Origin of the sequence: Enterococcus sp. DIV0167, assembly GCF_050541555.1 — a bacterium.
Taxonomy (GTDB): Bacteria; Bacillota; Bacilli; order Lactobacillales; family Enterococcaceae; genus Enterococcus; species Enterococcus faecalis.
On the sequence record NZ_CP172933.1, the window covers coordinates 57,672 to 115,342 of the forward strand.

The window sequence follows — 57,671 nt, forward strand, 5'->3', positions numbered from 1 at the left end:
CAAGCACAAGAGTTATTAGGTGGTAAACAAGGAACAACATTAGTTATTACAGGGGATACGCCGTTATTAACTGCGGAAACCTTGAAAAATTTATTCGATTACCATCAAGGTAAGAATGCAAGTGCGACTATTTTAACAGCGCATGCGGAAGACCCAACAGGCTATGGTCGAATTATTCGTGACCATGTGGGCATTGTTGAACGAATCGTGGAACAAAAAGATGCCAGTGAAGAAGAAGCACGTGTTCAAGAAATTAATACAGGAACCTTCTGTTTTGATAATGAATCATTGTTTGAAGCGTTAGCGAAAACAGATACAAACAATACACAAGGGGAATACTATTTAACAGATATCATTGAAATTTTGAAAAAAGAAGGCAAAGCTGTCGCTGCTTACCAAATGGCAGACTTTGACGAAGCAATGGGTGTAAATGATCGCGTCGCTTTATCCACTGCTAATAAAATTATGCATCGTCGTTTAAATGAAATGCATATGCGAAATGGTGTTACATTTATTGATCCAGATACAACGTATATTGATGAAGGCGTGGTAATTGGTTCAGACACAGTCATTGAAGCGGGAGTCACTATCAAAGGAAAAACAGTGATTGGCGAAGATTGCTTGATTGGCGCACATTCAGAAATCGTTGATAGTCACATCGGCAATCAAGTGGTTGTTAAACAGTCTGTGATTGAAGAAAGTGTGGTTCGCGAGGGGGCCGATGTGGGTCCGTATGCACATTTACGTCCTAAAGCAGATGTGGGGGCAAACGTACACATTGGTAACTTCGTGGAAGTAAAAAATGCAACAATCGATGAAGGAACAAAAGTGGGCCATTTAACATACGTTGGTGATGCAACATTAGGCAAAGATATTAATGTCGGTTGCGGCGTTGTTTTTGTTAATTATGATGGCAAAAATAAACACCAAACAGTCGTGGGTGATCACGCGTTTATTGGCTCTGCAACGAACATTGTTGCGCCAGTCACGATTGGTGATCATGCGGTGACTGCTGCTGGTTCAACCATCACAGAAGATGTCCCTTCAGAAGATTTGGCGATTGCCCGGGCACGTCAAGTGAATAAAGAAGGCTATGCTAAAAAGTTACCTTATATGAAGGATTAACCTCAAATAAAAAAGAACGCTCTTTTGCTTAAGCAAAAGAGCGTTCTTTTTCCTCCTTAAAGACTAGACCAATTGCTGCTAGTATTTGTTTAGAGACATTCAAGGGCTAGACCAATGCTGTTTATTCGGTATTTTTAGTTATTTTTTTCAAAAAAATAGTTTTTGTTCCGCTTTTCCAATATAAAAAGACTTTCTTTTTTATAAAGTTCGTGTTTTGGTCAAAATGACTATTTTTTTCACAAACAAATTCGCTATATTGTCCAAAAATAAAAACAATTTACAGGAAAAACATCTTATTTTAACGGAATTTACTGTTTTTTATTTAACGGATATATTATGATAGGAAAAGAAGAGCAGCGTGATGGGGGAAGGCTCTTTTTGTTGTTTGTTACTTTGACAATTGTTTGTTGCAAATGGGTTGAAACACAAGGAGGAAATTTGTGAAAAAGTTGAGCTTTAAAAAAGTGAAGTGGGGCATGCATTTTTTAATGGCTGTTGCGTTGATAGCGCCAAGCGTTACTAGTACGGCATATGCAGTAGAAACAACGAGTCAACAAAGTTCAGAAGCAGTAACAAGTACCACCGATTCAAGTAGAAAACAAGAACCAATCATCACACAGGAAACAACAGACATCAAACAAGAAGCACCAAATCAGGCTACGAGTGACAGTGTCAAGCAGTCACAAGAAACCACGGCACCAGCAGAAACGACGAATTTAGAAACGTCAACCGCTGAAAAAGAAGAAACGAGCACACCACAAAAAATAACAATTTTAGGTACGTCAGATGTTCATGGTCAATTATGGAATTGGTCTTATGAAGATGATAAAGAATTACCAGTTGGTTTGTCCCAAGTAAGTACAGTCGTCAACCAAGTCCGGGCGCAAAACCCAGCAGGCACCGTTTTAATTGATAATGGCGACAATATTCAAGGCACTATTTTAACAGATGACTTGTATAATAAAGCGCCTTTAGTGAATGAAAAGACCCATCCAATGATCACCGCCATGAATGTCATGAAGTATGATGCAATGGTTTTGGGAAATCATGAGTTTAATTTTGGTTTACCGTTAATCCAAAAAATTCAAAAAGAAGCCGCTTTTCCAATTTTGTCTGCGAATACCTACAATAAGGAAGATGGTCGTCGTTTTGTTAAAGGGACTACCACGAAGGAACTTGATTTTAATCAAGATGGGCAGCCAGATTTAAAAGTTGGGATTATCGGCTTAACAATCCCGCACATTCCTTTGTGGGATGGCCCTCGTGTTACTTCGCTTAATTTTTTACCTTTGAAAGAAGAAGCAGAAAAAGCAGTTACTGAGTTGAAAGCTAACGATCAGGCTGACATTATTGTTGCCTCGATTCATGCGGGACAACAAAATAGTGATCCGGCTGCCAGCGCCGACCAAGTAATTGAAAATGTCGCGGGGATTGATGCGTATATTCTAGGTCATGACCACCTTTCTTTTACCAAGCAAGGAGCAGCGCCGAATGGAAAAACTGTACCGGTAGGGGGACCGAAAGATACGGGGACAGAAGTTGTCAAAATTGATCTTTCAGTTGCTAAAAATGCCGATAAGTGGGAAGTGCAAGAAGGTACAGCAACGATTGTACCAACAACGAATGTTCCAGCAGATGAAGCAGTTAAGGCAGCGACAAAAGAATACCATGAGCAAACGCGAGCGTTTATTCAGGAGGAGATCGGCACAGCAACAGCTGATTTTTTACCAAAACAAGAAATTAAAGGAATTCCCGAAGCACAATTACAACCAACAGCGATGATTTCTTTAATTAATAACGTTCAAAAAGAAGTAACAGGTGCACAATTAAGTGCGGCAGCGCTGTTTAAATACGACAGTAAATTACCTGCGGGGAAGATTTCCTATGCCACGATTTTTGATATCTACAAATACCCGAATACCTTAGTGAGTGTTCCCATTAACGGTGAAAACTTACTGAAGTATTTAGAAAAACAAGGGGCGTACTATAACCAAACACAGCCAGATGATTTGACCATTAGTTTTAATCCAAACATTCGTGTATATAACTATGACATGATTTCTGGAGTGGACTACAAGATTGACATTTCAAAACCAGTGGGTGAACGAATTGTAGATGCGAAAATTGACGGCCAACCGTTGGATCCTGCCAAAGAATATACGATTGCTATGAATAATTATCGTTACGGCGGTTTAGCTAGCCAAGGGATTCAAGTAGGAGAACCTATTAAAAATTCTGATCCAGAAACCTTACGAGGAATGATTGTTGATTATATTAAGAAAAAAGGAACGCTTGATCCAGAACAAGAAATCGAACGAAATTGGTCAATTATTGGGACAAATTTTGATGAAAAATGGCGTACCAAAGCAATCGAATTAGTGAATGACGGCACTCTTCAAATTCCGACTTCTCCTGATGGACGTACACCAAACGCCGCCGCTATTACGAAACAAGATGTCCGTAATGCGGGCTTTGATTTAGATAATGCATATACCATTATGCACACAAATGACGTTCATGGCCGACTAGAAGCAGGGAAAGGCGAATTAGGTATGGCGCGTCTAAAAACCTTTAAAGACCAAGAAAACCCAACCTTGATGGTGGATGCAGGAGATGTTTTCCAAGGATTACCAATCTCCAATTTCTCCAAAGGCGCGGATATGGCCAAAGCAATGAATGAAGTTGGTTATGATGCCATGGCGGTGGGAAATCACGAGTTTGATTTTGGTTTAGAGATTGCACTAGGTTATAAAGACCAACTGAATTTTCCGATTTTATCTAGTAATACGTATTACAAAGATGGCAGTGGACGGGTTTTTGATCCGTATACAATCGTAGAAAAAGCCGGGAAAAAGTTTGCCATTGTAGGTGTGACGACCCCAGAAACAGCAACGAAAACACACCCGAAAAACGTGGAGAAGGTGACATTTAAAGACCCGATTCCAGAAGTAGAAGCAGTGATTAATGAAATTAAAGAGAAGTACGCGGATATTCAAGCTTTCGTAGTTACTGGGCATTTAGGCGTAGATGAAACGACGCCGCATATCTGGCGGGGTGATACGCTAGCAGAAACCCTTAGTCAAACATATCCTGAGTTGGATATTAATGTGATTGATGGACATTCGCATACAGCCGTCGAAAGTGGCAAACGTTATGGCAAAGTGATCTATGCTCAAACAGGTAATTATTTAAATAATGTTGGAATTGTCACAGCACCAGAGAATGAACTAACTAAGAAAACAGCAAAATTGATTCCAGCAGAAGAGTTGCTAGGATTGCCAGAAAACCCGGCAGTTAAAGCCATCGTTGATGAAGCACGTACGAATTTTAACGCTGAAAATGAAAAAGTAATTGTCAATTATATTCCATTCACATTGGATGGACAACGAGAAAATGTGCGCACACGAGAGACCAACTTAGGGAATTTGATTGGTGATGCGATTATGTCATATGGGCAAGACGCGTTTAGTCAACCTGCTGATTTTGCAGTAACCAATGGTGGCGGCATTCGCGCTGATATTAAACAAGGGCCAATTAAAGTTGGGGATGTCATTGCTGTGTTACCTTTTGGCAATAGCATTGCGCAAATTCAAGTAACCGGCGCTCAAGTTAAAGAAATGTTTGAAATGTCTGTTCGTTCGATTCCACAAAAAGATGAGAATGGCACAATTTTACTAGATGATGCTGGCCAACCAAAACTTGGCGCAAATGGTGGTTTCCTACATGTTTCAAGCTCCATTCGTATCCACTATGATTCCACAAAACCAGGTACTCGCTTGGCTAGTGACGAAGGCAATGAAACAGGACAAACGATTGTTGGTAGTCGCGTATTAGGAATAGAAATTAAAAATCGGCAAACGCAAAAGTTTGAACCATTGGATGAGAAGAAACAATACCGGATGGCTACCAATGATTTCTTAGCTGCTGGTGGTGATGGTTACGATATGCTAGGTGGTGAACGAGAAGAAGGGATTTCACTAGATGCTGTCTTAATTGAATACTTGAAAAGTGCAACCAGCTTGCGGTTGTATCGGGCAGCAACGACGATTGATTTAGCACAATATAAAGAACCATTCCCAGGCGAACGAATTGTTTCTATTTCGGAAGAAGCTTACAAAGAGTTAATCGGTGGAGGAGAGACGCCAACACCAGATCCAAAACCAGATCCAAAACCAGATCCAAAACCAGATCCAAAACCAGATCCAAAACCAGATCCAAAACCAGATCCAAAACCAGATCCAAAACCAGATCCAAAACCAGATCCAAAACCAGATCCAAAACCAGATCCAAAACCAGATCCAAAACCAACACCAGAAACACCAGTAGCAACTAATAAACAAAACCAAGCGGGAGCAAGACAGAGCAATCCATCCGTAACAGAGAAGAAAAAGTATGGCGGCTTTTTACCTAAAACGGGTACAGAAACAGAAACGCTTGCATTATATGGTTTACTGTTCGTTGGACTTTCTTCTTCTGGCTGGTATATTTATAAACGACGTAACAAAGCTAGTTAGTCATTTTTTAAGAACCGTCCTTCGGGATTGGTTCTTTTTTTTATTTTAATGCTTGCCATTTGTTTTTAATTTTAGTATTATAAGAATATTCTAAAAATTAAAAAATGAAGAGTTTTTTCTGTGAAGGGAGAAAGGCATGAAAAGTAAACGTATAAAAGGACTTATCGGGTTAAGTTTAACAACGCTGTTAGTTTTAGCTGCTTGTGGTGGTGATGGGGGAGCTGGCGCCGAAAAAGCAAAGGGCGGATCAGAGAAAACTGCCGCTAAACAAGAATTTAAAGTAGTAGTTCAACAAGAAATGCCTTCTGCAGATTTATCTTTAGGAACAGATACAATTAGTTTTACGGCACTGAATAATGCGTATGAAGGAATTTATCGTTTAGATGATAAAAGCAAGCCGCAACCAGCAGGGGCTAAAGAAAAAGTGCAAGTCAGTGATGATGGTCTGACGTACACAGTGAAACTAAGAGAAGAAGCAAAATGGTCCAATGGTGATCCTGTCACAGCTGCCGATTATGTTTTTAGTTGGCAACGTACAGCAGATCCTCAGACTGGCGCTGAGTATGCTTATTTTCTAGAAATGATTGAAAACGGTGCAGACATTGTAGCTGGTAAGAAACCAGTTTCTGAATTAGGCATTAAAGCAAACGGAGATTACGAGCTAGAAATTAAACTGGCAAAACCAACACCATATTTTGATTATTTACTGGCCTTTCCACTATTTTTCCCGCAACATCAAGCAACCGTAGAGAAATATGGCAAAGATTACGCTGCTTCCAGTGAAAAAGCAGTCTATAATGGTCCTTTTGTCTTAGCTAACTTTGAAGGGGCTGGCTCAGATACCAATTGGACTTTGGAAAAAAATGAAAACTATTGGGATAAAGACAATGTCAAATTAGATAAAATCAATTTTGATGTTGTCAAGGAGGCGCCAACTGCCTTGAACTTATTCCAAGATGGTCAAGCAGACGATGTTATTTTAAGTGGCGAATTGGCCCAGCAAATGGCGAAGGATCCAGAATTGGTTATCGAAAAAGAAGCACGAACCAGCTATTTGGAATTTAATCAGCGAGATAAAAATTCACCGTATAATAATGTGAATTTACGCAAAGCAATTTCAGCAGCGATTGATCGCAACGCATTAGTAGATAAAATTTTAGGCGACGGCTCAGTAGTCGCTACCGGCTTAATTCCAGAAGGGATGTCTTATTCGCCGACAGATGACAAAGATTTTGCTGATGAAAATAAAAAAATTGTTGAATATAGCCCAGAAAAAGCAAAAGAATATTGGGCAAAAGCGAAGAAAGAATTGGGCATAACAACACTCAAAATGGATATTGTTGCCGATGATGTCGATTCTACGAAAAAGTTAGCGGAATATATTCAAGGTACGTTAAAGGATACTTTAGAGGGCATTGATGTAACAGTGAGCCCAGTGCCGTTTTCAGTTCGAATTGATCGAGGTAGTCGCGGCGATTTTGAGACAATCTTAGGTGGTTGGGCTGCGGATTACGCAGATCCAAGTAGTTTCTTAGACCTTTTTGTTACTGGTAATAACTATAATCGCGGGCGTTTTTCAAGTAAAGCCTACGATGAGTTGATTGAGGCTTCAGCTACAAGAGATGCTTCAGATCCTGAAAAACGTTGGGAAGACATGGTTAAGGCTGAGAAGTTATTGATTGGTGAAGAGACCGCTTTGGCACCACTTTATCAAAAGGCGACTGCCCATCTACGCAGTAAAGAAGTGAAAGGCGTCGTTGCCCATGGTGCTGGCGCACAATATGATTATAAGTGGACATATGTGACAGAAGAGTAGTTAAAAAGAGACACAGAATAGTCAAATCGACTGTTCTGTGTCTCTTTTAATCAAAATATTTCTGCTGTTCTTCTTTTAATTTTTCTGGGGTCACATCTTCACCAGTAGGATCATAAATAGTGACGCCCATTAATGTTTTATTGAATTGTTCACGAATGGTCCGCAAATATTCTTGTCGCAAATCGACACGAAGAGCTTGTTCTTCAGATGTTAAGCCTTGTTCACGCTCTTTTTGTGCAAGCGTATTAATTCTTTTTAAAACCTCTAACATTTCTCATTTCCTTTCTATAATAATTCTTTTGCTAGGCGTTCAAATGATTGAAAGCGCGTTTGTTTGTCATAACCTGGGGTGATTAGCATCGCTTCTGTCAACCCTAGTTCTTCTTGTTGGTGGAAAAACTCCGCAACTTCTTGGCTACTGCCAATGACAAAGCGTTGTTTATTTTGTTCTAAAACCAGTTTGTCCATTTCACTGTAAGGGAAAGCTAGGGCTTCTTCTGGCGATAAAAATTTATTTGGAAGCCCATGTTCGGTGGCAAAGATATAATGCTCGAAACTAGCCGCATGGTATTCTGCTTCTTCTTTCGTGTCGGCGGCAAAAGTGAAATACGCAGCGCTCACTTGAGGCTCTTGTTGTTCAGTTACTGGTCGGAAATGCTTGTAATATGCTGACAATACTTCTTTGGGCAAATGTCCATGAATAAACTGCGCAAAGGAAAAATTAATGCCATATTCACCAGCTGAACGTGCGCTTTCTTTACTAGCACCTAGTAACCAGGGTTGTGGTAATAGAACTTCCCGCGGAACAGCTGAAATTTTAGAATATAAATGATCTTCAGGAAATTCCTCTCTTAAAAAGAGTAAAATTTCAGGTAATTTATCAAATTGGTCTAGCTGCGGTGGCTGACCATTATTTAACGCCAACGTAGTTAAAGGGCTGCCGCCAGGCGAGCGGCCCATGCCTAAATCGATTCGATCAGGATATAAAGCTGCTAACGTTTTAAACGTTTCTGCGACTTTAAATGGCGCATAATGCATGGTCATGATGCCACCCGCGCCAACACGAATTTTTTCGGTGGCACTAGCAATATGTGCAACTAAAATTTCTGGCGTTGCACTGGCAAAGGCGTCTGAGCCGTGATGTTCGGCATACCAAATTCTTGTGTAGCCAAGTTTTTCCGCTAATTGAGCGAGCTCTTTGGCTTCTTGTAATGTGTCGCTTGCTGATTGATTTTTAGGAACCGTTAATTGATCTAAGATACTTAATTTCATGTATGTAGTCTCCTTTTTGGTTATTTTTTTTGAAGCTACCGCTATTATTACGCAAGCATGTTAAAAAAAACAGTACGCACTTTTTAATTCCCTAGTGAGCGAAAAGTAACAAATAGATGTAGCCAAGGTCGATGATAAAAAATTCTCCGCTATGGCTGTGTGCATTTTGATTTTTTTGACAATGTATAGAAATATACTTAATATTTTTTCTGTTTTTATACAACGTATTGTATTTTTTAGTATAAAAAGCATTTTCTTTAGAAAGTTGGGCTATTGACTAGCTACAAAACAAATGATAGCATAGAGATAACCTTAAAGAAGAGCTGCTGTGCGGCTAACCAAGAACGTCTATTAGTTTTTCTAATAGACGTTCTTGTGCTAATTAATAGGAGAACAGTATATGAAGCCTTTTAAAACATTAGATGAACAATTAGCTATTTTGGAAGCTCGAGGATTGGTTTTCTCGGATAAAGAAAATGCAAAAAAGAAATTATCTTTTTATGGCTATTATGAGATTATCAATGGCTATAAAGACTTCCTTTTGGAAAAAAAGCAAAAAATAACTGACCATCAAGAAGAATGTTTTATAGAAAACAGTACATTTGATCATATTTTTTCTTTATTTATGATGGACAAAACAATAACTTCATCTGTAATTGATGCGACATGTGATGTTGAGATGTATGTAAGAGCAGCTATTTCTTACGTTGTCAGTAAAAATATAGGTGAACAACAAATAGACTATTTGAATAGACGTCATTATCAAAGTGGAAAGAAAAACAAAAACGGACAAGGATATAAAGTTGATCAGCTAATTACAAAGTTTAAAAAGATTATCTACGATGATATAGAACCCATGAAACACTATCGTGGTTATCATGGAAACGTTCCACCTTGGATTATGTTAAAAGGAACAACATTTGGAAACCTGGCTAATTTTTATAAATTACAAAAAAGTGAAAATAAAAAAGAAGTTATAGCGATGATTCTAGGAATACCTAAAGAAATCGTGGATGAAGGGATTACCAATATGTTTACTGACATTATCTTTTTATGTCATAGTTATAGGAATAGAGCTGCACATGGTGGACGAATGTATAACTATCGGTCGGCTAAAGCAGTTATTAGATATAGTGAAAATTTTCATCCCCGAGCAAATATTACTCAGGCAGAGTATAGAAAAGGCAAAGGGATATCCTGTTTAGGTACCCTATTTCATGCATTGACATGGATGGATAATAAAGTAGCTTTAGCAAGGTTACAAGCAGGGGTATCTGTTGCGTTAGATCAGCACTTAAAAGTTTACCCAGAAGATTATGATTTAGTTTTGTCTGAAAGTAATATCAATCCTAAATTTTTACAGCTTTCTAGATAGAATTATTAGACTGAGTTGTACATAAAATTATTGTCTACTAGGGAGAGCGTGTTAATCTGTCTTCTGTTAGTTATTAATTATTGTTTGCTTCATCAATAGAAAGCTGTTTTATAAAGAGTGTTTTCAGGCTATTAGTATAGATTGCTCATAGGAATATTTGCAAACGATGGAGATATCGCTTAAAATAAATGAATCAAGTAAAATGGAACATATGTACGCAATCAGCAATTGGAAAGGTGACAACATGTACGAATATATTATTGGAAAAGTAACGTTTGTTAGCCCATACTATATTGTCGTTGAAACAAATGGCATTGGCTATCAGATTTCAGTCGATAACCCGTATCGCTATTCAGGAAAAATGGATACGGATATTAAACTATATCTTCACCAAGTCGTGCGGGAAGATGCACAACTTTTATTTGGTTTTGGCAGTTTAGAAGAAAAACAATTGTTCTTAAAATTAATCAGTGTCTCTGGAATTGGCCCTAAAAGTGGCTTAGCTATCATGGCTTCTGTGGCTGATCATGGTGGTTTAATCAATGCAATTGAAGGGGAAGATGTTACATATTTAACGAAGTTCCCAGGTGTTGGCAAGAAAACAGCCCAACAAATGATTTTAGATTTAAAAGGAAAATTAGGCGAATTAGAGTCTTCCGAAGCAGCGGTTGCGGCCATGACCGCAACCGAAGCGGTGACAACAAGCAATCAAGCATTGGCAGAAGCGTTAGAAGCATTAAGTGCCCTAGGCTACAGTGACCGAGAGATTAAGCGTATCACTAAGCAATTGGAAGCGTTAGGTGAGACAACGACAGATGTTTATTTAAGCAATGCGTTAAAATTCATGATGAAACGCTAAGGAGGAATAACGATGACAGAAGAAGAACGGTTGCTTTCAGCTGCAAGTCAAGAAGCAGAAGCTTCAATTGAAAAATCGTTACGTCCACAATTTTTAGCACAATATATTGGTCAAGACAAAGTAAAACAAGAACTAACGATTTATATTGAAGCGGCGAAAAATCGGAATGAAGCGTTGGATCATACTCTTCTTTATGGTCCGCCAGGTTTAGGGAAAACGACAATGGCGATGGTCATCGCCAATGAAATGAATGTGAACATTCGTACCACAAGTGGACCAGCCATCGAACGGGCGGGAGATTTAGTCGCTATTTTGAACGAATTAGAGCCTGGTGATGTGTTATTTATCGATGAAATTCATCGTTTGCCGCGAGTGGTGGAAGAAATGCTGTATTCCGCAATGGAAGATTTTTACATTGATATCATGGTCGGTCAAGGAACCACGGCACATCCCGTTCATTTTCCGTTACCGCCTTTTACTTTAGTGGGCGCTACCACACGGGCAGGGATGCTTTCAGCGCCATTACGAGATCGTTTTGGGATTATTTCTCACATGGAGTATTATCAAGAGCAGGATTTAAAAGAAATCGTTCTCCGTTCCGCGGATATTTTTCAAACGGAGATTTTTGAGGAAGGTGCCTTTGAAATTGCGCGCCGCTCAAGAGGAACCCCCCGAATTGCTAATCGTTTGTTAAAACGTGTCCGTGATTTTGCCCAAGTCCAATCAGATGGCAAAATCGACCGAGCGATTGCAGACAAAGCGTTAACCTTGCTGCAAGTGGACCATCAAGGCTTGGATTATGTCGATCAAAAATTGTTGAAAACAATGATTGATTTATACGGCGGCGGTCCAGTTGGTTTAAGTACCTTGTCTGTAAATATCGGTGAAGAAACCGAAACGGTGGAAGATATGTATGAACCCTATCTTATTCAAAAAGGTTTCATTAAACGAACACCACGAGGACGAATTGCAACGCCATTTGCGTATGCACATTTTGGGTATGATTATTTAGAGGGTCATAAAAATTAAAAATAAGTCAAAAGAAAGCAAGCCTTAACCGCTTGCTTTCTTTTGTTTCACGTGAAACGTTTGTTCTTATTTGGGAGAGTGGCATATTTCAGCTGTTGTAGGTATACTGTGTTTGTAATCGCTTTTAAATTGGAGGGATCAATGTTGAATAAAGAAATCAAAGGGGCATTAATTGTTTCTTGCCAAGCGTTGGCAGACGAACCGTTGCATAGTTCTTTTATCATGTCCAAGATGGCTTTGGCCGCTAAACAAGGAGGGGCTAAAGGCATTCGAGCAAATTCTGTGGTAGACATTCGAGCAATCCGGAAAGAGGTAGATTTACCAATCATTGGGATTATTAAACGAGATTATCCTGACGCAGAAGTATATATTACCGCAACTATGCGTGAGGTAGATGAATTAATGGCTGTTCAGCCAGAAATTATCGCTCTCGATGCAACCCATTCGAAACGACCAAATGGCGAAACGTTAGCCACATTTTTCAAAAGAATAAAAGAAAAGTATCCTAACCAAGAATGGATGGCAGATTGTTCCACGCTGGAAGAGATGATTGAAGCGGCGGAGTTAGGCTTTGATTATATTGGCACAACGTTAGTCGGCTATACGCCGCAAAGTGAAAATCAGCGGATTGAACAAAATGATTTTGAACTGTTAAGAGAAGCAAAGAAGCATTTTACTACACCAATCATTGCAGAAGGAATGATTGATACGCCAGCAAAAGTCCAACGTGTTCTGGAGCTAGGTGCTTATAGCGTGGTGGTGGGATCTGTTATTACACGACCGCAAAAAATTACTGGAAAATTTGTGGAAGCTACGAAAATAAAACAGAATCAAGCATAAACTAAATACACTATCGATACACTTGTTATTTTTTGATCAATACACTTCAATACGGTCGCTTTTTTTCTAGAGAAAGTGGAATCTTTCAATAATGAAAAGGGATACACTCCGTTTGGCATAGTCCTTGCTGATAATAAATCAGTGTATAAAGCGCTATCATTTTTATAGGAGGGGTTTTATGAAGGGTTTATCAAAAAAGAAACGGGTGTCTACTTGGTTAGCGTTAGGAATCACCGTAGTCAGCTGTTTTGCGTTAAGCGGGGAAGTGCAAGCAAGTGTTGAAAGAACAAAAGTTGATGAATTTGCGAATGTTTTAGATGTGAGTGCATCACCAACCGAACGGACGAATGGCGTATACGATACCAATTATTTTAATAATTTTTCTGATTTAGGTGCATGGCATGGCTACTATTTACCTGAAAAAAGCAATAAAGAGCTACTGGGTGGTTTTGCGGGGCCATTGATTATTGCGGAAGAATATCCAGTAAACTTGGCGGCAAGTTTAAACAAATTAACGGTCAAAAATAAAAAAACGGGAGAAACCTATGATTTAAGCCAAAGCAACCGCATGGACCTGTCTTATTATCCTGGGCGCCTAGAGCAAACCTATGAATTAGACGATGTAACGATTCATTTAGCTTTAATTTTTGTCAGCAATCGAACGGCGCTTATCCAAACGACACTTGAAAACACTGGTGAAGATCCCTTGTCACTTGAAGCAAGCTGGACAGGTGCGGTCTTTGACAAAATTCAAGAGGGAACGGAAACCTTAGATATTGGTACTCGTTTAACTGCTAAAGACAATGACATTCAAGTGAATTTTGGTGAAGTCAGAGAAACGTGGAATTATTTTGCTACGAAAGACACAAAATATACGATTCATCATGCGGATAAAGTTTCAACAAAAATTGATAATCGGAATTATACAGCGACCGCTGAACCAATTGAATTGAAGCCTAAACAAACGTACAACACCTATACGACAGAAAGCTATACTTTTACAAAAGAGGAAGAGGCAAAGGAACAACAACAAGCACCCGAATATACCAAAAATGCGGCGCGCTATTTCAAAGAGAACAAGCAAAGATGGCAAGGATATCTAGATAAAACGTTTGATCAAAAGAAAACAGCAGAATTTCCTGAATATCAAAATGCGCTAGTCAAATCGATTGAAACGATTAATACCAATTGGCGAAGTGCGGCAGGTGCCTTTAAGCATGACGGGATTGTTCCGTCCATGTCTTATAAATGGTTTATTGGTATGTGGGCTTGGGATTCGTGGAAAGCGGATGTAGCAACGGCTGATTTTAATCCTGAGTTAGCTAAAAATAATATGCGGGCCTTGTTTGATTATCAAATTCAAAAAGATGATACCGTACGTCCACAAGATGCAGGAGCGATCATTGATGCTGTCTTTTACAATCAAGACAGTGCGCGTGGTGGTGAAGGTGGCAACTGGAATGAACGAAATTCTAAACCACCATTGGCTGCATGGGCAGTTTGGCATATTTATCAAGAAACCAAAGATAAGGAATTTTTAAAAGAAATGTATCCCAAACTTGTGGCTTATCATAATTGGTGGTATACCAACAGAGACCACAATAAAAATGGGATAGCAGAATATGGAAGCATGGTCAGTGATGCTCACTGGCAAAAAGACGACAAGGATCAAATCATTAAAGATAAAAATGGCCAACCTAAAGTGGATGATGATGCTGTTATTGAAGCAGCCGCGTGGGAAAGTGGCATGGATAACGCTACACGGTTTGACAAAGAAGGTGTGGGCAAAGGCGACGTTGGAGTTAAAGTTTTTGAAAATAAAAATAAAGGAAAAGTAGTGGGGTATTCGATTAATCAAGAATCAGTGGATTTGAATGCGTATCTCTACGCTGAAAAGGGCTATTTAGCTTCGATAGCAGAAGAACTAGGCAAAAAAGAGGACTATAAGAACTATCAAAAAGAAGCGAAGAAACTAAAAAAATATATTCAAGAAAATATGTTTGATGAAAAAACAGGCTTCTTCTATGACTTACAAATAAATGAAGACGGCTCGAAAACAAAATTGTTAGTCAATCGTGGCAAAGGAACAGAAGGCTGGTTGCCGCTTTGGGCAAAAGTAGCGACCAAAGAACAGGCGGCGGCAGTTAAGAAAAACATGATGAATCAAGAAATGTTCAATACCTTTATGCCATTCCCAACAGCATCCAAAGACAATGAAAAATTTGCTGCAACGAAATATTGGCGGGGACCAGTTTGGCTTGATCAAGCCTTGTTTGGTGTAGAAGCTCTTCAAAACTATGACTATACAAAAGAAGCGAAAGAAATGACACAAAAACTCTTCTTACATGCCGAAGGATTGATGGGAGAAGGACCTATTCATGAAAATTATGATCCACTAACAGGGAAGGGCCTAAGTACGAAAAACTTTAGTTGGTCAGCGGCAGCGTACTATTTACTGTATAAAAACACCTTATTAAGTAATAACCCCACAACGCAAACCGCTTTTGAAATAAAATAGAAAAACAGCTCTTGAGAAAATATCACTCAAGAGCTGTTTTTTTCTTCACTTGCTACAATCTGTTTCCTTCTGATTTAATTGAATGTAATTTATTTGTTTTAATAAATATATTTCATTTAATTAAAGAAAATATCCGAAAATAAAAATATATGTACTTTTATTAAAAATGTTATTTAATAAAAATGAAATAGATATTCAAGGAAATTGATTGTACAATGGTTAGTGAAGAGTGGGTTTAACGGAACCGAGTAATAAGAAATAAACTAATATTGAAACCAAACATTGCGACACCTCCTGCTCTGAGTTATATTGAATTTCATTATAAGACAGATATCTTAGTTTCTTCAAGAACGAATTAGAAAAGTTTTTTTAAAATTTGTTGATGTCTAACAATTATAATGTGCGAAAAAATAATTCAAACAAATATATTATTCGATTATTTGATAATATTAAAGTTCATAGAAATAATTTTTTAGAAAATAGTATATTTTAGTTAATAAAAAAATAATACTTAATATTAACTTATTAATAGAAAGGAGCATATTATGGATGTGTTAGAGGCATTAAAGTATTTTAGAAAAAAGAAAAAAATTGCTCAGAAAGATGTTTTACCAAAAAAAGGGAAACAAACCTATCGAAGAATCGAAATTGGTGAAGCCAAGCTAAGTTACGAGGATTTAATGACAGCATTACAGTCACTTGGGATTACCTTTAATGAATTTTTTCATATGGTCTCTGAAACAAGAAGTACGGCTTCATCTAAAATTATGCATCAAATTGAATGTTGTCAAATGGGGTTGAACAATACAAGTGAAAAAAAGAACCTGATTCATTACTTTTATCAATTAGAGCGCAATCCCCAAAAAAACGCAGTAGAGATGTCTATTTATACAGATATTAAGCTAACTTTCAGTAATGATTGGGAGGAAATTCCAGAATTTGATGAAACTGATCGAATGGCAATTCTCGCACTTATCTCTAGCAAAAGCTACTATACATATTACGATTATCAAATGGTGACTAATACAGGGGCGTTATTTTCTGAAAACGAAGTCCTTCAGATTCTTGAGCAGATGTTTCCTGTCAAAGATGCTGAATTACGTGATACCCAAACATTAAATGTCGCCTATGGTTTTTACCTAAATATCATTACAGCGCAACTTTATAAGAAAAATTATGCGAAAGCCCGGGAATATTTAGCGCTAATGAGTGTTACCACGATTCCTGCCGAAATCTACTATATTCATTTTAACTTACGTTATTTAAAAAATCTTACGTATTATCTGTACACTGGCAAAATGAGATATTATAAAGAAGTAATCACCGTTATTGATATGATTGAAAGTTTTGGGGATGCACGTTTGGCGGAAGGCATGAAAAAAGAAATGCTTCAGCTGACGGCTGGTCGGACATTTAATTTAGATTATGGACAATTTCCTGTGAATATTGTCACTGAAAAATAAAAAACACCCCCGCAAGGTCAAGCGTGCGGGGGTGCTTTCTCAAGGCTACTTTAAAACATGTAGCGACTTTTCAACGATGGCATCGGTCAAGGTTTTAGAAAAATTCAATTTATTTTTTTTCCCGAGTTCATCAGACCACTTGGGAATGGTGACGGTTTTTTTGACTAACGTATTTGTTCCTAAATAATCATTTAGTTCTACATTTACCATAGAAACAAACGAGTCTGCAAGGTTAAAATTAAAGTCATCGTCATCTCTAAAGGGATTATTATCTTCTAATGACAACGTATTGATAGGAGATGGCTGGTGGATTGTTCTTTGATGTTCAATATCATCAGATAACATCATACCTAAATAATCGGAAGCCATCGCAATTGCATCAGGAATTGTATCTCCTTGCGTACCAGAACCACCTATATCTGGGAAATAAACATAGTAACCATTCTCGACACTGTAGAAACATGCAGGATAACTAATTAGCATGAATGATGCCTCCTTATCAATCATTGAGGAAGGCTATTTCAGCCCTGCCTCTTTTAAAATCCCTATTTCGGTTCCTTTTTTCAATTCTCCGTGTGGGATAATGATGGGTCTTTTGCCAGACATCTCCATTTTTATATGGGAGCCTTTTCCACCATCGGTTGGTAACCAACCGTGCTTTTTTAGCAATTTGACCATTTGTTTTTGTGTCATTGGCATGTGCACAATACCTCCTGACAGGATATATTTTAATACGTGTAATACGTGTTGTCAAGTGGATGAAAAAGTACCCCCGCAAGGTCAAACTTGCGGGGGTACTGATGTTAAACAATAATGTTATCTCTAATCATATCTAAATCTTTAATCAAAATTTTGCGGTTACGTAGTTCAATTGCCCCTAACTCTTTTAGTTGCTGCATCATCCGGTTAACGCTACTAGCAGAAGTTATCCCGCAAAAATGCGCAATTTCTTCATTGGTCACCACGAAATCAATTAAAATACCTTCCTCTGTTTCTACGCCAAATGAATCGTACATTTCATAGATTTGTGTACAAACGGCCCCAAATTTGCCATTCATCAACATTTGCTGCATCTTTTTCATGGAATGCATTAAACGGTCCCGATAGTATTCTTTGACATACATTTGCAAGTCTTTACTATTATTGATATCCCGCCAAAATTGAACACGGTCGATTTGGTAAAGTTCTGCTTGTGGAGATTCGATGCGAATATTAAAAGGTGCATCAATAAATTCTGAATATTCATCACGTAGCAATGAAACAATTTCCAAATTGTTGATATAACGTAAATTAAATTCACGACCGTCTTTGGAAATAACGCTAGTTTTGATGATGCCACTTTTTAAAATATAGGCATAACGATCTTGCAGTCCTTCATAAGTTAAATAATTTTTCTTCTTTTTTACAACGACTCGAAAGGAATGTTCATCTAAGTAGTCTTGTAAAACATTTCTCATTGGCGGTAACTCCTCAATTATCTCTAAATATTTTTGTTTTTGCCTGTTGGGCTTCTTTCTTATTTAAGCGAATTGGACATCATATGTCAATAACAAATGTTGATAAAAAAGGTCAATTAAACGCTATTTTGAAAAATAAAATCAGCTTTTAGATAATTTTGCCAAAAATTTCGCTTAATGAGTATTAAAAATATTTTTTTTATTTTATGTGCTCAAATATTTTTCAAAAAGAAAAAATTGTATTAAGGTAATAGTAGAAAGGGAGGAGATTTAATGACAGAACCAAACTTAAAAGACCCAAGAAAGTTATTTTATAGTGATGGATTTCCGCAACAAGATCAAGAAACTCCCGCATTACAGGACAAAATGGTCCCTAAACCAGATTGTGGGGAAGACAGCTATGTCGGAAATCACAAATTAGAAAATCGTCGGGTATTAATTACAGGCGGTGATTCTGGGATTGGACGAGCTGCGGCGATTGCTTTTGCTCGCGAAGGCGCAGATATCGCCTTACATTTTTTCCCAGGTGAAGAAAAAGACGCCGAAGAAGTGGCGCACTATATACGAGAAGCTGGCCGAAAAGTCATTCTTTTGCCAGCAGATTTAAGAGATAAACAGGCACCTGAAGAATTGGTTGCACAAGCTCGTGAAGCATTAGGCGGCTTGGATACCCTTGTTTTAAATGCTGCCCAACAAATTTCCTGTGCCGCTATTGAAGAATTACCAATGGAACAAGTGATAGACACTTTCCATGTCAATATTATTGCGATGTTTGGCATTGTCAAAGCAGCAGTGCCTCACTTGCCTGCCGGAAGTAGTATTGTGACAACGACTTCCGTCCAAGCCTTTAATCCCAGTGAGCATTTGTTGGATTATGCAGCAACGAAGGCATCAATTGCCAACTTTACCGTTGGTTTAGCAAAACAACTGGCACCAAAAGGCATTCGGGTAAATGGCGTGGCTCCAGGACCAATCTGGACACCGTTACAGTTAGATCATGGACAACCAATTGAAGAGTTGCCAGAATTTGGGCAACATTCTTTACTGGAACGTGCGGGTCAGCCTGCTGAATTAGCCCCTGTTTATGTTTTCTTGGCGTCCAATGATGCAAGTTATGTTACGGCTCAAGTTTATGGCGTAACTGGTGGAGAAGCAATTAATCTTTAGGAGGGATGTTCCGTGAATAAAGTTGTTAAAATACTTTTGCTTCTAGGTTCACTGATTTTAATGGCATTATTTGGCGCGGTGGCCATTACCACTTGGTCAGCCGATACAGCTTGGCAACCACCAGATAATGTCCAATGGTTCTTGCAAGACAACGAGTACGCACGTCAAGCAATTTTTTGGGTAGCGCTGGTTTTACTAGGAATTATGCTCTTTCTATTTTTATTCATTCTTTTATTCCCAAGAAGAAAAGGCACGTTTGAATTAAAAGAAGAGCAAGGAAAGTTAGTGTTACACCGTAAAGCCATCGAAGGATTTGTACGCTCTAGCTTGCAAGACAGTGACTTTCTGGAAGCACCAACCATTCGTGTAAAGGCGACAAAACGGCGCATTAAGGTCAATGTCAAAGGCACACTGAAACGAACGGCAGATTTAATTGGACAAACAGAAGCTTGGTCAAAAACAATGGAAGAACGGCTTGCTCGTTTGGTGGGGACTGGTCACAAGATTACGATTGATGTTCATTTTGAAGATATTCAATCAATGAAACGACCACAACAACAGCAAACACAAGCACGTGTGGAGTAGGAGGGATGTACAATGGTTGAATGGATAAAACAATATGCCGTTCCGTTAATTGGTGGCCTAGTCGGCTTGGTTTTTGCAATCTTGTTTCTGTCAATCGGCTTCTTTAAAACATTGTTAGTAGTACTCCTGACAGGACTAGGTATTTGGCTAGGTTTGTATTTGGAACAGACAGGCATTGTCAAAAATTATTTTCATCATAAATAGGAGGTTTTGGCTATGGAAAATGCAAATGTATCGATTGTTAAAGGTGAGTTGACGTTTGAGGATAAAGTAATCCAAAAAATTATTGGCATTGCTTTGGAAGAAGTCGACGGTTTGTTAACTGTGGACGGTGGTTTTTTCTCGAATTTACGAGATAAAATGATTAACAGTGAAGATGTTACAACAGGCATTCACACCGAGGTCGGCAAAAAACAAGTCGCAGTGGATATGGACATTGTAGCCGAATATGGGAAAGATATCGAGACCATTTATGATCAAATGAAAGAGGTTATTACTCGTGAAGTCCAACAAATGACTCACTTGGAAGTAATCGAAGTCAATGTCAACGTAGTAGATATCAAAACACAAGCAGAGTACCAAGAAGAAAGTGAAACAGTCCAAGATAAACTTGGCAACGCCGCTGAAGCGACAGGTAGTTTTATGTCAAAACAAACCAATAAAGCCAAACATGCGGTAACTAAAGGCAAGACAAAAGTCAAAGAAAACACGGCACCTCGTGTTCAATAATTGGTTATTATTTTATTAAAAATAAAGCAATAATAGAAGAAACTAGGAGGAATGAACCATGAGTAACGAAAAATTCAATAATGTACCAAAACCAGCAGGAAACGGACCACACACACCAGAAGATCATGCAATCAAAGGTGAATTAACATTTGAAGATAAAGTCGTTCAAAAAATTATCGGTTTAGCCTTAGAAAATGTCGATGGTCTATTAACAGTCGATGGCGGCTTTTTCTCAAATATTGCTGAAAAATTAGTAAACACAGATAACGTCACAGCTGGTATTGATACCGAAGTTGGTAAAAAACAAGTCGCTGTTGATATGGATATCGTGGTAGAATACGGCAAAGATATTCAAGACATTTACGAAAAAATGAAAGAATTAATCAGCCGTGAAGTGAAAAAAATGACCCACTTAGATGTGATTGAAGTGAATGTTAACGTAGTTGATATCAAATCAAAAGAAGAATACGAAGAAGATAGCGAAACGGTTCAAGATAAAGTCACAGGCGCTGCCAAAAGTACCGGTGAATTTGCTTCTGAACAAACAGAAAAAGCAAAAAAAGCTGTGAATAAAGGAACAGAACAAGTCAAAGAAAATATGGAACCACGTGTAGAATAAACGGTTAAAGGGAGGAAACAATCATGGGCTTTATTTGGGCATTAATTGTCGGTGGGGTCATTGGGGCAATCGCTGGAGCAATTACTAAAAAAGGATCATCGATGGGCATTATTGCCAATATTATTGCAGGGTTAGTTGGTTCAACAATTGGTCAAGCCATTTTAGGCACATGGGGACCAAGCTTAGCTGGGATGGCTATTGTGCCATCGATTATCGGGGCAGTGATTTTAGTTGCCATCGTTTCATGGATTTTAGGACGAAAATAGAGAAAGTTTAAAAAAATAGGGCATAAGTCGTTTCGGCTTATGTCCTATTTTTCTTTTTCTATGTATGAGGAAGTTTCGTATGAAAAGTAAATTTTGAGCAATTAGCCAAGAGCTTATTTTAATTAAAATCATTAGTCATTTTGGCTTTTCAACAAAAATCAACAACATTTGTTGAAGTTATTTGTAGATAACGTTTATCATTCACAAATTTACATTTTTTTGTAACGGATATCTCGTATAGTAATAACTGCAAATGAATTTCAGAAAATTTTTTGATAAGTCATCAAAGTGAGGGGATAGCGGTCTTTTATTGAAAAATAGCAACACAAAATAAACAGAACAAAAGAGAGAGGAATTCAAAGAATTATGACAGAACAAACACCAACAAAGCTTTTGAATAAAGGCTTTATCAGTATTACAGTGATTAATTTCATTGTCTATCTTGTTTATTATTTATTAATGGTTATTATTGCGGTGATTGCGCAAGATAGCTTACACGCTACTTTAGGTCAAGCGGGTTTGGCCTCAGGAATTTACATCATCGGGACATTGCTTGCACGACTTTTCATGGGGAAACTCCTTGAACTGATTGGGCGCAAACAAGTCTTACGTTATGGGGCTTTGTTTTATCTTTTAACGACTGTTGCGTATATGTATATGCCAAGTATGGGCATTCTTTATCTGGTCCGTTTTTTAAATGGGTTTGGTTACGGAACCGTTTCGACAGCGACCAACGCAATTGTTACCGCCTATATCCCTAAAAATAAAAAAGGGGAAGGGATCAATTATTATGGTTTGAGTACTAGTTTAGCAGCCGGCATCGGGCCATTTATTGGGATGTTATTGTTAAATGTTTCCAACTTCCATGTCATTATTAACTTTTCAATTATTTTAATTTTGTTAACAACCATTGCTTGCTTCATTTTCCCAGTGAAAAATATTGAGTTAACACCTGAACATCGTGAAGCTTTATCTAAATGGAATTTTGATAGTTTTGTTGAAAAGAAAGTTTTATTTATTACATTTATCGCCTTTTTAATGGGGCTTGCTTATTCAAGTGTCTTATCTTTCTTATCTTCTTATGTCAAAGTAATCGATTTAGTTGACGTCAGCACCTTCTTCTTTATCGTCTATGCAGTCGTGATTACCTTAACACGTCCATCGACAGGTCGGATTTTCGATGTCAAAGGGGAACGCTACGTCATGTATCCGAGCTACATTTTCTTAACACTAGGCCTGTTCTTATTAAGTATGACTACGTCGGGTTGGATGTTATTAGTTTCAGGTGGGTTAATTGGCTTAGGTTATGGGACTTTCATGTCAAATGGCCAAGCGGTTTGTCTTCAAGAAAGCCCAAGTCCTCACCGTATCGGGATTGCTTTATCGACTTATTTCATTGGTTTAGACCTTGGATTAGGGGTTGGTCCGTACGTTTTAGGTGAATTACGTAACTTTATGTCATTCCAACAAATGTACTTCTTAGCAGGCTGTATCCCAATCGTTTGTACTATTTTATATATGGTCTTCCACAAAGCTAAAAATGATGCCAAAGATTTGTCTCTTGAAACGATTGAAGAGATTGAACACGGCTCAGAACTATAAATGGACAAGGAGTGATTTCAATGCCTAACGATGAACGGATTTTAAACGTTTTACAACAAACACTAACGGAAATTCAACGCATGAACACGCGTTTAGCTAAAATTGAAACAGAGTTAGCCGATGTCGATCAACATCATGCGACTTTGGATCATTACTTGCAAGAGCTAGAATTGGTGACAGAAAATAACAACGTCATGTAAAATGAGTAGTTAGTAAATGAATGTTCTACGTTTCGGTATCACTAGAGTGGAACATTGAAAATTTTCGTAAAAAACGCCAAAAGGTAGCAGTTTTTCTGCTACCTTTTGGCGTTTTTTGTAATTTTTATCACTTAAAATGTTTCACGTGAAAACTTTTAAAAGTGGCGTGGACTTTGTTTGGTGACAATTTGTGTATTTAAGTTTTCTAAGCTCTGCGCTAGTTCACCAATGCTAGCGGAAAAATCAACATAATAAGTAGGAATCGTTGATTTGACACTAATTTCTGAAAAGATATTTGTAATAATTACATCGAAAGGCTTTTCTGGTGAAGCGACAAAAATTAATTTTTTATCCACGGCTTTACTTAGCTTTTCATAAAGGGTATCTAAAATTAAGTTACTTTGGTTGGTCCGTACTAAGACACGAATCGGTGGTAAAGATTTCGTTTTCAGTGTACAGAAAAGAATGAACAAGCAGTCAACTAACAATTTTTCATTGCCCATCAATGTTGGAAGCATTTCAATTGTAAGTCGCTTCACATCTTTGTAGAGACTCGGATTTTTTTGAAGTGCTTCTTTTAAAAAGCTTTCTTGCACAAATGGATTGGCAATCGTAACAAAGGTCTTAAAAAAGACACTTAAATTTTGGATAGAAGTATATAGATAAAGGTACTCGTGAAATGTCAATTTAATTTGATAAAAAGACGTCAGTTGATAAATGATCTCTTTAATGGGTGAGCCTAATAGCTGGACCATATGCATCCGTGCTGCTGGAATTTCCAAGACATCTTGTGTGGCGTAGCTGACACTAATCGTTAATAAGAAAAAGGCAAAAAGCCCTTCTTTTTGTATAAATTTTGTTGGAACTTGGTGTAAGGCTTCTTCTTTAAAAAACAATTCAAATTCACTCAGATTAACAAAGGGATTAACAATCGCTTCTTCCTCTACGAAAGTTTCTTTGATAAAAAAGCCCTCTTTCCAACGCGCTAAAATCACCGCAGAAAAAATCAAGTCTTTTGTAAAATCTTGTGTTGTATTGAAAGAAACAGAGTGTTTTAAACGTCGAAAGAGACTATGGACTTCTTTTTTAGTAATCGTGTGCAACGGCCAATCCCCTTCAGAGTAATTGTTCCAAAAAAGCATCATAAAGAAAATCCGGATATCTTTTTCTTTGCCCACCAACACGTTGGTACGTTTTAAATTGATTTCAATCTGATATTTTTGGAGCCATTGGTTTAATTGTCCAATTTTTCGCGTAAAGGTTGATGAAGAAATTTCTAGGACTTTTTCAAAATGTTTGCTATCAATTGCATTATGATTAAAGGCATAGGTCAGTACTTGATACGCGAAACTTTTTTTGACAAAGTAAGGCATCAAAAACGACAGTTGGAAATAGGGTGCAAACCAAAATGTGATCTCTTTGGCATTTGCTGATAAAGAAAATAAGTTCTCCCAGCCGTTTTTTTCAATTTCTGTTTGGAGCAAAGCTACAGATTGTAGAATGGTATTTTGTTGCATTTTTAATTGAGTGGCTAAAGTAGAAATCGCCAATGTTTGCTCTTCTGCTTCACGACGTTCGAGTAATTCTTCTAAAAGAGCAAAACTTTTACGATAAGGTACATCAAGTAATCCTGTTAACATCCGATTCCCTCCAAACTGTTTTCCCCACGTAATTTGGCAAAATAAATTTTGCGGACGACTTGTTTTAAGTTATGGTATTCGTCTAAATAAGGAACGGGATGCCAATAAAAGGTTTTACTGGCGTGAAAAAGCGGATTATTTTTGTCAGTAATGACTAAGTCAGGCACTTCTTGAATATGATTAACAAATTTCAAAGGAACATCGCAATAATTATTGATTTCCTTCGCTAACCAATTTTCTTGTATCTGATTAATAGATGAATGAAGTAAAATTTTAACAGGAATTTGTTTATTTAATAAAACGCTCCGAATAATTAGAAAAATGGTTTCTTTAAATAACGCATCTAGTGGATGTTGTTTGTCAAAAGGCAAACGCTTTAAGAAATAGTTGGTTGTTCGTGAAACATTTGGGTATTGTTTTTCATACAAAGAGACATTAGCAACCTCATAGCTCAATTCCTCTTCCACAGGGAAATGAATCAGTCGTTCACTGGCATTGGATAAATTAACCAACAAAAAGACTACTTCTATTGCGCTTAAATCCAACTGTAATTGCGTACATTTTTCAAAAATCCAGGTGACATGGGGACTTTCATCCATGCCCATAATCGCTAAGTTGGCAAAGTTGACTGTTTCTATTTGTTCAAGTGAATACATCGTTAATGTACTGAAAAAATCATAGTAGAAACGAATTTCAGCCCGCCATGTGTCGGGTTCTTTTTGTTCATTAATAAAACAATCATTCACTAATAATTGAAATTCTGAATAAGGAAAGGCTAAATTGATCGTAGCAATTTCAGGATAATCGCTGATTGTAAAATCAGATTGGTAACGGAGTAAACCTATGGACATAATTAATTTTAATTTGCGTAAATCGGTATATGTAAAGTAAGGATAACGGTTTTTGATGATTTCAATAAAATTCTGCAATTGCGCTTGATTGGTTTTAGATAAAAAAGGAACGAGAGAAGTTCCTGAAATGAAAAATAAGGAGTAAAAGAAACTACGAAAATCTTTCTCTTTGCCACAAATTTTTTCTCGCCTTTTTAAATTTAAATAACAATTAAATCTAGCTAGATAATTGTTTAAACGGTCACTGACTTGTTTGAAAATAGAAAAGTTAATGAAATGCTCTTCACAAAAATCTTTGGCTGAAGTATAGCGTTTTAAAAGTAAATCTAAGGCTAACATATAAGTTAATGACCCGCGAACTACGGCTTCTTTCATTAACTCAATCGGGATATTTTCATCGGCGACTAATTCTATGGACTGTTGATTATTAATAATGCGAATATGTACATTTTCATGTGTATTGACTCGAGAAATTAATAAAGTTAATTGATTCAATAAATTGTTGATATTGTAATGGGAAAATTCATATTTTCGCCGGAGTACTTGCATGGGGACTTTTTCTTTACTGTCATACAAGTATTCAATTAGGGAAAGTAACTGAATTTCCTGTTTGGTTAATAAGTTATGCATAATAACCACCTTTCTAATTGGTTACGCTTGTTTGATTTTTCAGATAATACAGATAAAACATTCTTTTCTAAGCGACATTGACAATTGCCAGTGAAAGAACTAGTTGTTCTTATGCTACTGTATCTATTCTTAAAAATCAAGAAGAACTAAATGTGTTAAATAGAAGAAAATGCGGATAAAAAATGATAGAGCAAAAAATTATTAAGAAAAACAAATGGTTTATATAAAACATTTAAATAACAAAAATGATAATTTGAGTCTATTGATTTTTTAGCTTAAATAGCTTATACAAATAGGCTTTTTTGTCTGGTTAGTTCTTATGAAAAAAAATTAAAAAAACGGTATAGTGGAAGAAGGACTAGTACAAATAAAAAAGGATTAAAGGAGTGTTTTCATAAAGATGAAAAGGGTTTCTGGGATTTCATCAACTTTTTCTATTTGGAGGAGAAGTTGTTGATAATTTTTGCTGAAAAATCTCGTTATACTCTTCTTATTCTTATAGAAGAGTCTATAGGAAAAAGCAGAAAATGAATCCGCATTCGAAGTAAGAGTGCGTTTTGAGGAGATAAAAAGAAAAGGTGTGTTGGCTGTCTGTTTTAGCAAGGAAGAAAGACAACAGAAGAGCACTCACTTATTTGGTTTAAAATAAAAAATTGGTACGAAGTGAACGTTCTCTTCTATGTGTCGTTAGTAGAGGAAGGATGAAAGAAATGAGAAAGAATGGTCCAATGGTAAACCGTTGGCTCTACGGGTTGATGTGTTTGTTACTTGTTCTAAATTATGGCACACCACTCATGGCTTTGGCGGAAGATGTTAATAGCGATGGTCAGTTAACGTTAGGAGAAGCGAAGCAAACCAGCCAGCAAGAAATGACCTTAGCGCTTCAAGGAAAAGCACAACCAGTAACACAAGAGGTTGTAGTGCATTATAGTGCCAATGTGTCAATCAAAGCTGCACATTGGGCAGCGCCCAATAATACGCGCAAGATTCAAGTGGATGACCAGAAGAAACAGATTCAAATTGAATTGAATCAGCAAGCGTTAGCAGATACGTTAGTCTTAACGTTGAACCCTACAGCTACAGAAGATGTGACGTTTTCTTATGGACAACAGCAACGAGCGTTGACATTAAATACTGGTACTGATCCGACAGAATCAACGGCAATCACGAGTTCGCCAGCCGCATCAGCGAATGAAGGTTCAACAGAAGAAGCATCTATAAACTCCTCTGTTCCTCGTTCGTCCGAAGAAACTGTCGCCAGCACGACAAAAGCGATAGAAAGTAAAACAACCGAGTCTACGACTGTCAAACCGCGCGTAGCAGGACCAACAGATATCAGTGACTATTTTACAGGTGATGAAACAACGATTATCGATAATTTTGAAGATCCGATTTATTTAAATCCTGATGGCACACCAGCAACACCGCCGTATAAAGAAGATGTGACCATTCATTGGAACTTTAACTGGTCGATTCCAGAAGATGTACGAGAACAAATGAAAGCAGGCGATTACTTCGAGTTTCAATTACCTGGCAATTTGAAACCTAATAAACCAGGTTCAGGTGATTTAGTTGATGCGGAAGGCAATGTCTATGGAACCTACACAATTAGTGAAGATGGTACGGTTCGTTTTACCTTTAATGAGCGAATCACGTCTGAAAGTGACATTCACGGGGACTTTTCTTTAGATACTCATTTGAATGATTCAGATGGGCGGGGCCCAGGAGATTGGGTGATTGATATTCCTACACAAGAAGATTTGCCGCCTGTAGTGATTCCGATTGTCCCAGATACCGAACAACAAATTGATAAACAAGGCCATTTTGATCGAACGCCCAATCCTAGTGCGATTACTTGGACGGTAGATATCAATCAAGCGATGAAAGATCAAACAAATCCAACTGTGACGGAAACATGGCCAACAGGGAATACCTTTAAGTCCGTGAAAGTCTATGAGTTAGTGATGAATCTTGATGGAACAATTAAAGAAGTGGGTCGTGAACTTAGTCCAGATGAATATACCGTTGATAAAAATGGCAATGTGACGATTAAAGGTGACACCAACAAAGCGTATCGTCTTGAGTACCAAACGACGATTGACGAGGCGGTTATTCCAGATGGCGGCGGCGACGTGCCTTTTAAAAATCACGCGACGTTAACAAGTGATAATAATCCAAATGGGTTAGATGCTGAAGCAACTGTGACGGCAACCTATGGCAAAATGTTAGACAAGCGCAATATAGATTACGATGAAACCAATCAAGAATTCACTTGGGAAATTAACTACAACTATGGTGAACAAACCATTCCAAAAGACCAAGCAGTCATTACAGACACAATGGGGGATAATTTAACGTTTGAACCAGATTCTTTACATTTATATTCAGTGACGTTTGATGACAAAGGAAATGAAGTCGTTGGAGCAGAACTTGTGGAAGGAAAAGATTACAAAGTGGTAATCAACGGAGACGGTTCCTTTGCAATTGACTTTTTACATGATGTGAATGGCGCAGTCAAGATTGATTATAAAACCAAAGTTGATGGAATTGTCGAAGGCGATGTTGCCGTGAATAATCGTGTGGATGTCGGCACTGGTCAGCATTCAGAAGGTGATGGCACAGCCAGTCAACAAAATATTATTAAAAACACTGGTGCAGTTGATTATCAAAATTCAACGATTGGTTGGACGTTAGCTGTGAATCAAAATAATTATTTGATGGAAAATGCCGTGATTACGGATACGTACGAACCAGTTCCTGGCTTAACTATGGTACCCAATTCGTTGGTTGTCAAAGATACAACCACTGGTGCTCAGTTGACGTTAGGCAAGGATTTCATGGTAGAAATAACTCGTAATGCAGATGGTGAAACAGGCTTTAAGGTAAGTTTTATAGGGGCGTATGCCAAAACAAGTGATGCCTTCCACATAACTTATACTACCTTTTTCGATGTTACCGAGTTAGACGCTAACAATCCTGCGTTGGACCATTATCGAAATACCGCTGCCATTGATTGGACGGATGAAGCAGGAAACAATCATCATTCAGAAGATAGTAAACCGTTTAAACCTTTACCTGCTTTTGATTTAAATGCGCAAAAAAGCGGTGTTTACAATGCCGTCACCAAAGAAATCACTTGGACGCTTGCGGTGAATTTAAGTAATAATCGTTTAGTCGACGCCTTTTTGACGGATCCAATTTTAGCCAATCAAACCTATTTGGCTGGGAGCTTGAAAGTCTATGAAGGCAATACAAAGCCAGATGGTTCGGTTGAAAAAGTGAAACCAACGCAACCGTTGACGGATATCACAATGGAAGAACCAAGCGAGAAAAACCAAAATACTTGGCGTGTTGATTTTCCTAATGATAGTCGTACGTATGTGATTGAATTTAAGACGTCTGTTGATGAAAAAGTTATCGAAGGTTCGGCTAGTTATGACAATACCGCATCTTATACAAACCAAGGTTCTTCACGTGATGTGACAGGAAAAGTTTCTATTCAACATGGTGGCGAATCAGTGAAAAAAGGTGGCGAATACCACAAAGATGATCCAGATCATGTGTACTGGCATGTAATGATCAATGGCGCCCAATCGGTTTTAGACGATGTGGTTATTACTGATACACCCTCACCAAACCAAGTGCTAGATCCCGAATCATTGGTGATTTACGGTACCAACGTAACAGAAGACGGAACGATTACGCCAGATAAATCTGTTATTTTAGAAGAAGGAAAAGATTACACACTGGAAGTTACCACCGATAATGAAACAGGACAACAAAAAATTGTCGTTAAAATGGCTCATATTGAAGCACCTTATTATATGGAATATCGTAGTTTAGTGACTTCTTCAGCGGCGGGGAGTACAGACACGGTATCCAACCAAGTGTCAATTACTGGAAATGGTTCAGAAGTCGTTCATGGGGATGACAATGGCGATGTGGTCGTTGACATTGATCACAGTGGCGGGCATGCCACAGGGACCAAAGGCAAAATTCAGCTGAAGAAAACAGCCATGGATGGGACGACTATTTTAGCAGGCGCTCATTTCCAAATTTGGGACCAAGCTAAAACACAAGTCCTACGTGAAGGCACAGTAGACGCCACTGGGGTTATCACATTTGGTGGGTTGCCGCAAGGGCAATACATTTTGGTGGAGACAAAAGCACCAGAAGGCTATACAGTTTCGGACGAATTAGCTAAAGGCCGAGTCATTACTATTGATGAAGAAACTTCAGCCGAAGGAGCACAACCAACCATTATTAAAAACGATGTCAATAAAGTATTTTTAGAAAAAATGGATGAGAAGGGCAAAAAATTAGTCAATGCACGCTTTAAATTAGAGCATGCCGTAACCACGCCGTTTACTCATTGGGAAGAAGTTCCCCTTGCGCCGGATCGAACCAACGCGAATGGCCAGTTAGAGGTGGATAGTTTAAAACCAGGGCTTTATCAGTTCACAGAAATCGAAGCACCGACAGGCTATCTTTTAGATACTAGGCCAAAACGATTCATTGTGACACAAAGTATGAGTGGGCAAATTCGTGACGTTCACGTTAAAATGCTGAATTACCAAGGTTCTGCTGAGCTAATAAAAAAAGATCAAGCAGGTAATCTATTGGCAGATGCTGAATTTTCGGTCCTTGATGCCACAGGACAAGTGGTTCGAGAACACTTAGTTTCGGATGCAAACGGAAAAGTCACAGTGACGGATTTAGCCCCAGGAAAATATCAATTTGTGGAAACTAAAGCGCCAGCAGGGTACCTTTTAAACACTGAACCAAGTGCTTTCACGATTGCAGCAAGCGATCGGGGCAAACCAGCAACAGTTATAGCAACGGCTAACTTTGTTAACTATCAAGGAGCAGCTAAATTAATCAAAAAAGATGTGAATGGACACTTATTAAGTGGTGCGACATTTAAAGTGCTTGATGCGAAGGGACAAACGATTCAAACAGGCTTGACGACAAATAATCAAGGGGAAATTATTGCAGAGCACTTAGCCCCAGGTAAATATCGCTTTGTAGAAACCAAAGCACCAACAGGCTATTTATTAAATACCACGCCAGTCCCATTTGAAATTGCTGAGAAAAATGCTGGTAAACCAGCGGTCGTGGTTGCTAGTGACAACTTTGTGAATTACAAAGGGGCTTTCCAAATCGTGAAAACGAATAGCGCAGACCAACCATTAGCAGGTGCTATTTTTGAATTATATGATCACAATAAACAATCATTAGGGATTACAGCAACGAGTGGCAAAGATGGCAAAATTATCTTTAGAGACTTGGCGCCAGGTACCTATTATTACAAAGAAATCAAAGCACCAAAATTACCAGATGGCGCAGATTATATTATTTATCCTGAATTAGTAAAAGTAGAAATTCGTGGTGATTTCAAAGGTGATCCGGAGATCTTCCAATTAGGGGCCTTCGCCAATTTCAAAGGACGCGCCGTCTTTAAGAAAATTGATGCCAATGCGAACCCACTTCCAGGAACAATTTTTAAATTGTATCGAATCGAAAACGGGGAAAAAATCTTTGAAAGAGAAGTAACTGCTGAAAAAGATGGTTCATTGGCTATGGAGGATTTAGGCGCTGGTAGCTATGAATTAGATGAACTGGATGCAACGGATGGCTATATCGTCAATAAACAACCCATTTATTTTGTAGTGAAGAAGAATTCAAATGATAAACAACCACTAGATGAGTTAGAATTTGTGAATTATCAAGCGGAAGTAACGGGACGTAAAGTCACTGAGCAAGGTCAAACCTTAGCGGGTGCAGTTTTTGCAATTTACAATGCCGATGAGCAGAATCAGCCCCAAGGTTCACCGATAACATTCTTGAATCGTGCAGGGGAAAAAGTTTCTGAAATAACAACGGATAAGACTGGCGAAATTTACGCTAAAGGGCTAAATGAAGGGCATTACGTTTTAGTGGAAACGAAAGCACCAACAGGCTATCTGTTAGACACAACGCCACATCCATTTGATGTAACCGCCCAATTAGGAAAAGAGCAGCCAATTGCTTTAGGCGATCTTATCAATTATCAAGGAACTGCTCAATTAACCAAAGAAAACGAAACAGGTGAAGCATTGGCAGGTGCGGTGTTTAAGGTCATTGATGAAACAGGGCAAACCGTGGCTGGACAAACTAATCTGATGTCTGACAAGCAAGGCAAAGTCATTGCGAAAAATTTAGCACCGGGAACGTATCGTTTTGTGGAGACACAAGCGCCAACTGGCTATCTTCTTAATGAAACGCCAAGCGCAAGCTTTACGATTGCCAAAGACAACCAGGGCAAACCAGCCACTGTGGTACTTAAAGCACCTTTTATTAATTACCAAGGTGCTGCCAAGCTGGTGAAAATTGATCAGCAAAAGAATGCCTTAGCAGGTGCTGAATTTAAAGTGACAGATGCAGAGACAGGGCAAACTGTCGCTCGTTCATTACGTTCTGACAGCCAAGGGTTAGTTCAAGTGAACCACTTACAACCAGGAAAATATACCTTTGTGGAAACAAAAGCACCGGATGGTTACCAACTGTCTAAGCAAGCTGTCGCATTCACTATTGCGGCAACAGCGAAAGACAAACCTGAACTCGTGGATGCGGGCACGTTTGTTAACGAGAAACAACCTGTATCCAAAAAAACAAAACCAAATCAGCCAACAACGAAACAAGTAGCTAGAGAGACAGGTTGGCTTGGTTTACCGAAAACCAACACACAAGTCAATTACTTCTTTGTCTTTATCGGCCTCCTGTTGGTCAGTTTGGCATGTTGGCTCTTCTATAAAAAGAGCAAGAAATAAGCAAAAGCTATAAAAAAACAGGCCATCCGTCCTTTCGACGGATGGCCTGTTTTTTCATCTTAAGCTAATCAACTGAACAAAAGTAGCTCCTTCTTATTGACATTCTCAGGTAAGCCTTCATCGCAGTTTAGCCTTTGAACAGAACTTACTGAGTTCTTGGAGCAAATCGCTTGTGCCTCAGCCTTTGTTTTTCGATGCTATCTTTAGGTATTTTGGCTAAAATATTGTACACTTTACATGTGCAAGAAATTTAGTTAGAGATATGAGGATAGAATGATGAAAAAGATGATGGTTTTATACAACGAAACTTCAGGAAGTAGTGAAAGTAAAGAGATTGCAGAACGCTTTAAAAAAGCTGCAGAAGCGAAAGGGGAAGCGGTTATTTTGCAACCTTCCAATCCAGACATTGATCCTGAAGAAATGCGGAAAAATGCCAAAGAAAATCAAGTGGGTGTCTTGGTCGTCATTGGTGGTGACGGGACCATTCATCATGCCGTTCAAAATTTTAAAGACACCATTCGTGACTATCAAATAGGGATTATTCCAGGTGGAACAGTCAATAATTTTGCGCGTGTGTTAAGTATTCCTTTGAAAGAAGAAGACGCCTTTGAGACCATTTTGGCAGGACAGACCACGCCAGTTGACTTTGGAATGGTAAATCAAGATGTGATGATTTCGACCTTAACGATTGGACTATTAGCGGACACAGCAGCAAATGTGACCCAACAGGAGAAACAAAAATATGGTCCTTTAGCCTTTACAAAGCAATTTTTCCGCTTATTAATGAAAAAGAAAAAGTACAAACTAAAAATTGATGGCGATGAAAGACGTTGGCATGGCAAAGCCCAATTATTAACGATGACCATGACGAATTCTGCTGGCGGCTTTACCAATTTCGATGCCAATGCCACGCCAGATGACGGCGAAGTGCACATTATCATTTTGCCTAAGTTAGTTTTTTACAAGTTTGTCTATTATTTACCTAAAATTATCAGAGGACAATTAAATGAAATTCCTGGTGTCGTGTATTTCTCTGGGAGTCAATTTAAAATTAGGGGCGAAAAAGACAAGAAAGTCCAAACACGAACAGATGGCGATCCTACCGATGATTTACCGATTAAAGTAACGGTGGAAGCTGGGGGACTCAACGTGTTTGTTCCTGAAACGTCCACATCTACGAAAGAATAAAAGAAACAACTGTTATTTTTTCGTGGAATAGATTTCTCATTTTGTGTACAATAGAACAGAAGAGAGGCAGTTGAGTGAACAGTGAAATGGGATGAATATGTTGATATATTCGATACAGATGTCGTTTCTAAAATTATTATTTTAAGAAACTTGCCAATTAATGAAGGCTGGATTGACATCAATGAGTTAGCAGAAGAATTACAATTAAACAAAAAATCAGTCAAAAAATACGTAGAACTCCTAAAAGATGACATTACGTATTATGCTGTGGATAATGATGCTTCTTTGGCTTTTGAAAAGGGGCATGGCTATCGCTTGAACTTGGCGTCTAGCCAAGCGTTCCAGAAACTTTATACAGCAATTTTTCGGGATAGTTTAACTTATCAAGTAATGGAAGATTTATTCTGGGGTCGATTTAATGGGATTGTGCCAGCGACAGCAAAATATCATACCAGTGATGCCACGATTCGGCGCTTGCTCAAAGGGTTTACAGAAATTTTAGCACCATTGGGGTTAGTGATTAATAAAAGCACATGGAAAATTGAAGGCAATGAAGCGTATTTGCGCCATTTTGCTTACACTATTTTTATGGACTTAATCCGTGATACGTGGCCTTTTGACTATATACAAGAAACGGAAGTCGCACAAACTGTCCAAAAAATGATGGCTTTTTTCAACGTAGAAGTTGCGGAAACGGTGATACGCCGAGTTAAATATATGGTCGCTATCTCAAAAGTCCGTAGTGCGCAAGGCGCCGAATATCGACCTTCAGCCGAGCAAGAAACTTATTTAGAAGGTAATAAACATTACCAAGCCTTTATAGAAGAGATGACAGCTACAACCCTTTTCCTTAACAAAAACGATTTAACTTTTGTGTACTTTTTCTTGTTAGCCAATGACCAATTTTATCAAGATGAAGCCACTGCACAAGCAATTTTAGCGCATTTTGATGAGTCTGAAGCGCCTGTTTATATGTTGACTCATTTAGTCCAACATTTCTTATTAGAAGAAATACAAATGACGCCGCAATTGGAAAAAATTCGTCCGCAAATTTTTTATTATTTGTTTGCTACACATTTATTTGCCGAACTTTACTATGTCCAAAATGTGAAAATGTATAATGTCTTTTGGAATAAAGTCAAAGAAAAATATCCGGTTCTTTTAGAAGAATTAAGCCAAGGCTTAAATCAACTTTACGAACAAACAGGCAATGAATTATTTACAAATAAAGAATTTTTGGCTTTGCGTTATTCTAGTGTTTTGGCGCTTTCTAATGATTTAATTCATCGTGAACAAAAAATTGTTTTAGGGTTAAAATCAGGCTTGCCAGTACTGGAAGATGAACGGGTGAAACTTTCGATTGAAAATAATTTTCGTCGGTTTTATGCATTGGAAGTTTTACGATACAGTGAAGCAAGCAAAGAAGAATGGCAAAATATTGATTTACTATTAGTGACTTCTTTGGCAGATGTAGAAACGGGCCATCCAGAGATCTTTTTACTTTCAAGTGAGTTAACGTTTGAGCAATATAATCGTTTGAACCAAAAAATAGTAAAAATTAACGAGAAAAGAACCACGTCACTTTAATAAAAAATCAAAAAAATGGGCTTTTTTGATGCATATGTCCGATAAATTGTAAAAAAATTTTTCTAAAAAGTAAAAAAAGACAAGAAGAAAACGTCAATAAGTAGGTGTTGATTACCTACTTATTGACGTTTTCTCGTTGTTTTTTAATAAATACTGCGTCAATTCTTCTGAAAATTATGTCCAAAAGGTACTTTTTTTGCTTTTTTTATCGTAAATAATAGATGGTTAGCTATTGATAGCAAAGGAACTACTACTTTTTTTAACAGTCAGTTAAAAAATATTGAGGGTTCTCACAAGAATTTTTCTATATAATAGAAAGAGCAAGGGAAGGAAGGCGGGATGAGATGAAAAAACGGATGGAACAAATTGAAGAAATTTTAAGTTGTGAAGAAAATAGTGCCGGTGTTCGCTTAAAGGAATTGGTTGAGGCTTTAGAATTAGAAGTCACAAATCAAAACTTGTTAAAGGTAACAAGTATCTTACATATGAATCCAAAATTTAAAAAAATTTATGCATACGAAGACAGTCGTGTTATTACGCTGTATCAACTTTTACAAAATAAGCCGTTGGAAGTAACGGAATGAAAAGTGGGAAACACATGAAGAAAACAATGCTCATTCTTCTATTTGGTTTATTGACAGTGGTGGGTCTACCAATGGTGACTGAAGCGGTTGAACCAGTTAACGCAACAGATACAACGATTTTTGGTGCGCAAGCGATGGTGCCTAATAGCACAGAGGATCAAACAGAGAAGTTACAGACGTTGCTGAGTCAGACAGCAAGGGAAGGACGGGCATTATTTTTACCACAGGGAAGTTATGCTCTGTCAAAAGATATTGTGATTTCTTCAAATTATCAATTAATTGGCGATACAACAGGAGCCACTATTTTACATAATGCTACAGGTGCACCGATTCAGCTAACAGACACAACGTACGGGACGAAAACCAATGTACGACTTCAAAATATTGCTTTTGACGGCATCAATGTGACCTTAAAATTGACGAATCAATTAACGCTAGCAAACAATATCTTTTATAATCCATTAAAAGGATTCGTGGTCAATTTAAATGCAGATATTGGCGTTAAAATTTCAGGTAATATTTTCATGCGAGACACGGCACATATGCAATCGGGAGGTGATTTTAACCGAGCGATTTACATTGGTGGTTATTCAACGCCAAGTCGCTTCCAGTATATGTCAGATGTAGACATCGTGGACAATCTATTTGGTTTAAAAGTGACAGAATTAGATGCGATTAAAAGTACCAGTCGTTCAGACTTAGCAGCGACTATTACACGTTTGCAAACAGCCATTGAAGCCGGTGCTATTTCAGTACCTAATGAACAAAATTATCTATCCACCGGGGTTAATTCTTTTAATATGTTGAAGGATGTAACTGTCCAACATAATTTTTTCTATTCACCCTATGATAATGAAAACTTGAATGGTCTAGTGGGAGATCATGCAATTTATTTCCGTGGCGCCCAAAACATCACGGTGGTGGGGAATCATTTACGTGGACTACAAAATGGTCCAGCTGGCGGATTTAAGTTTAAATCAGGTCGTAATATTACGATTATGAATAATTATTTGCGAAATACAGGCCTCATTATGTATGGAACACCAGAGATTGGTTTGGCAGAAACGCAAGCAGAGGGAGCTATTTCAGAATTATCCAACTGGCTAGTGGCTAATAACATTTTTGATTGGAAGTATTGGGACAATCAATATGCAATTGGGATGGAATACAATCGACATACAGGAAATAACAATGTGTTCAATGGCGTATTTATCAACAATCAGTTTGTTAACTACCATAATATTCCGCAAAATCGACGTCGGGAATTGTTAATCGCTAGTGGCGGTGGTTTCCGACCAGAAACGAGTTTTGTGAAAGACAATACTCGAGATGATGGCCTTAAAAACGGCCAATTATTGGTAGAAAATTGGACAGAGGAGGACTATCGCTTAATGCCAGCAACATGGGAATCGTTGGTTTCACCAACACTTTACGAGCAATATAAAAATACGCCAATTCCGGTTAGAAATACTTTAGCAACCCCTGTGGCTACAACGATTGTGCAAGGACAATCAATCGATCCGCAGCAACTGGTTGCTAATACAAATGACGCGGATGAAGCAGTCCCAGCCGCTAAAATCGTCAATCCAGAGGTCTTAAATGAAATCGGCCAACAAAAAGTGACTGTTCAATTAACTTATGAAACAGGTTCATTGGTAACAGTGAACGTACCGGTGACGGTAGAGGCTCCGGCAAAAAAGCTTGATTTGTCCCAGCTACAAACCGTTTATGCTTCGATTGGTGAAGCAAACCAATATACAGTTTACTCTTGGCAGCTATTCACTGCCATTGGGCCTAAATCAATTGTTCCTTCCTATTATCAGCAGGCGACACAATTGTTAGCAGAAGGTCAGGAGAGTCAGGACAAAACCCAAGAGCAAGTGGATCAGTTAACAAGTAATTTGCAATCTGCAATGAAAGTATTAGTCAAAAAAGCCGATATCACGCTAGAGCGTACAGAAGCAGAAAATGAACTTGCAAGCGTTCATAAATTAGACGAATCTGTATATACCAAAGACTCTTGGCAAGCCATGCAAGAAGCCTTAATAGATACAACAACTGGCGAAGGAAGCTATAAGCAGTTACAACAACTGCTTGCTTGGTCAGATGAAGAATTATTAGAGCCAACACTTGGTGGCTTTAAAACGCCTGCAGATGCACAAAAGCGTATTAACCAATTAACACAAACCATAAAAACGGCGTTACTTCTGTTAGTTGAAAAATCAACAGAGACAACTAGTAACACAAGCGAAAGCAGCACTTCAAGCACAACCAGTGAAACCAGTAATACCAGCGAAAGCAGCACCTCAAGCACGACAAGTGAAACCAGTAATACCAGCGAAAGCAGCACTTCAAGCACAACCAGTGAAACCAGTAATACCAGCGAAAGCAGCACCTCAAGCACGACAAGTGAAACCAGTAGTACGAGTGAAAGCAGCACGCCAAGCACGACAGGTGAGAGCAGTAGTACGAGTGAAAGCAACACGCCAAGCACAACCAGCGAAAGTAGTACCTCAAGTACGACAAGTGAAACAAGCAATACAAATGAAAGCAACACACCAAGTACAACCAGTAAAACAAGTAGTACCAGCGAAAGTAGTGCTTCAAGTACGACCAGCGCAACCAACAGTACAAGTGAGAGTAGCACCCCAAGCCCTGTAAACGAAAACAGCCAAAGTAAAGGCCAGAATTCTGTCATTTACGCGGTAGAGTCTAATCAAGATCCTAATGCCGCTCAAAGTAATTCAAAGCCCTCTGCCAAGGCTAATCAAACAAAGGAATCAGTAGCAGAAAACCAAGCAACTAAACAGATACAGACGAATCAAGAATCGTCAGGAACAGTCAAAAAAGCGGATAATACGACCAAAATTGCCAAGAAAAAATTCCCCAAAACAGGGGAACAATCTTCAACAGTTGGGAGCTTCCTAGGCCTGAGCTTTTTATCGTTAACTGCAGCAACCTATTGTTTTAAAGTGAAAAGATAACTCTTTAAAAACGGATAAGTAAACATCCTGAAACAAGAAATAGGACTTGTTTCAGGATGTTTTCATATAAAATTAAAAGAACTACAGTTTTTAGTGAAAAAATACACAAAAGTACTTGAATTTCTGTGATATAAGGGTAAAGTAAAGGAGGACAAAAAACAAAGGAAGTGAAATGTTTGTATACACCAGATGAAATTTTAAGTATTAGTATTGAAAATGGTCAGAAAAAAATTCAAAAGCCTTTGGTAGCAAAACTCATTTTAGGATTTATCGGCGGGGCTATGATTTCCCTCGGCTATTTAGCTTATGTGCGTGTTTCCGCCTCTATTCCAGCAGATTTAGCCAGTGTTCAAGCTTTAGTGGGAGCTGCGGTTTTCCCAATTGGTCTAATTGTTATTTTAATGGCTGGTGGTGAGTTAATCACAGGAAATATGATGGCGGTGAGTACGGCTTGGTTTGCTAAAAAGGTCTCTTTCAGAGAATTACTCGTGAACTGGGTCACAATTACATTGGCAAATATGGTTGGCGCCCTATTTGTTGCCTATTTTTTTGGCCATTATTTAGGTTTAACCAGTAGCGGCGCCTATTTAAATCAGGTTCTTTCTCTTGCAGAACATAAAGTTGCAGCAACTTGGCTTCAAGCAATTATTTCAGGTATTGGCTGTAACTGGTTCGTAGGTCTGGCCTTATGGCTTTGTTATGGTGCGAAAGATGCAGCGGGGAAACTATTAGGCATCTGGTTTCCAGTAATGATTTTTGTTGCAATTGGCTTTCAGCATAGTGTGGCGAATGCATTCATCATTCCAGCCGCAATTTTTGAAGGCGGCGTTCAGTGGGGGGATTTTTTCCGTAATTTTATTTTTGTTTATTTAGGTAATATCATTGGTGGTGCCATTTTTGTTTCTGGCTTTTACTATTTAAGCTATCGCAAACATTAAATCCATTTAGCAGATAAAAACCTACACAAAGGCTAAATGCCTTTGTGCAGGTTTTTTCTTTTTAAACAAAAAGGAAAACGGTTGAAAAATTATTGCTAGATTTTTAAAACAATGTTACATTAATGTTACAAAAAGATTTCTGGAGGTAACGAAAAATGAAAAAAATTGCTTTGTTCAGTATGTTAACGTTCAGTGTATTGTCTTTAAGTCTAGCAGGATGTGGAAACAAAAAAACAGCAAGCACAAATGATTCTAAGCCAAAGCAAGAAACAAAGAAAGCCACGCAGAAATCCTCTAGTCAACAAGAAATGAAAAGTAGTCATTCGTCTGTCACGGGTCAAAATTCTAATGTGACAGGGGAAAATCCGTCAGAAAATGCCACGCAGCCTTCTGCAGGAACTGATGGAACGAATGAAGTCCCTCAAAACCAAGCACCTGATACAAACATTACAATTACCAATGTTGTTTTCAATCCTGAAAGAAATGAAATTAATGGTACTACATTACCTAATGCAACCATTACAGCAACGGTAGTCGGTGATGCTTCTGCACAAGCAGGTGTTTTTTATGCGGATGCCAATGGCAATTTTACAGTAATTAGTCCCAGAGCGGGAGCGACTACTCAATTAATCGCAACCGTTGATCAACGGAATAGTGCACCTGTCCAAATTGACATTCCAAGTTCAGGACAAGAAGCAGCGCTTTCTTTTAGCAATATTACGATTGATCCGAAACAAGGAACAATTTCTGGTAAAACAGCACCGAATGCAACTATTTTAGTGTCACGTGCAGATGATGCGCGGGTGATTTTAGCAAGTTTTACTGCGGATGCCCAAGGGAATTTCACAGCCAGTAATTTAGTTCCCGGCACAAAAAATCGCTTAGATGTTACGTTAAATGGAGAAATAGGGACACCTTACTTGTTTGATTTACCAAATTAAAATAGAAGAGAAGTGATCAAAGCCACCAACGCTAGTTAGCGTTGGTGGCTTTGATGTTTTAAGCTTCTTCTTTTTTATGATTGCGGATATGTAAATAGATGGTATTTTTTGAAATACCTAATCGATCGGCAATCTTTATGACAGAATCTTTGAGATTAAAAATTCCTTGATCATATAAACGAATAACAATTTCTTTATTTTGATTCAAATGTGATACATTTGGATCGCTTTCTACTGCTTGTTTTACTTTTGTCAGTGAAGTAGTGATTAATTCGTCAATATTGTCAGAAAAATGTTCAGAATTTTTAAGCTCTTGGGACATATCATTTTGTTGTCCTGAAGGTAATAAGTCTTGCAAGTAATCAATTAATGGCATTTCTAAATGCATATTGATACAGATCAATCCAATAATACGATCATTTTCACCGATAACTGGAATGGTGGAAGATTTTAAAATAACCCCTTTTTGATTTTTATTGTAGTAGGGTTTCACAGCGTAATCATGTTCCGACTCTACTTGACTTAACATTTTTAACGCCATATCAGTAATGGGGGCACCTTCCTTGCGATTACTGAAATGGCCATTGATGACTTTGATAGCTGAACTTTCCAAATTTTCTAAACTATGAAGAATGACTTCATGGGTACTACCAAAGAAGTTCCCTAATCCATCAAGCATTAAGGCATGTGAATGTAAGATTTGTTTATCTACTTCACTTAAACGTAAATATGACTCCAAGTGATATCCTCCCCTACACTGAAATTAATTTTAGTGTAATACTTTTTTAATGGAAAAGCAATAAGATTCTTTGCGTTAAAAAAATACATTGACTAAACTTTTGTTTAGTCGTATACTCTGAATGTGGAATGAAATTTTTGTTACTCATTGTACTTTAGTTCATCGAAATGTTCGCTCATTCTTTCACTTGTTGAGCAATAAAAATTTTATTCAGGAGTACCATCCGTTATAAAAAAATATAGTTGGAGGCAAAGAAATGAAAACGTTATCAGGAATCTTGATGTTAGTCTTAGTTTTATGTGGCATGTCCCTATTCTCTTTTAAAGCACCGCGAGGGAAAAAATCTTTAAGTGCTTTGTCTGGTGCAGCTTGTGCCACCTTTCTACCAGAGGCATTTTTGCGGTATGCAGTAGGCGGCGTTTTTCATTTAGATTATGTGTCGCAAATTGGTGAAACTATGGGTAGTCTAGGTGGTTTAGCAGCTGGAGCTCTTGTGCCGCTGGCTTTCGGGATTAGTCCAGTTTTTTCAATTATTTTAGGTCTGTCATTGATTAAAGTCAGCTTGTTACCAGCTTTTATTACCGCGTATCTTTTATCTTTTGTTGTTGAGCAGATGCAAAAACGTATTCCAGAAGGGATTGACTTATTAGTCGTTATTTTAGTCATTCCAGTCGCTGCTTCGTTAGTTGCTGGTTTTATTCAACCCGTTGTATTAGGTGTCCTAGAAGTTATTGGGGGCACGATTTTAAGTGCAGTAGATGGCAATCCATATGTGATGGGCGCAATTTTAGGTGCTATTATCCCGATTGTTGGTATGACACCGTTAAGTTCAATGGTTTTAACTGCCTTGATTGGTTTGACTGGTGTACCAATGGCTGTCGGTGCGTTGACTTGTTACGGCAGTTCCATTGTCAATGCGGCGCTATTTAAAAAGTTAAAACTAGGCACAGCTTCAACTCCGTTAGCTGTGGCAATTGAGCCATTAACACAAGTCGATATCATCAGCTCCAATCCAATACCTATTTACGCAACGAATTTATTTTCAGGAATGGTTAGTGGTATTGTAGTGACTTTCTTTGGCTTAAAAGTACCTGTGACAGGAATGGCAACACCGTGGGCTGGTTTACTTGTGACATTAGGTAACAATGCCATTCAAACGACTTTACTAGCAGTAGCGATTATCACAGTGGTCAGTCTGATGTTTGGATTTTTAGGTGCGCTGGTCTTTAAACGTTACAGAATTGAAGCGGTGGATAATACACCAGAATTTGAAGGAACGACGGAAGTAACCAGTGAAAAAGAAAAAGAAGCAGTAAAAACCAAAGGAGGAGTTACGTATGAACACAGCTATGGCCATCAATAAACCTAAAAAAGTGAACAAAGTAATGAACTACAAAAGTTGTTTTGACATTATCGGTCCTATTATGATTGGTCCTTCTAGTTCGCATACAGCTGGGGCCTTAGCAATTGGCTTAGCGGCAAGAAAGTTATTCGGCGGAACGCCAGAAAAAATTGTGATTAAATACTATGAATCTTTTGCAGACACGCATAAAGGACATGGGACTGATTTTGCAATTATTGGTGGAATTCTTGGACTAGCAGCAGATGATGCCAACGTAACACAATCCATTGAACTTGCGGAAGAACAAGGAATCGAGATTCAATTTTTAGAAATGAGTGAAGAAAGTCCAGTGAAGCATGCTAATACAGCATGTGTGACACTCAGTGATGCAACGCACGAAATCCATTTAACAGGAATTTCTGTAGGTGGCGGTACTATCGAGGTGAAATACATTGAATTAGACGGTTTCAATGTACAACTACATGGTCCTTTACCTATTTTGTTAGTCATTAATCAAGAAGAGCAGGCGATGCAAGCTTTTAAAGATACGTTACAAAAAAATAATATTCAAGTGAATGCGGTGTCTCGTTATGTGGAAGGGAATCAAATTTTATTCATCTTTGACTTAGATTCGGCACCAATTTCCTCGGTGAAAGAACAATTGTTTTCACTAGATGACACATCGAAAATAATCTTATTATGATAGGAGTTTGACATATGTACCTTTCGATTGAAGAATTTATCGATAAAGCTGAAAAAACAGGAAAAAAAATCTCTGATTTGATGATTGAGCAAGAAATGGAGCGTAGCCAAAAAAGCTATGAAGAAATTTGGACACAGATGGGTCAAAATTTGGATGTCATGGATGCTGCTGTCAAACGCTCGCAAGAAGGAGCAGGCGTTTTTTCTCCTACTGGGTTAACGGGCGGTGATGCGGCACGTTTAAAAAAATACCGCGCAGCTGGCAAAACGTTATCAGGTGATTTAATGATGTCTGCAGTTCAAGCCGCACTAGGTACTAATGAAGTCAATGCAGCAATGGGCGTTGTTTGCGCAACGCCAACTGCTGGTGCAAGTGGCACCTTACCAGGGGTTTTAACAGCGATTAAAAATACCTTGAATTTAACGCGTGATCAACAAATTCGTTTCTTGTTTACCAGTTCTTTATTTGGGATGGTCACAGCCAACAATGCGATGATTGCTGGTGCTGTTGGTGGATGTCAAGCCGAAGTAGGCAGTGCTTCAGCGATGGCCGCCGCTGCAGCTGTTGAAGCGGCTGGCGGAACACCACGCCAATCTTCTGAAGCTTTTGCTATGGCTTTAGGGAATTTATTAGGTTTAGTTTGTGACCCAGTGGCTGGGTTAGTCGAAATTCCTTGTGTCAAACGAAATACAGTAGGTGCAGGCAATGCGTTAATCGCTGCAGATATGGCTTTAGCTGGAATTGTAAATAAAATACCAGCAGATGAAGTGGTGGAAGCCATGAATAAAGTCGGCCGTCAATTACCACGAGAATTGAGAGAAACGGGGTTAGGTGGCTTAGCTGGCACAGCGACTGGCCAACGAATGAAGAATGAAATTTTTGAAAAAGTAAAATTCACCATTGTTTAAAATTTAATCATGAAGAGGGAAATAAGATGCTGGATATGAAAAAAATTCGTCAAAATGTAGAAGTGGTACAGAAAAAGTTAAAAACACGTGGTGTGGACGAGGAAGTTTTATTACGCTTTTTGGCTTTAGATGAAGAACGGAGAGCATTACTTGTTAAAGTTGAAGAACTGAAAAAACACCGTAATCAGGTGTCAGGAGAAATTGCACAATTAAAGCGTGCACAAAAAGATGCTTCACAACAATTGCTAAATATGCAAGAAGTTAGCGAGCAAATTAAAGTTTTAGACCAAGAAGTTGTTCATTTGCAAGAACAATGCACAGCCATTGCAGAACGTTTGCCTAACTTACCTCATGAGAGCGTACCTGTTGGCGCAGACGAAGCCGCCAACGTAGAAGTTCGGCGGTGGAGTACGCCGAAAACTTTTTCATTTGAACCGAAACCACATTGGGAAATCGGTGAAGCCTTAGGAATTTTAGATTTTGAAAGAGGCGCGAAAGTATCTGGTAGCCGTTTTCTTTATTACAAAGGCTTAGGGGCTCGTTTAGAACGAGCGGTCTATAATTTTATGTTAGATCAACATGTTAATGAACATGGTTATACCGAGGTGATTCCTCCTTATTTGGTCAATAGCAAAGCAATGTTTGGCACCGGTCAGTTTCCTAAGTTCAAAGAAGATGTTTTCCAAGTTGCAGAAAGTGATTTGACGCTGATCCCCACAGCGGAAGTCCCATTAACTAACTACTATAATAATGAAATTTTAGAGGCGCAAGAGTTACCGATTTATTTTACTGCTTTAAGTCCTTCTTTTCGCTCGGAAGCGGGTAGCGCAGGCCGTGATACCCGAGGATTAATTCGTTTACACCAGTTCCATAAAGTAGAAATGGTTAAATTTAGTGATGCAGAACACTCCTATGAAGAATTAGAAAAAATGACCAACAATGCTGGAGACATTTTAGAAAAATTGGGCCTCCCTTATCGAGTGATTACTCTTTCGACAGGTGATATGGGCTTCTCGGCAGCGAAAACCTATGATTTAGAAGTTTGGATTCCGGCACAGAAAACGTATCGAGAAATTAGTTCTTGTTCAAACTGTGAAGACTTCCAAGCACGTCGGGCGTTGATTCGTTATCGTGATAAAACAGGTCATGTTCAGTATGCCCATACACTTAATGGGTCAGGACTTGCTGTTGGTCGAACAGTGGCTGCTATTTTGGAAAATTATCAAAATGAAGATGGCACCGTAACGATTCCAGAAGTTCTACGTCCTTATATGGGCGGTTTAACGAAAATAGATTAAAAAAGAAGGTTGATGTTGGGAACTGACCCAATAAACTGAGACAAAATAAAAAAGCACCTCTTGTTGAATTCACGTTAAAATGAATTTAACTAGGGGGTGCTTTTTCAATGGGAAATCGAGTGTCTTATCCGATTCACATCAAAGAAATGGCTATACAGATGAAAAAAGAGAATATTCCTGTAAAAACGATTATGGCAGAATTAGGCATTAAAAACAAAACACAAATTGAAACATGGTGGCGTTGGTACCGTAATGGCGAGAATCATCGTCTGGTTCAACCCGTTGGAAAACAATATGCTTATGGAAAAGGTCCAGAAATTCTATCAAATGAACAACAGCTTAGAAATGAAAATAACTATTTAAAAATGCATATTGAGGTGCTAAAAAAGTACAAAGAATTGGAAAGGACGTGGAGCCAGAAATATTTGTAGAATTAGTTAAAAAAATGAAAGGAAAAATAACCATTACTGCATTGTGTCAACTTTTCGGCGTTTCGCGAGCTACTTATTATCGTTGGACTCATCGAAAAGACTTAGGAAAGTTAACACCTCTTGAAGAAGCCGTTCGTCGACTTTGCTTCCAGCATAAGTTTCGATATGGCTATCGAAAGATTACTGCGTTGATTAATCAGGAATACAAAGTAAACAAAAACACCGTACAAAAGATTATGCAGAAATATCATTGGAATTGTCGCGTGAAAATGAAGAAACGCAGTAAAGTGGGACAACCTTACACGGTTGTCGAGAACAAGCTAAATAGACAATTTTCTTCAGACGCTCCTTTAAAGAAATTGGTAACAGATATTACTTATCTGCCTTTTGGTCAAAAGCAATTGTATTTGTCTTCAATTATGGATTTATACAATGGTGAAATTATTGCCTATACCATCGGTGATAAGCAAGATACGGCTTTTGTTCTGGATACACTTGATCAATTGCCCCAAACAACGGATTGTCTATTGCATAGTGATCAGGGCTCTGTTTATACTTCTTTTGACTACCAGAATCAAATAAAAGCAAAAGGCATTACCATGAGTATGTCCCGCAAAGGGACACCTTCAGATAATGCCTGCATCGAATCGTTTCATGCCTCACTAAAGTCTGAAACGTTCTACTTAGATGGGCTCACAAGTGAACCTACATCTATTGTAATAGAAATTGTAAAAAAATACATTACTTATTATAATGAAAGTCGAATTCAACAAAAACTAGACTACCAATCGCCGATAGACTATCGGAAATCAGCAGTCTAGGAAAATGCTTTTTTATTCCTGTCTCACAATCTTAGGTCAGTTCCGTTGTGACATCAACCTTCTTTTTTAATTCGTTAAATCCGTTAACCAATGCCCAATTTCTTGAAAAACTGTTGCTTTTTCCGTTTCTAATAAAATTTCATGACGCAATGTGGGAAATAGTCGTAACGTCACGTGCTGAAAACCTGCATGCTTTAATTGCTTTTGAATTTTCGCTGGCCCCTTGCTGAAATCACCAACTGGGTCTTCAGCGCCACTAATGATTAAAATAGGCAATTCTTTTGGGATCGCTTGGTACCAATTCCTTTGATTGGCTCGTTTAACAAGCGAAAAAAGGGTAGCAAAACCATTGTTGGTAAATACGAAGCCCATTAATGGGTCATTTTCATAGTCAGCCACATTGGCTTGATTTTTAGAAAGCCAATTAAAGGAACTTGCTTCAGGAAATTTTTTGCTAAAAGAACCAAATGCCAGCTTATCAATGAACGGAGCTGGTTTTTTCGGCTGTTTCTCGGCCATTTTTTTAATAAAAGGCAATGCGGCGGTTAAAGGTAACGGACTTGTTCCAGTGCCCATGAAAATGACTCCTTGCATAGTCACAGGATAGTCTTGCAGATAGTTGCGCAAGGCGAAAGACCCCATGCTGTGACCCATCATAAAATAGGGCAATTGTGGATAGTGATTCATAGCCCATTGTTTCACTTGATGAATATCTGTAACGACATTTTCAGGCCCTTGTTCTCCAAAAAAACCATAGATCGGTGCGCTTGGTTGTACAGATTCGCCATGACCTAGATGATCATGCCCAATTACGGCAAACCCTAATTGATTTAAAAAACGAGCAAATTCATCATAACGTTGGATATGCTCTGCCATGCCGTGAATCAATTGAACTACGGCTTTGGGTGAAGGACAGGGCCAATGACGTACATTGAGCTGAGTTTGTTGATCGTTTGAAGTGAGTATGAATTGTTCAGTCATAAGAAACCCTTTCTTTGCTTTTTGATTATTATACAAAAAAAAGACGGTGTTCAAAAGAAAAATTCATGAGAAAACGCCTCAGCTTTCACTGAGACGCCTTCTTTTATTTATCTTTAATAAAATAGCAATGATGTCAAAAAATAGTCGATTTTACTAAGTGATGAATTATGGGTGGTACAAATACTGCTGGAAATAGTTGTTAACTTCAAGGGCATCTTCTTTATTTTTTGAAAGAATTAAGATAGTATCATCCCCAGCGATGCAGCCCAAGATATGAGGGTTGTGGATACGTATGCGATCAATTAAAACCCCAATGGCTTGCCCGTTGCCAGGTAAGACGGTTAAAAGATTTGTGAACTCTATTTGTGTTAAAGAAACACCAGTTTCAATAATAATGTCAACAAGACGTTCTTCATCTGTTTTATATTTTGGACGAAGGGCAGAATTATTCAAGATACGATAATAGGCTTCTCCTTGACCATTGTCTACTTTGTTTAAATTCAGCTCACGAATGTCACGAGAAATAGTTGCTTGTGTGGTGTGAATATTTTCTTTTTCCAATAATGCTAGTAATTCACTTTGTGTATGGATTTCATTTTCTGTGACCAATCGCTTAATCATCGTTTGGCGTTTTAATCGGTTCATTACTTTCCTCCAGTTCAGTTAATCATGCAAAAAAACATCATTGCTGTTATTTAAAACGGTGCCAGTAATTCCCTAAAATCACTGTACAACGTTTTACTAAATTGTGCAAGTCTCACTTTTTTGAATGCGAAATATCCGACAAAATCAATGAGAACCTTTTAGCTAAACGACCCTTTTTCTATTCTAATTAGAGAGATTCTGCTAGTATTGCTTTGTAAATGTCTGGAGGAAGGGTGTTATTTGTGAATAAGCAAACACGCCAAAGTTTGATTAAAGAAATCATTCAAACAACTGTAATTCATAGTCAAAATGAGTTGTTAAGAGAATTAAAAAAGCGCGAGATAAATGTCGCACAAGCAACGATTTCACGGGATTTATGGGAATTAAAAGTCGTCAAAGCATTAGATGATTCTGGCGAGATCCGTTTAACGATTTTTGAACAATTCACTTCTTTAGAAGAACGAAAAAAAGAACAGTTGATACAAGCAATTCGTGAGGTAGTGACCAAGGTTGAACGTGTCGCCTTTTTACTAGTGGTTCATACATTACCAGACAACGCAACATTGTTTTCAGCTGTACTTGATGAAGTGTCTTTGTGTGAAAAGAAATGTTCTGTCGCTGGCTTCGACACTGTTATTATTGTTTCATCATCCGAGGAAAAAGCACAAGAACTAGAGCAGTATTTTCAACAATTTATTCAGCCAACACCTTTGTCAAAAAGTAACGCATAAAAGGAAGGGAGCCAGAAGTCGTTTTGACTTCTGGCTCCCTTCCTTTTACCTCTATAAGATTATAACTTTATTATGTGTATGGAGAAATAATTTTTTTTTGAATAAATGCATTTTTTTTTATTTAATTATGCATTATTTTTTTAGAATATCTATGAAAGCGCATTCTTTTAGGTTGAAAATATGCATAAGAAAGAATACCGTTGTATATTTGGTATTTTGTTTGGCAAATGGCTCACGTCCTAGGTTAATCAGGTCTGTTATTCTGTGTTTGTAATTAAGTTGAGGAGGTTATTTCACATGAGTCATCCAATTAATGTATTTTCTGAAATCGGGAAATTGAAAACAGTGATGTTACATCGTCCAGGTAAGGAATTAGAAAATTTAATGCCAGATTATCTGGAGAGATTGTTGTTTGATGATATTCCGTTTTTAGAAAAAGCACAAGCAGAACATGATGCATTTGCAGAGTTGTTACGATCAAAAGATATCGAAGTGGTCTATTTAGAGGACTTAGCTGCTGAAGCGTTGATTAATGAAGAGGTCCGCCGACAATTTATTGACCAATTCTTAGAAGAAGCCAATATTCGCAGCGAATCAGCAAAAGAAAAAGTTAGAGAGTTAATGTTAGAAATTGACGACAACGAAGAACTTATTCAAAAAGCGATTGCTGGCATTCAAAAACAAGAATTACCTAAATATGAGCAAGAATTTTTAACAGATATGGTTGAAGCGGATTATCCATTCATTATTGATCCAATGCCTAACTTATACTTCACGCGTGATAACTTTGCGACAATGGGGCACGGGATTTCTTTAAATCATATGTATTCAGTAACTCGACAACGGGAAACCATTTTTGGGCAATACATTTTTGATTATCATCCTCGTTTTGCTGGAAAAGAGGTTCCTAGAGTCTATGATCGTTCAGAATCAACCAGAATTGAAGGTGGCGATGAATTAATTCTTTCAAAAGAAGTAGTGGCCATTGGGATTTCTCAAAGAACGGATGCCGCGTCAATTGAAAAAATTGCGAGAAATATTTTTGAACAAAAATTAGGGTTTAAAAATATCTTGGCTTTTGATATCGGTGAACATCGTAAATTCATGCATTTAGATACCGTTTTTACCATGATTGACTATGATAAATTTACGATTCATCCAGAAATCGAAGGTGGTTTGGTTGTTTACTCGATCACTGAAAAAGCAGATGGAGACATCCAAATTACAAAAGAAAAAGATACATTAGATAACATTTTATGCAAATACTTGCATTTAGACAATGTTCAATTAATCCGTTGCGGTGCTGGAAATTTAACCGCAGCAGCCCGTGAACAATGGAACGACGGTTCAAATACATTAGCAATTGCCCCTGGGGAAGTTGTTGTTTATGATCGGAATACGATTACGAATAAAGCGCTAGAAGAAGCAGGCGTGAAATTGAATTACATTCCAGGAAGTGAACTAGTACGTGGCCGTGGTGGCCCTCGTTGTATGAGTATGCCACTTTACCGTGAAGATCTTTAAAAAACACCCAAAAATAGGAGGAATCATCATGAATTCAGTATTTCAAGGACGTAGTTTATTAGCAGAAAAAGATTTTACAAGAGCAGAATTAGAGTATTTGGTAGACTTCAGTATTCACTTAAAAGAATTGAAGAAAAAAGGGATTCCACATCACTATTTAGAAGGAAAAAATATCGCTCTTTTATTTGAAAAAACTTCGACACGGACACGCTCTGCGTTTACGACAGCAGCGATTGATTTAGGGGCACATCCTGAGTATTTAGGCGCCAACGATATTCAATTAGGTAAAAAAGAATCTGTTGAAGATACAGCGATTGTTTTAGGTAGTATGTTTGACGGGATTGAGTTCCGTGGGTTTAGTCAAGAAGTAGTGGAAGATTTAGCGAAATATTCTGGTGTTCCTGTTTGGAATGGTTTAACGGATCAATGGCATCCAACACAAATGATTGCGGACTTTATGACAGTGAAAGAAAACTTTGGTCGTTTAGAAGGAATCACTTTAGTATATGTCGGCGATGGCCGTAACAACATGGCAAACAGCTTGTTAGTGACAGGTGCTATTTTAGGCGTAAATGTTCGCATTTGTGCACCAAAAGAATTGTTCCCTTCTGATGAAGTCGTTAATTATGCAAAAGAATTTGCGAAAGAATCTGGTGCAGAATTAATGATTACAGACGACGTTGCTAAAGGTGTTAAAGGAGCCAACGTGTTATATACAGACGTTTGGGTGTCCATGGGTGAAGAAGATAAATTTGAAGAACGTGTCAATCTGTTGAAACCTTATCAAATTAATATGGCTATGTTAGAAAAAACCGAAAACATGGATGGCGATTTAATCGTATTACACTGTTTACCAGCCTTTCATGATACGAAAACACAATACGGAGAAATGGTTGCTGAAAAATTCGGCATTACTGAAATGGAAATCACGGATGAAGTTTTCCGCAGTAAATATGGTCGTCAATTTGAAGAAGCAGAAAACAGAATGCATTCTATTAAAGCGATCATGGCAGCTACTTTAGGCAACTTATTCATTCCTCGTGTGTAGGAAGCAACTGAAAAAACATTGAAAAAAGAATAGTCGTTTCGCCCTTTAAGAGATTCTTTTGAAGGGCGGCCTATTCTTTATTATGATAGGAAAGAAGGATTTGTAATGGGGAAAAAAATGGTCGTTGCACTAGGCGGAAATGCCATCCTTTCAAATGATGCTAGCGCACATGCACAACAGCAAGCATTAGTTCAAACATCTGCCTATTTAGTTCATTTAATTAAACAAGGGCATCGGTTGATTGTTTCACATGGCAATGGTCCACAAGTCGGTAATCTATTATTGCAACAACAAGCAGCTGATTCTGAAAAAAATCCAGCGATGCCGCTAGATACGTGTGTTGCTATGACACAAGGAAGTATCGGCTACTGGTTGTCCAATGCGCTTAATCAAGAATTAAACAAAGCAGGAATCAAGAAACAAGTGGCTACTGTTTTAACACAGGTGGTCGTAGATCCAGCAGATGAGGCATTCAAAAATCCAACAAAACCGATCGGTCCATTTTTAACAGAAGCTGAAGCCAAAGAAGCAATGCAAGCAGGTGCTATTTTTAAAGAAGATGCAGGACGTGGCTGGCGCAAAGTCGTTCCAAGTCCTAAGCCAATTGACATCCACGAGGCTGAGACTATTAATACCTTAATAAAAAATGATATAATTACCATTTCATGTGGTGGTGGTGGCATCCCTGTCGTAGGACAAGAATTAAAAGGTGTCGAAGCAGTAATCGATAAAGATTTTGCTTCTGAAAAACTGGCAGAATTAGTGGATGCGGATGCACTAGTTATTTTAACTGGCGTGGATTATGTGTGTATTAATTATGGCAAACCAGATGAAAAACAATTAACCAATGTCACTGTAGCAGAGTTGGAAGAATACAAACAAGCGGGTCATTTTGCACCAGGTAGTATGTTACCGAAAATTGAAGCCGCCATTCAGTTTGTAGAAAGCCAACCCAATAAACAAGCAATTATCACTTCTTTGGAAAACTTAGGAAGTATGAGCGGCGATGAAATCGTAGGAACGGTTGTGACAAAATAAAGTATAGTATTTAGGAGAATTAAGATGATGATAGAGAAAATAATCACTAAAAATAATCAAGATTTTCAATACTTTTCTGAATCAGAACTAACAGAATTGCGCAACGAGAGTTTCGTTCGCTCCTATAAAAAAGGCCAAGTCCTTTTTTATCCAGGTGATCCGAGAAATCATTTGATTTTATTGGTTTCGGGTGTCATTAAAATTGAAAAAAATGATCGCAGTGGTAATTTTTCCTATCTGCATTTTATGAAAAAGCAGGCTCTTTTTCCGAGAATCGGACTGTTTCAAGATGAGGTTCATTACGACTCCGCGATTGCCTATACGGATATTGAGGTTGTGTTTGTGCCAGTTAAACTGTTTGAGCGTTTTCTCCAAAATAATCCCCAGCAATTGATTCATTGGATTCAAGAACAATCGGTCCTTTTAAAAGAAAGCATGATAAAAATCCAAAAAGGAACAACCAATGATGCATGTGAACGGATTGTGACATCACTGGCGATGTTATTAAATGATTTAGGAGAACGAATTGACAACAGAGAACGCGTTGCAATTGCTTGTCCAATTACCATTAATGACATTGCACGGATGAGTGGAACTACGCGGGAAACAGCAAGCAGTGTTATGAAAAAATTAGTCCAAATGAACCGTATTAGCTACAGTCATAAATTCTTAACTTTTCTAGATACGCCATTCTTTATTGATCGATTGAGTAATTAATCATAGAGAAGGGAGATACAGGAAAGTAGGTTCCTGTATAAAAGGATATGGCAGAAAAAAAGAAGAAAAACAAAAAACAGCTTTCGTCTTTTAGTATTTTATTTATTATTTTAATTGTTTTAGGTATCGTAACGGTCTTGCTAAATGGCCAGCCATTTACCCCAAGAGAAATTGATGGCAAAATGGTTGACCACGTGGTAGGGGCCAAATTATCGGATATTATCATGGCTCCATTCAATGGGTTTAAAGATGCCATTGAAATTAATATTTTTATTTTAGTACTCGGTGGCTTTTTAAATATTGTGACGCAAACTGGGGCTCTTGAAGCAGGGATTCAATCAGTCGTTAAAAAGTTAAAAGGGAACGAATTGAAAATCATTCCGATTTTAATGATTTTATTTTCTATTGGTGGGTCGACTTATGGAATGGCAGAAGAAACAATTCCTTTTTATGGTTTATTGAGTGCCACCATGGTCGCCGCTGGTTTTGATACGTTTGTCGCAGTGGGGACTGTGCTATTGGGTGCAGGATCAGGTGTTATCGGTTCAACGGTTAACCCTTTCTCCACAGGGGTAGCGATGGATGCGTTGCGAGGTATTGGCATTCAGCCGAATACAGGAATTATTTTAATTGTCGGTGCTATTTTGTGGGCGGCCTCTACCAGCTATTCTATTTTCATTGTGATGCGTTATGCGAAAAAAGTGAAGGCGGACAAAGGTTCAACAATTTTATCTTTACAAGAACAAGAGGATATGGAAAAAACGTATGGACAAGCAGCGTCGAAAGAAATGCCATTTACGAATCGTCATAAAAAAATCTTAATGGTATTCGCTTTCTGTTTTGTCATTATGATTGTTTCCTTAATTCCATGGAACGACTTTGGAGTGACGATTTTCAAAGGCTGGACGTCTGTTTTAACAGGCAACAGTTTCGGTGACTGGTACTTTGGCGACTTAGCGATGTGGTTCTTCCTTTTAGGGATCATTGCTGCCTTGATTGGTCGCTTTACTGAAAAAGAAACCATTGAAGCATTTATCGACGGTGCCAAAGATATGTTATCCGTTGTTTTAATTATCGTAGTTGCTCGCGGGGCATCTGTTTTGATGTCTAAAACGTATTTAGATTCATTTATCCTTGATAAAGCGGCAGGCTTATTACAAGGACTCTCCCCAGTCTTATTTGTCATCGGTGCCTTTGTTTTATACTTAGGTTTATCTTTCCTAATTCCTTCAACTTCTGGTTTAGCGTACGTTTCTATTCCTGTAATGGGTGCGTTAGCTAAAAACATTGGTTTAAGTCCAGAAGTGATGGTTATGATTTTTGCTTCAGGTTGTGGCTTGATTAATTTGATCACGCCAACATCTGGTGTTGTAATGGGTGGTTTGGAAATTTCCAAAGTTCAATATGCCACTTGGACAAAATTCATGGCCAAACCAATGATTATCTTAGGCTTAATTAACCTAATTATCTTAATTGGCGCGATGTTACTCTTTAGCTAATCAAAAATTTTTTATGTTAGGGCTTCGGCTTTCGGAAAAAAGAAGAAGCAATGAAACAACAGCGACTACCTAAAAGTAGTCGCTGTTGTTTCATTTTGATAGTTGTTGAATTAACAATCTTGCGACAGCGCGGACAGAAAAAGGATTTTGCCCAGTGATTATACGGCCATCTTGATACGCAAATTCTTTATAGGGACGCTTTTTCGCAAAAGTAGCACCATGTTCTTTGGCAATTGTTTCGTTTAAGAAAGGAACAACTGCTTTTTTCATGGCTAAAATTTCTTCTGCAGTAGTGAAGCCAGTAATGGTTTTATCTGCAATCAAATAATTTCCTGACGCATCTTTGACATTTAAAAGGCCAGCAATTCCGTGACAAACAGAAGTTAGGTACTTGCCCTGTTCGTAAAGGCTACGAGTGATTGCTTGCAACTGAGGATTATCAGGAAAGTCCCACATAACGCCATGGCCTCCTGTAAAGTAAATTGCTGCATATTCATCTGGCTCAATTTCTTCAAGAGAGAGGGAATGCGCTAGCGCTCGTTCTTGAAAATCAGCACTTTCATAAACTGCCATAATGGATGAATCTACATATTTCATACTCCGGGGATCCAAAGGGACATAGCCTCCTTGGGGACTAACATAGTCAACTGAAAATCCTGCTTTGGTTACTTCTTCCACGAACTCCGTGGCTTCACCTAGCCAGAGGCCCGTTGGTTCTTCGGTGCCGTGATAACGGGAAACGTTTGTGAGGACCACGAGAATTTTTTTCATGCTTGCTTCCTCCCTGGCATAATCGACGTAATGTGGGTCAATAGTTGTTGGAGTTGCTCAATTTTGGTGGTATCGTGAGAAAGTGAGTAATAATTTTTAGTTCCTTCACTGCGACAATCAATTAATTTGGCTTGTTTCAAAATTTTTAAGTGGTGAGAAACCGCGGGGCGTGAGAGTTGTGTCGCCTCTGTTAACTCAGTGACACGACGGCCAACACAGGCCTGGTCTTCTAACAGTGCAATAATAATTGCTTGGCGTTTTTCATCACCCAATGCGATTAAAAAATCACTAAGCGCAGTAAATTCTGTTTGAATTTCTTCTAATTCTTTCATATTCTTTCGCCTCTTTGGTTCGTATTTTTAAACGATTAAACCATTTTTCGTGTTTTTTGTCAATAAAATACGCTGAGGGCTGAAACTTGACGTGGATCCCATTTTTCGTTAAGATACTAATTGATTAAAGGTTTAAACTTTTAAACCGATAAAAAGGATAGTAAAGAGAGGAAAGATTCAATGATGAAAGCCGCTTTAATTCATAAATACGGACAAAAAGAATTAGCAATCGAGGAGGTGCCCTTACCCACCATTCATGACAACGATGTTTTGGTCAAAATTATCGCTGCCAGTATCAACCCGATTGATTTAAAAACAAAAGATGGCAAAGTAAAGATGCTTTTAAATTATCAAATGCCACTGATTTTAGGCAGTGATTTTGCTGGGATTGTTGTTTCTGTTGGAAAAAATGTTCAAAATTTTAGGCTGGGCGATGCAGTTTACGGGCGAGTACCCAAAAATCGCGTGGGAACTTTTGCTGAATATATTGCAGTGGATCAAGCGGCTGTAGCTATGAAGCCGAAAAATTTAACGTTTGAAGAAGCTGCGGCCATT

Annotated in this window: 48 protein-coding genes (2 of these 48 cut by a window edge); 36 read left to right on the plus strand and 12 right to left on the minus strand. The window is 38.1% G+C overall.

The genetic code is table 11. From position 1 onward, the window contains the following. The 3 genes from glmU to IGM09_RS00270 all read left to right on the plus strand — a co-directional run. A protein-coding gene (gene glmU / locus IGM09_RS00260; protein ID WP_002356067.1) for a bifunctional UDP-N-acetylglucosamine diphosphorylase/glucosamine-1-phosphate N-acetyltransferase GlmU crosses the window boundary here: on the plus strand, positions 1 to 1,125 show its 3' portion. It extends 261 nt beyond the left edge of the window; the window shows 1,125 of its 1,386 coding nt (coding positions 262-1,386); the start codon falls outside the window, past its left edge; its stop codon occupies positions 1,123 to 1,125. A 440-nt stretch (positions 1,126 to 1,565) separates the two neighbouring features. Next, entirely contained in the window at positions 1,566 to 5,639 is a 4,074-nt protein-coding gene (locus IGM09_RS00265; RefSeq protein WP_430619681.1) for a 5'-nucleotidase C-terminal domain-containing protein, read from the plus strand. A gap of 136 nt (positions 5,640 to 5,775) precedes the next feature. Continuing rightward, the gene (locus tag IGM09_RS00270) at positions 5,776 to 7,455 is read left to right on the plus strand and encodes a peptide ABC transporter substrate-binding protein (RefSeq protein ID WP_002361487.1); all 1,680 of its coding nucleotides are present in this window, start codon (positions 5,776 to 5,778) and stop codon (positions 7,453 to 7,455) included. Between the two features lie 46 nt (positions 7,456 to 7,501). Here the strand turns inward: IGM09_RS00270 and IGM09_RS00275 are convergent, their stop codons facing one another. After that, positions 7,502 to 7,726: a DUF896 domain-containing protein gene (locus IGM09_RS00275; protein ID WP_002356070.1), complete on the minus strand. Its 225-nt coding sequence runs from the start codon at positions 7,724 to 7,726 to the stop codon at positions 7,502 to 7,504. Positions 7,727 to 7,740: 14 nt separating this feature from the next. Then, positions 7,741 to 8,727: an LLM class flavin-dependent oxidoreductase gene (locus IGM09_RS00280; protein ID WP_002356071.1), complete on the minus strand. Its 987-nt coding sequence runs from the start codon at positions 8,725 to 8,727 to the stop codon at positions 7,741 to 7,743. A gap of 400 nt (positions 8,728 to 9,127) precedes the next feature. Here IGM09_RS00280 and IGM09_RS00285 point away from each other — a divergent pair, with 400 nt between their 5' ends. From IGM09_RS00285 to IGM09_RS00310, 6 genes are all read left to right on the plus strand, one after another. Further along, positions 9,128 to 10,102: an Abi family protein gene (locus IGM09_RS00285; RefSeq protein WP_002407578.1), complete on the plus strand. Its 975-nt coding sequence runs from the start codon at positions 9,128 to 9,130 to the stop codon at positions 10,100 to 10,102. A gap of 244 nt (positions 10,103 to 10,346) precedes the next feature. After that, positions 10,347 to 10,961, plus strand: coding sequence for a Holliday junction branch migration protein RuvA (gene ruvA / locus IGM09_RS00290; protein ID WP_002359241.1), 615 nt, complete (start codon positions 10,347 to 10,349; stop codon positions 10,959 to 10,961). Positions 10,962 to 10,973: 12 nt separating this feature from the next. Further along, the gene (ruvB, locus tag IGM09_RS00295) at positions 10,974 to 11,990 is read left to right on the plus strand and encodes a Holliday junction branch migration DNA helicase RuvB (RefSeq protein ID WP_002383488.1); all 1,017 of its coding nucleotides are present in this window, start codon (positions 10,974 to 10,976) and stop codon (positions 11,988 to 11,990) included. Positions 11,991 to 12,131: 141 nt separating this feature from the next. Then, entirely contained in the window at positions 12,132 to 12,830 is a 699-nt protein-coding gene (locus tag IGM09_RS00300) for an N-acetylmannosamine-6-phosphate 2-epimerase (protein ID WP_033625236.1), read from the plus strand. A 178-nt stretch (positions 12,831 to 13,008) separates the two neighbouring features. Continuing rightward, positions 13,009 to 15,348, plus strand: coding sequence for an alpha-glucosidase (ygjK, locus tag IGM09_RS00305; RefSeq protein ID WP_010713650.1), 2,340 nt, complete (start codon positions 13,009 to 13,011; stop codon positions 15,346 to 15,348). Between the two features lie 545 nt (positions 15,349 to 15,893). Continuing rightward, positions 15,894 to 16,811 (plus strand): helix-turn-helix domain-containing protein, encoded by a 918-nt coding sequence (locus tag IGM09_RS00310; RefSeq protein ID WP_010713649.1) that lies wholly within the window; start codon positions 15,894 to 15,896, stop codon positions 16,809 to 16,811. Between the two features lie 45 nt (positions 16,812 to 16,856). Here IGM09_RS00310 and IGM09_RS00315 read toward each other — a convergent pair whose 3' ends face one another. From IGM09_RS00315 to IGM09_RS00325, 3 genes are all read right to left on the minus strand, one after another. After that, positions 16,857 to 17,294, minus strand: a complete 438-nt coding sequence (locus IGM09_RS00315) for a type II toxin-antitoxin system HicB family antitoxin (RefSeq protein ID WP_010707936.1) — start codon at positions 17,292 to 17,294, stop codon at positions 16,857 to 16,859. 33 nt (positions 17,295 to 17,327) lie between these two features. Next, positions 17,328 to 17,510 carry a type II toxin-antitoxin system HicA family toxin gene (locus IGM09_RS00320; RefSeq protein WP_002367585.1) on the minus strand — a complete coding sequence of 61 codons (183 nt, stop codon included), beginning with the start codon at positions 17,508 to 17,510 and terminating at the stop codon, positions 17,328 to 17,330. 104 nt (positions 17,511 to 17,614) lie between these two features. Continuing rightward, positions 17,615 to 18,268 (minus strand): Crp/Fnr family transcriptional regulator, encoded by a 654-nt coding sequence (locus IGM09_RS00325; RefSeq protein WP_002356081.1) that lies wholly within the window; start codon positions 18,266 to 18,268, stop codon positions 17,615 to 17,617. Positions 18,269 to 18,541: 273 nt separating this feature from the next. Here IGM09_RS00325 and IGM09_RS00330 point away from each other — a divergent pair, with 273 nt between their 5' ends. The 8 genes from IGM09_RS00330 (at position 18,542) to IGM09_RS00365 (ending at position 23,436) form a co-directional block, all read left to right on the plus strand. Then, positions 18,542 to 19,435, plus strand: a complete 894-nt coding sequence (locus tag IGM09_RS00330) for an SDR family oxidoreductase (RefSeq protein WP_010775474.1) — start codon at positions 18,542 to 18,544, stop codon at positions 19,433 to 19,435. A 12-nt stretch (positions 19,436 to 19,447) separates the two neighbouring features. After that, the gene (amaP, locus tag IGM09_RS00335; protein ID WP_002381343.1) at positions 19,448 to 20,020 is read left to right on the plus strand and encodes an alkaline shock response membrane anchor protein AmaP; all 573 of its coding nucleotides are present in this window, start codon (positions 19,448 to 19,450) and stop codon (positions 20,018 to 20,020) included. Positions 20,021 to 20,032: 12 nt separating this feature from the next. Beyond that, positions 20,033 to 20,224, plus strand: coding sequence for a DUF2273 domain-containing protein (locus IGM09_RS00340; RefSeq protein WP_002356087.1), 192 nt, complete (start codon positions 20,033 to 20,035; stop codon positions 20,222 to 20,224). Between the two features lie 12 nt (positions 20,225 to 20,236). Then, positions 20,237 to 20,749 (plus strand): Asp23/Gls24 family envelope stress response protein, encoded by a 513-nt coding sequence (locus tag IGM09_RS00345; RefSeq protein ID WP_002383483.1) that lies wholly within the window; start codon positions 20,237 to 20,239, stop codon positions 20,747 to 20,749. A 58-nt stretch (positions 20,750 to 20,807) separates the two neighbouring features. Continuing rightward, positions 20,808 to 21,368, plus strand: a complete 561-nt coding sequence (locus IGM09_RS00350) for an Asp23/Gls24 family envelope stress response protein (protein ID WP_002356090.1) — start codon at positions 20,808 to 20,810, stop codon at positions 21,366 to 21,368. Between the two features lie 23 nt (positions 21,369 to 21,391). Next, entirely contained in the window at positions 21,392 to 21,634 is a 243-nt protein-coding gene (locus tag IGM09_RS00355) for a GlsB/YeaQ/YmgE family stress response membrane protein (protein WP_002356092.1), read from the plus strand. A 366-nt stretch (positions 21,635 to 22,000) separates the two neighbouring features. Continuing rightward, positions 22,001 to 23,236, plus strand: coding sequence for an MFS transporter (locus tag IGM09_RS00360; protein WP_002356101.1), 1,236 nt, complete (start codon positions 22,001 to 22,003; stop codon positions 23,234 to 23,236). A 20-nt stretch (positions 23,237 to 23,256) separates the two neighbouring features. Next, entirely contained in the window at positions 23,257 to 23,436 is a 180-nt protein-coding gene (locus tag IGM09_RS00365) for a hypothetical protein (RefSeq protein ID WP_002381345.1), read from the plus strand. Positions 23,437 to 23,591: 155 nt separating this feature from the next. On the opposite strand, the gene IGM09_RS00370 is transcribed toward IGM09_RS00365, so the two are convergent. Beyond that, positions 23,592 to 25,076 (minus strand): helix-turn-helix domain-containing protein, encoded by a 1,485-nt coding sequence (locus tag IGM09_RS00370; protein ID WP_002373754.1) that lies wholly within the window; start codon positions 25,074 to 25,076, stop codon positions 23,592 to 23,594. Beyond that, the gene (locus IGM09_RS00375; protein WP_010775476.1) at positions 25,070 to 26,557 is read right to left on the minus strand and encodes a helix-turn-helix domain-containing protein; all 1,488 of its coding nucleotides are present in this window, start codon (positions 26,555 to 26,557) and stop codon (positions 25,070 to 25,072) included. Before IGM09_RS00375 ends, IGM09_RS00370 begins: the two co-directional genes overlap by 7 nt. Positions 26,558 to 27,267: 710 nt before the next feature. On the opposite strand from IGM09_RS00375, the gene fss1 reads away from it, so the two are divergent. The 7 genes from fss1 to IGM09_RS00410 all read left to right on the plus strand — a co-directional run bounded on the left by fss1 (position 27,268) and on the right by IGM09_RS00410 (position 41,588). Beyond that, entirely contained in the window at positions 27,268 to 33,366 is a 6,099-nt protein-coding gene (gene fss1, locus IGM09_RS00380) for a fibrinogen-binding MSCRAMM adhesin Fss1 (protein WP_154219337.1), read from the plus strand. 273 nt (positions 33,367 to 33,639) lie between these two features. Beyond that, positions 33,640 to 34,554 carry a diacylglycerol/lipid kinase family protein gene (locus tag IGM09_RS00385; RefSeq protein ID WP_010707947.1) on the plus strand — a complete coding sequence of 305 codons (915 nt, stop codon included), beginning with the start codon at positions 33,640 to 33,642 and terminating at the stop codon, positions 34,552 to 34,554. 81 nt (positions 34,555 to 34,635) lie between these two features. Further along, positions 34,636 to 36,141 carry a helix-turn-helix domain-containing protein gene (locus IGM09_RS00390; RefSeq protein WP_033625238.1) on the plus strand — a complete coding sequence of 502 codons (1,506 nt, stop codon included), beginning with the start codon at positions 34,636 to 34,638 and terminating at the stop codon, positions 36,139 to 36,141. Between the two features lie 344 nt (positions 36,142 to 36,485). Next, positions 36,486 to 36,725 (plus strand): hypothetical protein, encoded by a 240-nt coding sequence (locus tag IGM09_RS00395; RefSeq protein WP_002356115.1) that lies wholly within the window; start codon positions 36,486 to 36,488, stop codon positions 36,723 to 36,725. Beyond that, on the plus strand, positions 36,722 to 39,709 hold the full coding sequence (locus IGM09_RS00400; protein WP_430619683.1) for a glycosyl hydrolase family 28-related protein: 2,988 nt from the start codon (positions 36,722 to 36,724) through the stop codon (positions 39,707 to 39,709). The genes IGM09_RS00395 and IGM09_RS00400 overlap by 4 nt, the downstream gene beginning before the upstream one ends. Before the next feature lie 176 nt (positions 39,710 to 39,885). Then, positions 39,886 to 40,647, plus strand: a complete 762-nt coding sequence (locus IGM09_RS00405; protein WP_002389593.1) for a formate/nitrite transporter family protein — start codon at positions 39,886 to 39,888, stop codon at positions 40,645 to 40,647. Positions 40,648 to 40,802: 155 nt separating this feature from the next. Then, entirely contained in the window at positions 40,803 to 41,588 is a 786-nt protein-coding gene (locus IGM09_RS00410; protein ID WP_010713639.1) for a lipoprotein, read from the plus strand. 58 nt (positions 41,589 to 41,646) lie between these two features. On the opposite strand, the gene IGM09_RS00415 is transcribed toward IGM09_RS00410, so the two are convergent. After that, on the minus strand, positions 41,647 to 42,267 hold the full coding sequence (locus IGM09_RS00415) for a helix-turn-helix transcriptional regulator (RefSeq protein WP_002383467.1): 621 nt from the start codon (positions 42,265 to 42,267) through the stop codon (positions 41,647 to 41,649). Positions 42,268 to 42,583: 316 nt separating this feature from the next. Here IGM09_RS00415 and IGM09_RS00420 point away from each other — a divergent pair, with 316 nt between their 5' ends. The 5 genes from IGM09_RS00420 to IGM09_RS00440 all read left to right on the plus strand — a co-directional run bounded on the left by IGM09_RS00420 (position 42,584) and on the right by IGM09_RS00440 (position 47,830). Further along, positions 42,584 to 43,690, plus strand: coding sequence for a PTS sugar transporter subunit IIC (locus IGM09_RS00420; RefSeq protein WP_002383466.1), 1,107 nt, complete (start codon positions 42,584 to 42,586; stop codon positions 43,688 to 43,690). Continuing rightward, positions 43,677 to 44,372, plus strand: coding sequence for an L-serine ammonia-lyase, iron-sulfur-dependent subunit beta (sdaAB, locus tag IGM09_RS00425; RefSeq protein ID WP_002387470.1), 696 nt, complete (start codon positions 43,677 to 43,679; stop codon positions 44,370 to 44,372). The genes IGM09_RS00420 and sdaAB overlap by 14 nt, the downstream gene beginning before the upstream one ends. Before the next feature lie 14 nt (positions 44,373 to 44,386). After that, positions 44,387 to 45,280 (plus strand): L-serine ammonia-lyase, iron-sulfur-dependent, subunit alpha, encoded by an 894-nt coding sequence (gene sdaAA / locus IGM09_RS00430; RefSeq protein ID WP_002356122.1) that lies wholly within the window; start codon positions 44,387 to 44,389, stop codon positions 45,278 to 45,280. Between the two features lie 26 nt (positions 45,281 to 45,306). After that, on the plus strand, positions 45,307 to 46,578 hold the full coding sequence (gene serS, locus IGM09_RS00435; RefSeq protein WP_002361511.1) for a serine--tRNA ligase: 1,272 nt from the start codon (positions 45,307 to 45,309) through the stop codon (positions 46,576 to 46,578). A 107-nt stretch (positions 46,579 to 46,685) separates the two neighbouring features. Continuing rightward, a protein-coding gene (locus IGM09_RS00440; RefSeq protein WP_113826046.1) for an IS3 family transposase occupies positions 46,686 to 47,830 on the plus strand; the annotation gives its coding sequence in 2 pieces (ribosomal slippage) (positions 46,686 to 46,959 and positions 46,959 to 47,830; 1,146 coding nt in all). Positions 47,831 to 47,896: 66 nt separating this feature from the next. Here the strand turns inward: IGM09_RS00440 and IGM09_RS00445 are convergent. Further along, complete coding sequence (locus IGM09_RS00445; protein ID WP_016614437.1) at positions 47,897 to 48,847, minus strand: alpha/beta hydrolase; 951 nt, start codon at positions 48,845 to 48,847, stop codon at positions 47,897 to 47,899. Positions 48,848 to 48,976: 129 nt separating this feature from the next. Then, the gene (locus IGM09_RS00450) at positions 48,977 to 49,456 is read right to left on the minus strand and encodes an arginine repressor (RefSeq protein ID WP_002356125.1); all 480 of its coding nucleotides are present in this window, start codon (positions 49,454 to 49,456) and stop codon (positions 48,977 to 48,979) included. Positions 49,457 to 49,674: 218 nt separating this feature from the next. Between IGM09_RS00450 and IGM09_RS00455 the strand changes: the two genes are divergently transcribed. The 6 genes from IGM09_RS00455 (at position 49,675) to IGM09_RS00480 (ending at position 56,013) form a co-directional block, all read left to right on the plus strand. Next, entirely contained in the window at positions 49,675 to 50,187 is a 513-nt protein-coding gene (locus tag IGM09_RS00455) for an arginine repressor (RefSeq protein ID WP_016618550.1), read from the plus strand. 297 nt (positions 50,188 to 50,484) lie between these two features. Then, complete coding sequence (gene arcA / locus IGM09_RS00460; RefSeq protein ID WP_002356129.1) at positions 50,485 to 51,711, plus strand: arginine deiminase; 1,227 nt, start codon at positions 50,485 to 50,487, stop codon at positions 51,709 to 51,711. A 25-nt stretch (positions 51,712 to 51,736) separates the two neighbouring features. Further along, complete coding sequence (gene argF / locus IGM09_RS00465; protein WP_160747730.1) at positions 51,737 to 52,759, plus strand: ornithine carbamoyltransferase; 1,023 nt, start codon at positions 51,737 to 51,739, stop codon at positions 52,757 to 52,759. A gap of 105 nt (positions 52,760 to 52,864) precedes the next feature. Then, the gene (gene arcC / locus IGM09_RS00470) at positions 52,865 to 53,797 is read left to right on the plus strand and encodes a carbamate kinase (RefSeq protein WP_002356132.1); all 933 of its coding nucleotides are present in this window, start codon (positions 52,865 to 52,867) and stop codon (positions 53,795 to 53,797) included. Between the two features lie 24 nt (positions 53,798 to 53,821). Beyond that, complete coding sequence (locus IGM09_RS00475; RefSeq protein WP_002363490.1) at positions 53,822 to 54,514, plus strand: Crp/Fnr family transcriptional regulator; 693 nt, start codon at positions 53,822 to 53,824, stop codon at positions 54,512 to 54,514. Between the two features lie 47 nt (positions 54,515 to 54,561). Next, a complete protein-coding gene (locus IGM09_RS00480) occupies positions 54,562 to 56,013 on the plus strand; it encodes a YfcC family protein (protein ID WP_033625241.1) in 1,452 nt (483 codons plus the stop codon). A 90-nt stretch (positions 56,014 to 56,103) separates the two neighbouring features. Here the strand turns inward: IGM09_RS00480 and IGM09_RS00485 are convergent, their stop codons facing one another. Beyond that, a complete protein-coding gene (locus IGM09_RS00485; protein ID WP_002359260.1) occupies positions 56,104 to 56,784 on the minus strand; it encodes a type 1 glutamine amidotransferase domain-containing protein in 681 nt (226 codons plus the stop codon). After that, positions 56,781 to 57,116, minus strand: coding sequence for an ArsR/SmtB family transcription factor (locus IGM09_RS00490; RefSeq protein WP_002356136.1), 336 nt, complete (start codon positions 57,114 to 57,116; stop codon positions 56,781 to 56,783). Before IGM09_RS00490 ends, IGM09_RS00485 begins: the two co-directional genes overlap by 4 nt. Positions 57,117 to 57,296: 180 nt before the next feature. On the opposite strand from IGM09_RS00490, the gene IGM09_RS00495 reads away from it, so the two are divergent. After that, positions 57,297 to 57,671: the 5' portion of an NADP-dependent oxidoreductase gene (locus IGM09_RS00495; protein ID WP_033625242.1), read on the plus strand. It continues 642 nt past the right edge of the window; only the first 375 of its 1,017 coding nucleotides appear in the window; its start codon is at positions 57,297 to 57,299; the stop codon falls past the right edge of the window.

Bases quoted from the DNA above. Each gene is read 5' to 3' on its own strand.
- IGM09_RS00395 (WP_002356115.1), top strand. From the start codon at position 36,486: ATGAAAAAACGGATGGAACAAATTGAAGAAATTTTAAGTTGTGAAGAA.
- IGM09_RS00325 (WP_002356081.1), bottom strand. From the start codon at position 18,268: ATGAGAAATGTTTTACAAGACTACTTAGATGAACATTCCTTTCGAGTC.
- IGM09_RS00275 (WP_002356070.1), bottom strand. From the start codon at position 7,726: ATGTTAGAGGTTTTAAAAAGAATTAATACGCTTGCACAAAAAGAGCGT.
- IGM09_RS00310 (WP_010713649.1), top strand. From the start codon at position 15,894: ATGGATGTGTTAGAGGCATTAAAGTATTTTAGAAAAAAGAAAAAAATT.
- IGM09_RS00330 (WP_010775474.1), top strand. From the start codon at position 18,542: ATGACAGAACCAAACTTAAAAGACCCAAGAAAGTTATTTTATAGTGAT.
- IGM09_RS00285 (WP_002407578.1), top strand. From the start codon at position 9,128: ATGAAGCCTTTTAAAACATTAGATGAACAATTAGCTATTTTGGAAGCT.
- IGM09_RS00385 (WP_010707947.1), top strand. From the start codon at position 33,640: ATGATGAAAAAGATGATGGTTTTATACAACGAAACTTCAGGAAGTAGT.
- IGM09_RS00485 (WP_002359260.1), bottom strand. From the start codon at position 56,784: ATGAAAAAAATTCTCGTGGTCCTCACAAACGTTTCCCGTTATCACGGC.
- IGM09_RS00340 (WP_002356087.1), top strand. From the start codon at position 20,033: ATGGTTGAATGGATAAAACAATATGCCGTTCCGTTAATTGGTGGCCTA.
- IGM09_RS00355 (WP_002356092.1), top strand. From the start codon at position 21,392: ATGGGCTTTATTTGGGCATTAATTGTCGGTGGGGTCATTGGGGCAATC.
- IGM09_RS00360 (WP_002356101.1), top strand. From the start codon at position 22,001: ATGACAGAACAAACACCAACAAAGCTTTTGAATAAAGGCTTTATCAGT.
- IGM09_RS00455 (WP_016618550.1), top strand. From the start codon at position 49,675: ATGTCTGGAGGAAGGGTGTTATTTGTGAATAAGCAAACACGCCAAAGT.
- IGM09_RS00280 (WP_002356071.1), bottom strand. From the start codon at position 8,727: ATGAAATTAAGTATCTTAGATCAATTAACGGTTCCTAAAAATCAATCA.
- arcC (WP_002356132.1), top strand. From the start codon at position 52,865: ATGGGGAAAAAAATGGTCGTTGCACTAGGCGGAAATGCCATCCTTTCA.
- IGM09_RS00270 (WP_002361487.1), top strand. From the start codon at position 5,776: ATGAAAAGTAAACGTATAAAAGGACTTATCGGGTTAAGTTTAACAACG.
- ruvB (WP_002383488.1), top strand. From the start codon at position 10,974: ATGACAGAAGAAGAACGGTTGCTTTCAGCTGCAAGTCAAGAAGCAGAA.
- IGM09_RS00370 (WP_002373754.1), bottom strand. From the start codon at position 25,076: ATGTTAACAGGATTACTTGATGTACCTTATCGTAAAAGTTTTGCTCTT.
- ruvA (WP_002359241.1), top strand. From the start codon at position 10,347: ATGTACGAATATATTATTGGAAAAGTAACGTTTGTTAGCCCATACTAT.
- IGM09_RS00420 (WP_002383466.1), top strand. From the start codon at position 42,584: ATGAAAACGTTATCAGGAATCTTGATGTTAGTCTTAGTTTTATGTGGC.
- IGM09_RS00410 (WP_010713639.1), top strand. From the start codon at position 40,803: ATGAAAAAAATTGCTTTGTTCAGTATGTTAACGTTCAGTGTATTGTCT.
- arcA (WP_002356129.1), top strand. From the start codon at position 50,485: ATGAGTCATCCAATTAATGTATTTTCTGAAATCGGGAAATTGAAAACA.
- IGM09_RS00480 (WP_033625241.1), top strand. From the start codon at position 54,562: ATGGCAGAAAAAAAGAAGAAAAACAAAAAACAGCTTTCGTCTTTTAGT.
- IGM09_RS00365 (WP_002381345.1), top strand. From the start codon at position 23,257: ATGCCTAACGATGAACGGATTTTAAACGTTTTACAACAAACACTAACG.
- IGM09_RS00345 (WP_002383483.1), top strand. From the start codon at position 20,237: ATGGAAAATGCAAATGTATCGATTGTTAAAGGTGAGTTGACGTTTGAG.
- IGM09_RS00300 (WP_033625236.1), top strand. From the start codon at position 12,132: ATGTTGAATAAAGAAATCAAAGGGGCATTAATTGTTTCTTGCCAAGCG.
- fss1 (WP_154219337.1), top strand. From the start codon at position 27,268: ATGAGAAAGAATGGTCCAATGGTAAACCGTTGGCTCTACGGGTTGATG.
- IGM09_RS00315 (WP_010707936.1), bottom strand. From the start codon at position 17,294: ATGCTAATTAGTTATCCTGCATGTTTCTACAGTGTCGAGAATGGTTAC.
- IGM09_RS00320 (WP_002367585.1), bottom strand. From the start codon at position 17,510: ATGCCAATGACACAAAAACAAATGGTCAAATTGCTAAAAAAGCACGGT.
- IGM09_RS00415 (WP_002383467.1), bottom strand. From the start codon at position 42,267: ATGCTTGATGGATTAGGGAACTTCTTTGGTAGTACCCATGAAGTCATT.
- IGM09_RS00350 (WP_002356090.1), top strand. From the start codon at position 20,808: ATGAGTAACGAAAAATTCAATAATGTACCAAAACCAGCAGGAAACGGA.
- IGM09_RS00490 (WP_002356136.1), bottom strand. From the start codon at position 57,116: ATGAAAGAATTAGAAGAAATTCAAACAGAATTTACTGCGCTTAGTGAT.
- IGM09_RS00475 (WP_002363490.1), top strand. From the start codon at position 53,822: ATGATGATAGAGAAAATAATCACTAAAAATAATCAAGATTTTCAATAC.
- ygjK (WP_010713650.1), top strand. From the start codon at position 13,009: ATGAAGGGTTTATCAAAAAAGAAACGGGTGTCTACTTGGTTAGCGTTA.
- IGM09_RS00375 (WP_010775476.1), bottom strand. From the start codon at position 26,557: ATGCATAACTTATTAACCAAACAGGAAATTCAGTTACTTTCCCTAATT.
- IGM09_RS00400 (WP_430619683.1), top strand. From the start codon at position 36,722: ATGAAAAGTGGGAAACACATGAAGAAAACAATGCTCATTCTTCTATTT.
- sdaAA (WP_002356122.1), top strand. From the start codon at position 44,387: ATGTACCTTTCGATTGAAGAATTTATCGATAAAGCTGAAAAAACAGGA.
- IGM09_RS00450 (WP_002356125.1), bottom strand. From the start codon at position 49,456: ATGAACCGATTAAAACGCCAAACGATGATTAAGCGATTGGTCACAGAA.
- sdaAB (WP_002387470.1), top strand. From the start codon at position 43,677: ATGGCCATCAATAAACCTAAAAAAGTGAACAAAGTAATGAACTACAAA.
- serS (WP_002361511.1), top strand. From the start codon at position 45,307: ATGCTGGATATGAAAAAAATTCGTCAAAATGTAGAAGTGGTACAGAAA.